This is a genomic window from Streptomyces sp. NPDC057682 (assembly GCF_042799575.1).
Taxonomy (GTDB): Bacteria; Actinomycetota; Actinomycetes; order Streptomycetales; family Streptomycetaceae; genus Streptomyces.
Genome location: NZ_JBHVIN010000006.1, coordinates 171,653 through 228,665 on the forward strand (window position 1 = coordinate 171,653; position 57,013 = coordinate 228,665).

Sequence of the window (57,013 nt, forward strand, 5' to 3'; positions counted from 1 at the left end):
GAGAACTGCCGGATGGAGCGGCTATGACCGCTCCAGCGGGCGTCTCGTTTGGTGCGGCCGGACGTGACTCCTACAGTGACGTCGGACGCTGTACTACCCGAGGAACGACAAGCGCACCGTACGGTCGTGATTCGAGACGTTCGTGTCGACCAGGCACACCGACTGCCACGTCCCCAGCTCCAGTCGTCCCCCGATCACCGGAAGCGTGGCGTGCGGAGGGACGAGGGCCGGGACGACGTGGTCGCGGCCGTGGCCGGGGGCGCCGTGGCGGTGCTGCCAGCGGTTGTCGGCCGGGAGGAGGGCGTGGAGGGCGGAGAGGAGGTCCGCGTCGCTGCCCGCGCCGGTCTCCAGGACGGCGATGCCCGCGGTGGCGTGCGGTACGAAGACGTTGAGGAGGCCGTCGCGGCCGGCCGCCGTGCGGGCCAGGAACTGTTCGCAGTCGGCCGTCAGGTCGGTGACCGTCTCCGTCGCGCCGGTGGTCAGGTGGAGGACGCTGGTGCTGAACGCGGAAGCCATGGGGCCATTGTGCTGCCACGGGAAGATCCGGGCCTCCCGCACGGTTGGTAGAAACGTGAACGATACGGGTGTGCGCGCGGTGGATGTCGTGGTGATCGGTGCTGGCCAGGCGGGGCTGTCGGGCGCCTACCATCTGCGGCGCGTCGGCCTGGAGCCGGATCGCGACTTCGTGGTGCTGGACCATGCGCCGCGCCCCGGCGGCGCCTGGCAGTTCCGGTGGCCGTCGCTGACGTACGGCAAGGTGCACGGCATGCACGCGCTCCCCGGGATGGAGCTGACGGAGGCCGACGAGGCCAGGCCGTCGTCGGAAGTGATCGGGGAGTACTTCGACCGCTACGAGCGCACCTTCGGGCTGCGCGTGCACCGGCCCGTCGAGGTGGTCGCCGTGCGCGAGGGGGAGGACGGGCGGCTGCTCGTCGAGACGTCCGAGGGGCCGTACGCCACTCGGGCGCTGATCAACGCGACCGGCACCTGGGACCGGCCGTTCTGGCCCCGCTATCCGGGGCAGAAAAGCTTCCGCGGCCGGCAGTTGCACACGGCCGGTTACCCGGGTCCCGAGGCGTTCGCCGGGCAGCGGGTGGTGGTCGTGGGTGGCGGGGCCTCCGGGACGCAGCATCTGATGGAGATCGCCGAGGTTGCGGCGGACACCTTCTGGGTGACGCGGCGGCCGCCGGTCTTCCGGGAGGGACCGTTCGGGGCCGAGGAGGGGCGGGCGGCCGTGGCCATGGTCGAGGAACGCGTACGGCGCGGGCTGCCCCCGCAGAGTGTCGTGAGCGTCACCGGGCTGCCGCTGAACGACGCCGTCCGGCGCGCCCGCGCGTCGGGCGTCCTGGACCGGCTCCCGATGTTCGACCGCATCACTCCGACGGGTGTGGCCTGGGACGACGGCCGGAGCATCGAGGCCGACGTCATCCTCTGGGCGACCGGTTTCCGGCCGGCCGTCGACCATCTCGCGCCGCTGCGACTGCGTGAGCCGGGCGGCGGCATCCGCGTCGAGGGCACGCGGGCCGTGCGCGACGAACGGGTGCACCTCGTCGGGTACGGGCCCTCCGCCAGCACCATCGGCGCCAACCGCGCCGGGCGGGCGGCCGTGCGCGACATCGGCCGGCTGCTCGGGCGGACCGGAGCCCCCGTCGGCCCGGCCGCGCGGGAGGCGAGGACGGCGGTGTCGGCCGCCTGACCCCGATCTTGGTAAACCGGTGGCCAGCGCGGTGCGCAGTGCCTCCGTCCCCGTACCGAACACCGCGAACTCCGGGCGGGAACGGCCGGGGTCAGCCCCCGCCCGACTGCCGCCGGTTGCGGTTGAACTCCGCCACATTGCGCTGGTGTTCGGCGTAGTCCGCGGTGAACCGGGTGTCGCCGGGGGCGACTGTCACGAAGTACAGCCAGGGTCCGGGGGTCGGGTCGATCGCCGCCACCATCGCCTGTTCTCCCGGGTTGCCGATGGGGGTGGGCGGGAGCCCCTTGCGCGTATAGCTGTTGTACGGGCTGTCGATCCTCGTGTCTCCGGTGGTGGTGTCCAGGGTGCTGCGGTTCAGGGCGTAGTTGAGCGTGGAGTCCATCTGGAGCGGCATGCCCCGGTCGAGCCGGTTGTGGACCACACGGGACACCTTGCCCATGTCGGAGACGGTGTCGGCCTCGGCCTGGACGAGCGAGGCGATGGTCACCGTCTGGTAGACGGAGACGTCGTTGCGCTGCGCGCCGGCGGTGATGTGGTCCGCGCCGAAGCGCTTCAGCGCGGTGTCGGCCATGTAGCGCAGCAGACTCTCGGGGGTCGTGTCGGAGGTGACCGGATACGTCGCCGGGAAGAGGTACCCCTCGGGGTTGCCCTTCGCCTCGGCCGGCAGGGGAAGGTCCGCCGCCGGCACGGCCTTCTCCGTGGTCCCGGCGGGCTCGTGCAGGGCCTCGTCGACGGCGACGTACACCTGGGAGGCCCGTCGGCCCTCGGGGATCACCAGCGTGCGGGCCTGTTCGGGTGCCTGTTCCTGCCGGGTGAGCAGGGGGACGAGAACGGCGGCACCCAGGGCCAGCACCAGGACGGCGCCGAGGAACAGCACCAGGCGGCCTCGTCTGGTCGGGCGGATCCTGCGTCGGGAGGGGCGGCCGTCCGGGGACTCGTTCACCATGCGGGCACGCTATCCGGCGCCGGTCCGCGCGGTGGGGAGGCCGCCGTCGCGTCACCCGTCGGCGGCGCACCATGTGAACACACGAACAGGGGATCGGATGTTCGCTGGAACGCGTGATCGTATCGCCATTCGTTGCTCAACTGCCGTGCGCCGGTTGATGATTACAGGGCGCAAGCGACGGGCTGCAGACCGCGATCGCGCTGTCCCAGAGATAGACCATGCACAAGGAGAAACACCCGATGAACCTGATCACCAACCTGCTGGCCGGTGTCGTCCACTTCGTGGGTTGGCTCATCTGACCCCTTGCCCCACCCCGGCGCCGTCGCTCCCCGTCCCACGGGAGCGGCGGCGCCGTCGCGTGGGCCGTGCCCGGGTGCTCAGCCGTGCGTCGCGGGCCCGGTGAACGGGGGCTGCGCCGCGAACTCCGGTGCCACGGTGACGACCTGCGCCAAGGTGTCGAGAGTGCGCCGGACCCGGGTCAGCGGATGGTCGGGGAACTCCGCGTCCCACCGCGCGTGGTCGGCCTCGTGGAACGGCAGACCGCCCTGGGCGTCCGGGGCGTAGGGATGCGGCCGGAAGTAGTCCTGGTGCCCGATCCGGGCCATCACCACCGCCTCGCGCATGCCCGTCATGCCCTCCTCCCTCGTCTGGATCTTCACCACCGTGCTGCACCCGGCGCGCGGGACGGTGAAGCTGCCGATGAAGGCCTGGCCGCTCGGCCGGTCCGGCAGCGGGAGTTTGAGTATCTGGCGCAGCGCGGGGAGTCCCCCGAGTGTCTTCACGGACGCCTCGATGAGGCCGCCGCCCGCCCGCGCGATGTGATGGGTGAGCGCGCCCCTCAGGGCGGGGCCGTCGTCGAGTGCGGCCGGCAGATCGGGCGGCAGGTTGAAGAAGTGCAGGGACAGCACGTCGTTGTACTCGTTCGCCCAGGCGTCGTCGGCGACGGGCCGGTATCCGGGGAGCGCGGCCCCGAGGAGAGCTTTCATGCGCGGGGATCATGCCGTATCGCGGCCCGGTGCGGTACGCCGGGGCGCCCGGGTCGACCCGCCGCGGGGGTCTCAGCCCGCCACGGGCGTCAGCCGGGTGTCCCGGCGGACCAGGGCCGCGTACCGCCCGTCCTGCCGGAGAAGTTCCTCGTGGGTGCCGCGCTCCGCAGTGCGTCCGCCGTCCAGGACGACGATCTCGTCCGCGTCGCGCACGGTGGAAAGCCGGTGGGCGATGGTGATGGTGGTGCGGCCGGCGGAGAGCGCGTCGATCGCCTCCTGCACCGCGCCCTCGGTACGGGTGTCCAGGGCGCTGGTGGCCTCGTCGAGGATCAGCACCGGCGGATCACGCAGGATCGTGCGGGCGATGGCGAGGCGCTGCTTCTCGCCGCCGGAGAAGCGGTAGCCGCGTTCGCCGACGAGGGTGTCGTAGCCGTCGGGCAGGGAGGCGATGTGGTCGTGGATCTGGGCGGCGCGGGCGGCCGCCTCGATCTCGGCGTCGGTGGCCCCGGGCTTGGCGAAGCGCAGGTTCTCGGCGACGGAGGCGTGGAAGAGGTAGGTCTCCTGGGAGACCACCCCGACGGCGCGGGCGAGCGTGTCGAAGTCCAGATCGCGGACGTCGACGCCGTCGAGCGTGACGCGGCCGCCGGTGACGTCGTAGAGACGTGGCACGAGATAGCTGAGGGTGGACTTGCCGGAGCCGGTGGGGCCGACGACGGCGAGACTTCCCCCGGCGGGCACGGTCAGGTCGATGGAGCTGAGGGTCTGCGCGCCGGTCCGGTCGTAGGCGAAGTCGACGTTCTCGAAGCGGATCTCGCCGCGGACCGCGTCCAGACGGACCGGCGCGTCGGCCTCGGTGATGTCGGGTTTCAGATCGAGGTACTCGAAGATCCGCTGGAACAGGGCGAGGGAGGTCTGCATCTGCACGCCGGTGGACAGCAGGCTCACGGCGGGACGGAACAGACCCTGCTGGAGGGAGACGAAGGCGACGAGGGTGCCGATGGAGACGTCCGGGCCGCCGGACTGCAGGGCGATGCCCGCCGCCCAGTAGATGACGGCCGGCATGGCGGCCATCACGATGCCGATCGTCGACATCCGCCAGCGTCCGGCCATGCTGGAGCGCACTTCGAGGTCGACCAGTCGCTCGGACTCCTCGGCGAAGCCCCGGGCGAGCGAGTCCGTCCGGCCCATGGTGCGGCCCAGCAGGATGCCGCTGACGGAGAGCGACTCGGTGACGGTGGCGGCCATCGCGGCCATCTGCTTCTGGCGCTGGGTGGTGATCTTCTTGCGCTCCCGGCCCACTCTGCGGCTGATCCAGACGAAGACCGGCAGCAGGAGCAGGGAGACGATCGTCAGACGCCAGTCGAGCGCCAGCATGGCGACGACCGTGGCGACGACGGCGGTGAGGTTGGAGACCAGCGACGTCGCCGTGGAGGTGACGGTGGCCTGCATGCCGCCGATGTCGTTGGCAATGCGGGACTGGACCTCGCCCGTGCGGGTCTTCGTGAAGAAGGCGAGCGGCATCTGCTGGAGCCGTGTGTAGACGGCGGTGCGCAGATCGTGCATGACCCGCTGGCCGACGGTGGTCGAGATCAGCGTCTGGAGCACTCCGAAGACGCTGTTCATCACCGCCGTGAGGATCATCCCGAGGGCGAGCAGCGTGAGCAGCCCGGTACGCCCCTGCGGGATGGCGGTGTCGAGGATCTCGCGCAGCAGGAACGGCGAGGCGACCGAGACCAGCGAGGAGGCGCCGACCAGGAGGCCGACCAGCGCGAGCCGGGCGCGGTAGGGACGGAAGAGGCGGAGGATGCGGCGCAGCTCGGCGGGCGGCTGGTCGCTGTCCTTGGGCGGGGGTGTCCACGTGGGTTCGTCGGGCTTCATGGGCTCCTTCACGGGGCGTGCGACAACAGTGGGTGCGAGGACGGTGGGTGCGGCCGGGGCGCGGGCGCCGACGGCCGGGCGAATAGGAGCATAGCTCATTGTTACCTATACTCACAATGAACAAAGTCCTGATATTGTTCCCGGCATGGACTCCCCCGACCCCGACGGCGTGCTCGCCGAACAGCTGCTGCGGCTGACCCGCAGGCTCCAGCGCATCCAGGGCCGCCAGCTGGAGCCGATCGGCATCACCCCCGCGCAGGCCCGCCTGCTGCGGACCCTCGCGCATTACGACGGCGCCCCCCGGATGGCGGATCTCGCCCAGCGCCTCGATGTCGTCCCGCGCGCCGTGACCACCCTGGTCGACGGGCTGGAGGCGAGCGGCCGGGTGCGCCGCACCCCCGATCCGGACAGCCGCCGGGCCGTCCGGATCCAGCTCACCGACGAGGGCGTCGCCACGCTCCGCTCGTTGCGCAACGCGCGCCGGGCCGCCGCAGAGGAGATCCTGGCTCCATTGACCGCCGATCAGCGCGAGGTGCTCGGCGGTCTGCTGACCGCTCTGGTGAACGGGATGCCGGAGCGTCGCTGCTGACCGGGCGCGCGGCACCGCGCCGCGCCGAGCCGCCGAGGGGATCTGCACATGCCGCTGCTGGAGCCGAAGCCCGAAGCCCTGCGCCCGGACACGGCACGGGCCCCGTCCCACGACCGGGTGCCCGACGACCGGGCGGTGGGCACACCGGAGCCGCTGCGCGGTGACCTGATGGCGCTGCTGGGTCCAGACAAGGTGCTGTGGAAGCTCTCCGACCTCGTGCGCTACGCCTCCGACGCCTCGCCCTACCGGTTCGTGCCGCAGGTCGTCCTGGTGCCCGAGTCCGTCGACGACGTCTCCGCGATCATGGCGTACGCCCGCGACCGGGGCCGCCACGTGGTCTTCCGCGCGGCGGGCACCAGCCTCAACGGGCAGTCCCAGGGCGAGGACATCCTGGTCGACGTCCGGCACCACTGGGCGGGCATCGAGGTCCTGGACGACGGCGCCCGTGCCCGGATCCGTCCGGGGACGACGGTCATGCGGGCCAACGCCACCCTCGCCCGCCACGGCCGGCTGCTGGGCCCCGACCCGGCGAGCGCCATCGCGTGCACCATCGGCGGCGTGGTGGCGAACAACGCCTCCGGCATGACGGCGGGCACCACGCGCAACTCGTACCGGACCGTCGCCTCGCTCACCTTCGTGCTGCCCGGCGGCACGGTGGTGGACACCGCCTCCCCCACGGCCGACGCGGACCTGGCGGCGGCCGAACCGCGGCTCTGCGAGGAACTGCTGGCCCTGAAGGCGGAGATCGAGGCCGATGCCGAGCTGACCGCCCGGATCCGCGCCAAGTACGAGATCAAGAACACCAACGGCTACCGGCTGGACGCCTTCCTCGACGGGGCGACCCCGGTGCAGATCCTGCGCGGGCTCATGGTCGGCTCGGAGGGCACCTTCGGGTTCATCTCCGAGGTCGTCTTCGACACGCTGCCGCTGGACCGCCAGGTCTCGACCGCGCTGCTGTTCTTCCCCAGCCTGCCCGCGGCCGCCGCGGCGGTCCCGCTGTTCAACGAGGCGGGCGCCATCGCCGTGGAGCTGATGGACGGCAACACCCTGCGCGCCTCGGTGAGCGTCAAGGGGGTGCCGGCCGACTGGGCGGAGCTGCCGAAGGAGACGACGGCCCTGCTGGTGGAGTTCCGCTCGCCGGACGCGGCGGGCCGGGATGCCTGCGAGGCGGCGGCCGCCGAGGTCGTGCGCGGGCTGGAGCTGGTCCGGCCGGTCGCCTCGGTGACCAATGAGTTCACCCGGGACGCGGGCACGATCGCGGGGTACTGGAAGGCCCGCAAGGCCTTCGTCACGGCGGTCGGCGGGTCCCGCCCGTCCGGGACGACGCTCATCACGGAAGACTTCGCCGTCCCGCCGTCCCGGCTGGCCGAGGCCTGCGAGGCGCTGCTGGAGCTCCAGGCCGAGCACGGTTTCGACGCGGCGGTCGCGGGCCACGCGGCCCACGGCAATCTCCACTTCCTGCTGGCCTTCGACGCCGCCAAGGAGTCCGACGTCGACCGGTACGCCGCGTTCATGGCCGACTTCTGCCGCCTCACCGTGGAGCGCTTCGACGGCTCGCTCAAGGCGGAGCACGCCACCGGACGCAACATCGCGCCCTTCCTGGAGCTGGAGTGGGGCCCCCGGGCCACCGAGCTGATGTGGCGCACCAAGCAGGTCATCGACCCGGACGGGGTGCTGGCGCCCCGTATCGTCCTGGACCGGGACCCGCGCGCGCATCTGCGCGGTCTGAAGACGATCCCCCGGGTCGAGGCGGTCGCCGACCCCTGCATCGAGTGCGGCTTCTGCGAACCGACCTGCCCCAGCCACGATCTGACGACCTCTCCGCGTCAGCGGATCGTGCTGCGCCGGGAGATGATGCGGCAGCCGGACGGCTCTCCCGCCGAACAGAACCTCCTGGAGGCCTACGGCTACGACGCGGTCGACACGTGCGCGGGCGACTCCACGTGCAAGCTCGCCTGCCCGGTCGGCATCGACACGGGCGCCATGATGAAGGCCTTCCGGCACCGGCGGCACTCGCCGCGCGAGGAGCGGATCGCCGCGCTGACCGCGAAGCGGTTCCGCATGGTCGAGGCGGCGGCCCGGCTGGCGGTCGCCGCGGCCTCCCGGATCGACGACCGGCTGCTCGAAGGGGTGACCGGACTGGCCCGCAGGGCGGTGCGCCCCGATCTCGTACCGGAGTGGCTGCCGGAGATCCCCGGTGCGGCGGCGCGGAAGCTGCCGCGCACCTCCCGGGTCGGGGCCCGCGCGGTGTACTACCCGGCCTGTGTGAACCGGATCTTCGGCAGTCCCGAGGGATATTCCGGACCGTCCCTGCAGCAGGCCGTGGTCCTGGTGTCGGCGCGAGCGGGAAAGCCCGTCTGGATCCCTGACGATGTCGTGGGCACCTGTTGCGCGACCATCTGGCATTCCAAGGGGTACGACGCGGGCAACGCCGTGATGGCGAACCGGATCGTGGAGGCGGCCTGGGGCTGGACGGCGGGTGGCACGTTGCCGCTGGTCGTCGACGCCTCCTCGTGCACGCTCGGCATCGCGGACGAGGTGGTCCCCTATCTGACCGAGGAGAACCGGGAGTTGCACCGGGGTCTGACGGTGATGGACTCCTTGGTCTGGGCGGCCGAGGAACTGCTTCCGGAGCTGACGGTGGTGCGCAGGACCGGTTCGGCGGTGCTGCATCCGACGTGCTCGATGGAGCATCTCGACGATGTCGCCCAGCTGCGGGCGGTCGCGGAGGCCTGCGCCGACGAGGTGATGATGCCGGACGACGCGGCCTGCTGCGGGTTCGCGGGCGACCGGGGCATGCTGCACAAGGAGCTGACGGCGTCGGCGACGAGGAAGGAGGCCGCCGAGGTCAACACCCGCGAGTACGACGCCTATCTGTCGGCCAACCGCATGTGCGAGATCGGCATGGACCGGGCGACGGGCCGCTCGTACCACTCCGCTCTGATGGAGCTGGAACGGGCGACCCGCCCCCGGTAGCCGGCGGGGTCAGCCGCGGCGCAGCACCGCACCGCCCGCGTACCGTGCCGAGGCGCCCAGCTCCTCCTCGATCCTGATGAGCTGGTTGTACTTGGCGGTGCGGTCGGAGCGGGAGAGGGATCCGGTCTTGATCTGGCCGCAGCCCGTCGCGACGGCCAGGTCCGCGATGGTGGTGTCCTCGGTCTCGCCGGAGCGGTGCGACATGACGGCGGTCCAGCCCGCGCGCAGGGCGGTGTCGACGGTGTCGAGCGCTTCGGTGAGCGTGCCGATCTGGTTGACCTTGACGAGGACGGAGTTGCCGACGCCCGTGCGGATGCCCTCGCGCAGCAGGCCCTCGTTGGTGCAGAAGACGTCGTCACCGGTGAGCTGGCAGCGGTCGCCGACCCGGGCGGTCAGCTCCCGCCAGCCGTCCAGGTCGTCCTCGGCCATCGGGTCCTCGATGGAGACGACCGGGTAGGCGTCGATCAGCCGGGCCAGGTAGTCGGCGTTCTCGGAGGGGGTGCGGGTCACGCCCTCCCCCCGGTAGACGTACGCGCCGTCCCGGAAGAACTCCGAGGATGCCGGGTCCATCACCAGTCCGACATCGGTGCCGGGCCGGTATCCGGCACGTTCCACGGCGGCCACCACGAAGTCGAGTGCCTCCTCGGCGGTGCGCAGCGCGGGGGCGAAGCCGCCCTCGTCACCGACGCCCGTGGAGTGTCCGGCGGCCAGCAGGTCGCGGCGGAGCGTGTGGAAGATCTCGGAGCCCATGCGGACGGCCTCCGCGAAGGTCTCCGCGCCCACCGGGGCGATCATGAACTCCTGGAAGTCGAGCGGATTGTCGGCGTGGGCGCCGCCGTTGACGATGTTCATCATCGGCAGCGGGAGCAGCCGGGCGCCGGATCCGCCGAGGTAGCGGTAGAGCGGCAGGCCGTGGGCGGCCGCGGCGGCCTTGGCGGCGGCGAGGGAGACGCCGAGCAGGGCGTTGGCACCGAGGCGCGACTTGTCCGCCGTTCCGTCGAGCGCGACGAGCGCGGCGTCCAGGCCGGCCTGGTCGTCGGCGTCGCGTCCGATGACGGCTGCCGCGATCTCGCCCCTGACGTGGGCGACGGCGGCATCGACGCCCTTGCCGTGCCAGCGCCCGGCGTCGCCGTCGCGCAGTTCCACGGCCTCCCGTGCACCGGTCGAGGCGCCGGAGGGGACGGCGGCGCGCCCCAGGGAGCCGCCGGTGAGTCGGACCTCGGCCTCGACGGTGGGGTTGCCCCGGCTGTCGAGGACGGTGCGGGCGGTGACGGAACGGATGACGGTGGGCTCGGCTGCAGTGGACACCATGGGAGTTCCTTCGCGTGGGCACGTGTCGCGACCTTGCTGCGACAGCGCTGGCGCGTGTCGCGACAACCGAAACTCTACAGCAATGCTGTTCAGTTCTGCTGTTCAGTTGAGCTGTTCAGTTCTGCTGCACAGTTTCGCGGCGGTGTCCGGTGCGGGACGCGAAGCGTCCGGGAGCCGACGACGGGGTGCGGTCGCGCCGCTGATCAGCGGTTAAAGTGGCGCATGCCCATCCCGGAACCCGCCACCGTCGCCGCCGAACTGCGCACCGCGATGGGGAAGCTCACGCGGCGCGTGAAGCACGAGGATCGGATCCCGCACGGACAGGTCTCGGTGCTCGGCACCCTGGACCGCGACGGGGCCATGACCACCAGCGACCTCGCCGCCGACCAGCGCGTACGGCCCCAGTCGATGGCCCGCGCCGTCGGCCTGCTCATGGATCAGGGCCTGGTGATCCGCCGTGCCCACCCCACCGACGGCCGCAAGACCCTGGTCGAGCTGTCCCCCGAGGGGCGGGCGGCGCTGGAGGCCGAGCGCGGCCGCCGGGCCGGCTGGCTCGCGCAGGTCATCGAGACCGAACTCACCGGTGAGGAGCGCGACGTGCTCGCGCGCAGCGCGGAGCTGATGGAGCGGCTGGCCGCGCGTTAGAAGCGGGCGTGCGGACGGCGCGCCCCGCGGCCGTCAGGCTTTGAGGCCGGCGCGGTCGCCCATCACCACGACCGGGTGCTGCTTCGGGTCCAGGGTGCGCAGCAGCTTCTCCATGCCCTGCTTCGGCAGACTCACACAGGCCGAGGTGCCGCTGCCGTGGTCCATGTGGAGCCAGATGCTGCCGCCCTTGGACTGGCCCTCGGGGCGCGTCGGATCGTTGGGGGCCGTGCCCTTGACGCGGTTGTAGTCGATGGCGATGACGTAGTCGAAGTCGTGCCAGTACGGCTTGGACCAGTACCGGGGCGCGCGGATCGAGGCGGATTCGGTGTACGGGAGGAGGGCGCCCGGGTCGGGGAGCGCGCCGCCCGCGTCGGTGAGGGTGAAGACGCCGATCGGGGAGCGCTTGTCGTCCTCGTGGTGGTCGGGGGTCCAGCCCTTGCGGCCGTTGTGGGACTTCCAGGCGGCCACCTTGTCCCAGGTGCTGCCGGTGCGGGTGTAGAGGACGACCGTGGAGTCCGGGGAGTTCCGGCCGGCTCCGTAGACGGCGACGACCTGGCGGGACTCGGCGGGGATCTGCGCCCGGTACCGGTCGCCCACGTCCGGGATGCGCGTCAGGCCGGTGGTCGGTGCCGCGTCCGCGCCGTCCTTGGGAGATCCGGACGAGCGCGCACCGGCCTTCCGTCCGTCGTGCCCGTCGCCGCACGACGTCAGCGCGGTGAGCAGGGCACCGCAGGCGACCGCCGCGACCACGACTCGTACCGCACCGGCTCCCCGCGTCCGTCGTATAAGCATCCGTCCATGCTCGCATCCCCCGGCGGGCGGAGGGTGTCACCGGCCGGTGACCGGGGCGAATGCGTGCCCAATCTTTACTCCGAGTCCGCGTCCGCGGACGGGTCCGTCACACTTCGGGTGCGCAACGGTCCCCGGACGGACCGGCGCGTAAAAGGGTTTGCCTCGCCGTGTGCGGGGGCGCGAGGCTGGGACGGTTTGGTCCCCCACGCGCCTTCCCGTATGCCCGCGGGCCCTTCGGTCCGCTCCTCTTCCGATCTCTTGGGACGTCATGCACATTCGCGATCTTCCGTTCTCGGATCCCGGCGATCCCGATGTCCGGTCGGGCCCCCGTTTTCTGCTCTGGCTCGGCCGCAACCAGATCCGCGGACAGCTCAAGTCCCTGGCGTGGGGCCTGCTCCAGCAGTGCTCGGTCGCCGCACTGCCGCTCGCCGTCGGCTTCGCCGTGCAGGCGGTCGTGGACCGGTCCGGCGGACGGCTGGCGCTGGCCGGAGGTCTGCTCGCGGTCCTCGGCGTCCTCATCGCGGTGGGCGACACCATGCTGCACCGCACCGCCGTCACCAACTGGATCACCGCCGCCGCCCGGGTGCAGCAACTGCTGGCCCGCAAGACGGCGGAGCTGGGCTCGGCGCTGACCCGCCGGGTCGCGGCGGGCGAGGTCGTCGCGGTCTCCACCGGCGACGTGGAGAAGATCGGCTGGTTCGTGGAGGCGCTGTCGCGCTTCGCGGCGGCGGCCGCCACGCTGGCCATCGTCTGTGCCGCGCTGGTGCTCTATCTGCCGTCCCTGGGCGTGCTGGTGGCGCTCGCCGTTCCGGTGCTGGCCCTGGCCGTGCTGCCGCTGCTGCCCCGGGCCACCCGCCGGGCCGACGTCCAGCGCGAGAAGGCGGGCCGGGCCACCGAGCTGGCCTCGGACACCGTCGCCGGGCTGCGCGTGCTGCGCGGCATCGGCGGCGAGGACCTGTTCCTCGGCCGCTACCGCGAGGCCTCCCAGGAGGTCCGCAAGGCCGCCGTGCACAGCGCGCGCATGTGGTCGCTGATCTCGGCGGTCCAGGTGCTCCTGCCGGGCCTGCTGCTGATCTCGCTGGTCGTGTACGGGGCGCGGCTCGCGCAGGACGGGACGATCGGGGTCGGCAAGCTGGTGACGGTGTACAGCGCGGTGACGCTGATGCTGCTGCCGCTGCGGCACTTCGAGGAGATCGCCATGGCGTACTCCTTCTCCCGGCCCTCCGCCGCGCGCGCGGTCCGTGTCCTCTCGCTGAACCGGACCACCGGGCCGACCGGGGCGGACACCGTGCCGACCGGTGATCTGTACGATCCGGCGACCGGACTGCTGGCCCCGGAGGGGCTGTTCACCGCGGTGGTGTGCGGCGACCCGGACGAGGCCGGCCGGCTCGCGGAACGGCTCGGCGGCCATGCCGCGCCGGCCGCGGAGCGGGCCGACGAGAAGGCGGGGGCCGAGGCGCCCGCACCACCGTCGGTGCTGCTCGGCGGCGTCGCCCTGGACGAACTGGACCTGGACGCGGCGCGGACCGCGGTGCTGGTCCAGGACAAGGATCCGGTGCTGCTGTCGGGCACCCTGCGCGAACTGCTCGACGTACCGGCCTCCGGCCGGGTGACCGCCGAGGACGCGCTGGCCGCCGCGCGGTGCGGTGACGTGCTGGACGCGCTCGCGCAGGCGTCGGCGCACGGCGACGGGGACCCCATGGACGCCCGGATCACCGAACGCGGCCGCTCCCTCTCCGGCGGTCAGCGCCAACGGCTGGCGCTGGCCCGCTCGCTGGTGACGGACCCGGAGGCCCTGGTGCTCGACGAGCCGACGTCCGCCGTCGACTCGCACACCGAGGCACGCGTCGCCGAGGGCATCAAGGCGCTGCGCAAGGACCGTACGACGGTGGCGTTCGCCTCCTCACCGCTGCTGCTGGACCTGGCGGACCGGGTGGCACTGGTCCACGACGGTTCCGTGGTGGCCGTCGGCACCCACCGCGACCTGTTGCGGGACGAACCGCGTTACCGCGCGGTCGTCACCCGGGAGACCGACGCCGAGATCGCGGCGGCCGCCCCAAAACCGGACAACGACATCGAGACGATCGACACGATCGAGGAAATCGAGGAACGGGCATGATCGGCGTCGCACCCCCGGCGTACGACCCCGCCGCCCCCGAGTCGGCGACGACCCTCCCGGTCGGCACCCCCACCACCGTACGCACCTACGTCCGCGAGCTGATGCACCGTCACCGGGGGCCGTTCCTCGTGGTCACGGCGCTCAACTGCGTGGCGGTGATCGCGTCGATCGTGGGTCCGTACCTGCTGGGCGACGTGGTCGAGAAGCTGTCCGACGGGGTCACCGATCTCCATCTGGAGCGCACCGCCGCGGTGTTCGCCCTGGCCCTGGTCGTCCAGACCGTGGTGACCCGGATGATGCGGCTGCGCAGCGCGATGCTCGGCGAGGAGATGCTGGCCGACCTGCGCGAGGACTTCCTCGTGCGCTCGGTCCGGCTGCCCCCGGGGGTGCTGGAGCGGGCCGGGACGGGCGATCTGCTCTCCCGGATCACCACGGACATCGACCGTCTCGCCAACGCGATGCGGGAGGCCGTGCCCCAGCTGGCGATCGGTGTGGTGTGGGCGGGACTGCTGCTCGGCGCGCTCGCCGTCACCGCTCCCCCGCTGGCGCTGTCGGTGCTGGTGGCACTGCCGCTCATGCTGACCGGCTGCCGCTGGTACTTCCGCCGGGCGCCTGCCGCGTACCGCTCGGAGGCGGCGGGTTACGCGGCCGTGGCCGCCGTGCTCGCGGAGACGGTGGACGCCGGGCGGACCGTGGAGGCGCACCGTCTGGGCGCGCGCCGGGTGGCGCTGTCGGACCGGCGGGTCAAGGAGTGGACGGCCTGGGAGCGGTACACGCTGTTCCTGCGGTCGGTGCTGTTCCCCGTCATCAACACCACGTTCGTGACGATCCTCGGCTCGGTCCTGATGCTCGGCGGCTGGTTCGTCATCGAGGGCTGGCTCACCGTGGGCCAGTTGACGACGGGTGCGCTGCTCGCGCAGATGATGGTCGACCCGATCAACCTGATCCTGCGCTGGTACGACGAGTTGCAGGTGGCGCAGGTGTCGCTGGCCCGGCTGGTGGGCGTCCGGGACATCGAACCGGACGCGGGCGACGCCTCGGTGGACCCGGAGGGCCGCGAGGTGCGGGCCGAGGAGGTCCGGTTCGGGTACCGCGCCGGGCTGGACGTGCTGCACGACGTGTCGCTGGACGTCGCTCCCGGGACGCGGCTGGCGCTGGTCGGACCGTCGGGCGCGGGCAAGTCGACGCTGGGACGACTGCTGGCCGGGATCTATGCCCCGCGCGCGGGCGAGGTGACGCTCGGCGGCGCGCGGCTGTCGCGGATGCCGGCGGAGCGGGTCCGCACGCATGTGGCGCTGGTCAACCAGGAACACCATGTGTTCGTCGGCTCGCTGCGTGACAATCTGCTCCTCGCGCGCACCGACGCGCAGGACGCGGAGCTGTGGGCCTCGCTGGCCGCGGTCGACGCGGACGGCTGGGCGCGGGCGCTCGACGACGGGCTCGCCACCGAGGTCGGTTCCGGCGGTCTGGCGCTCACTCCCGCCCAGGCGCAACAGGTCGCCCTCGCCCGGCTGGTGCTGGCCGATCCGCACACCCTGGTGCTCGACGAGGCGACGTCGCTCCTGGATCCGCGTGCCGCCCGGCACCTGGAGCGTTCGTTGGCCCGGGTGCTGGACGGCCGTACGGTCGTGGCGATCGCCCACCGGCTGCACACCGCGCACGACGCGGATGTCATCGCGGTCGTCGAGGAGGGCCGGATCAGTGAACTGGGCAGCCACGACGAGCTGGTGGCCGCGGACGGCGCGTACGCGGCGCTGTGGCGGTCCTGGCACGGCTGACAGGGGTGGCCACTCGCCCCGACCGGACGCTCGTTAGGGTCGTGTCCATGACGGACGCGTACACGGAACCGGGTACCCCCGACACACGCGGCCCCCTGCGGTACCTGTGGTGGCTGGTCACGAGCCAGCGCCGCAGGGTGACCGCGGGGGCCCTGCTCGGCAGCGCGTGGATGGTCTGTCTGACGCTGCCGCCCTATCTGCTGTCCCGGGCGATCGACGACGGGCTGCGGCCGGGACGGTGGCCGGAGCTGACCGGCTGGGCCGCGGCACTGCTGGGGGTGGGGGTGCTGAACGCCTGGCTGGCGATCATGCGCCACCGCACGATGACCCGGGTGCGGATGGACGCCGCGTTCCGTTCGGTGGCGGTCGTGGTGCGGCAGGCGACCCGGCTCGGCGCGGCCCTGCCGCGGCGGGCCACCGCCGGTGAGGTCGTCACGATCGGGTTCGGGGACGTCGGGGTGATCGCGGGAACGCTGACCGTCACGGGTCCCGGGGTGGGCGCGGTGCTCGCCTACGTGGTCGTGGCCGTGCTGCTCCTGGCCGTCTCGCCGCTGCTCGCGGCCGTGGTCCTGCTCGGGGTGCCGCTCCTCGCCGTGCTGGTCGGTCCGCTGCTGTGGCGCCTCCAGGGGGCCGAGGCCGTCTACCGGAGCGGGCAGGGAGCCCTGGCGGCCCGGTTCGAGGACATGGCGGGCGGTCTGCGCATCCTGAACGGCATCGGCGGCAAGGAGGTGTACGCGGGCCGGTACCGCACCGCCTCGCGTGCCCTGCGCGACGAGGGCTACCGCGTCGGGACGGTGACCAGCTGGATCCAGGCGCTCGGGGTGGGCCTGCCGACGCTGTTCCTCGGCGTGGTGACCTGGCTGGCGGCGCGGATGGCGGTCCAGGGGGACATCAGCGTCGGCGAGCTGGTCGCGGTGTACGGCTACGCGGCCGTGCTGGTCGTGCCGGTGGAGTTCTTCATCGAGGGCGGGTACGGGATCAGCCGGGGGCTGGTCGCCTCGCGCCGGGTCGTCCGGTTCCTGGCCCTGGAACCGGAGGGCCGGGACGGGGCGACCGTCGCGCGGGAGCCCGGGACACCGGCCGCGCTGCACGATCCGGAGTCCGGCGTCGAGGTGGCACCAGGACGGCTGACCGCGCTGGCCGGAGCCCGCCCCGCGCAGTCCGCGGCGGTGGTGGACCGGCTGGGCCGCTTCACCACGTCGGCCGCCACCTGGGGCGGGATACGCCTGGAGGACATCGACCTGACCGCGATCCGCCGCCGCGTCCTGGTCGCGGACAACGAGGCCGCGCTCTTCGCCGGGCCGTTGCGGGAGGTGGTCGGCGGGGCCGGGGACCGGGACGGGGAGGCCGTCGGACGGGCCGTCGAGGCCGCCGCGGCCAAGGACGTCGTGCGCGGGGCGCCCGGCGGGCTCGACGCGTGGATCGAGGCGGAGGGCCGCAACCTCTCCGGCGGTCAGCGCCAGCGCGTCCGGCTGGTCCGGGCCCTGCTGGCCGACCCCGAGGTCCTGCTGGCGGTCGAACCGACCTCGGCGCTCGACGCCCATACGGAGGCGGCCGTCGCCGACCGGCTGCGGACCGCGCGCAGGGGCCGCACCACGCTCGTCACCAGCACGTCGCCCCTGCTCCTGGAACGGGCGGACACCGTGCACTACCTGGTCGACGGTGTCGTGGCGGCGACCGGGAGCCACCGCGAACTCCTCGCCGCCGTGCCCGGCTACCGCGCGCTGGTGGCCCGGGGAGGCGCCGGCGACACGTCCGGCGACTCCGGGCCGGAATCCGTTCCGCCGTCGAGGGAGGCCGTGAGATGACAGCGTTCCGAAAGACACCGGAGCCCGGTACGCCGGACGCGCACGCGCTGCCGGTCGCCGGCCCGGCGCGGATCCGGCGGGCCGCCCTGCGGCTGATCCGGCTGGACGCGCGCGCCTTCGCCGGCATGCTCGTCCTCAACGCGCTCGCCGCCGCTGCCGGCCTGGTCGGCCCGTGGCTGCTCGGCCGGATCGTCGACGAGGTCGCGTCCGGCGGCACGGTGGCCGCGGTGGACCGCCTCGCGCTCCTCATCCTCGTCCTCGCCGTCGTCCAGCTGCTGCTGGCGCGGTACGCCGGATACGTCGGGCACCGCTTCGGCGAACGGACTCTGGCACGCATCCGGGAGGAGTTCGCCGAACGGGCGCTGGCGCTGCCCGCGTCGGTCGTCGAGCGGGCCGGGACGGGGGATCTGATGGCCCGGGGCACCGCGGACGTGGCGTCGGTCGGCACCACGCTGCGGGACGCCGGGCCGGACCTCCTCATCGCCGCCGTCCAGGCGCTGTTCATCCTCGGCGCGGTGTTCGTCATCGATCCGCTGCTGGGTGTGTGCGGGGTACTGGGGCTGCTCGGGATCCGGTTCGCCGCGCGCTGGTACCTGCGCCGGGCCCTCGGGGCGTACCTCGACGAGGGCGCGGCGAACTCGGCGCTCGCGGAGCAGCTCGCGGCGACCGCCGCCGGGGCCCGCACGGTGGAGGCCCTGGGGCTACAGGAGCGCCGGATCGCGGCCTGCGAGCGGGCGATCGGGCGGGCCGGGGCCACTCGGAACCGGACGCTCTTCCTGCGCAGCGTGCTCTTCCCCGCGGTCGATGTCTCCTATGTCGTCCCGGTGGTGGCCGTGCTGCTGATCGGCGGTGCGCTGCACGACCGCGGTGCGGTCGGTCTGGGGGCCGTCATCGCCTGCGCACTGTACCTGCGGCAGCTCTCCCAGCCACTGGACAGGATCCTCCAGCGCATGGAGCAACTGCAGAGCAGCGGTGCGGCCTTCGCCCGGGTCGAGGGCCTGGCGGAGACCGTTCCGGCCCCGCGCGACGACACCGCCGCGCCCGTCGGCGATCTCATCGAGGTGACGGGGGTGCGGTACGCGTACGACGGCGGGGACGACGTCCTGCACGGGGTCGACCTGACCGTCCGCCCCGGCGAGCGGCTGGTGATCGTCGGCCCTTCGGGAGCGGGGAAGACGACGCTCGGCCGGCTGCTCGCGGGCATCGACGCGCCGCACACGGGCTCCGTGACGGTGGGCGGCGTCCCGGTCTCGGGACTGGGCCCGGACCGGCTGGGGCGGCACGTCGTTCTCGTCACCCAGGAGCACCACGTCTTCCACGGCACGGTCCGGGACAATCTGCGGATCGCGTCCGAGTCGGCCGGTGACGTCGAACTCCGCGCCGCGTTGACGGCCGTCGGCGCCTCCTGGGTGGACGAGCTGCCGGACGGGCTGGACACGGATCTGGGTCCCGGGGGCCACCGCCCCGACGGCGCCGCGGCCCAGCAGCTCGCCCTGGCCCGTGTGGTCCTCGCCGATCCGCACACCCTGATCCTCGACGAGGCCACCGCCCTCCTCGACCCGGCGACCGCCCGGCGCACCGAACGGGCCCTGGCCGCCGTCCTGGCGGGCCGCACCGTGGTGGCCGTGGCCCACCGCCTCCAGACGGCCCACGACGCGGACCGGGTCGCCGTGATGGAGGACGGCCGGATCACCGAACTCGGCAGCCATGACGCGCTCGTGGCGGCCGACGGGGCGTACGCGGCGCTGTGGCGGTCCTGGCAGGGGGAGCGGGCGTGAGGCGGAGGTGGTGCGTGCGCACTCACCTGTACGTCGCGGCGCGAGTGAGCACTCACTCGCACCGCCGCGGCGGTGGGTAAGCACTCACCTCTCCACCCCGCGAGGTGGGGTGAGTACTCACTCACCTCTCCACCCCGCCCCGTCAGATGTACCCCATCGCGGCAGCGCCGCCCACTCCCCCGAGCACCATGAACGCCGGCATGAGGATCTTGAGCTCCACCCAGCTGCCGGCCGTGAAGCGCATGGCCTTCGGCGGGCCGAGCGGGTACCAGCGCTTGCGGCCGACGGGGATCGGCCACAGGATCGGGCAGCCGGAGACGGTCAGCGCGTCACCGATGTCGTGGACGAGAGCGCCCAGGACGATCGGCAGACCGAGCCACAGGTACTCCTGCCCGGGGGCGTCGAAGAGCCAGTCCGCACCGTTGCCGGGCTTGTCGAGGACCCCGGCGAGGATCCAGGCGCTGGTGGCCCCCAGAAGCCACACCAGGACGTCGCTGGACATCCGGGCGGCCCGCCAGAGCAGTCCCTCGACGGCGAGGACCAGGTGGACGAAGAGGATCCCGAGAACGGCCCAGCGCCCGCCGGTGTAGGCGGCCGCGGAGGCGCCCGCGCCGATCAGGACCGCCCAGAGCCAGGTGTGCGTCAGGGTCCGGTGGCCGCCGTTGCGGCGCGAGTCCCCCCGCATCCGGGTGGCCTTGTAGACGGCGTGGGACAGCTTGTCGACGATCTCGCACAGGCCCCGGGAGACCGGCCCGAAGGCGCGTGAGATGGTCGCGGACTTGTGGTCGAGGTCCGGGGCGAGGGCCGCCCCCGCGCTGATCAGCGCCCCGACGACCAGGACGGGCCAGGGCATCGCGTGGTCCGCCGCGGCGGCCGCCGCGCCCACCCCCAGCCAGGCCGCCGCCCCGGACAGGGAGTGTGCCGGTCCCATCATGGCTGTTTCCGCCCCCGTAGGTGTGCCGGGTGCGGCAGCCGCCGCCCCCCGTGTGCGTTTCCGGCCACCGCCGTTGCGGTGCCGTCGAGTTGAGAGGGCAGCGTATCGTCCGTGATCTTCGCACGGTCGTCCGGTTCCCTCATCCGGGCGGAAGGCAGGCAAGATGGGGGCGTGACCCTTATCGATCAGCTGCCCCCGACCGACGACCCCGACGCCCTCTTCGAGGCCTTCTCGGCCTGGACCGAGACGCAGGGGATCACCCTCTACCCCGCTCAGGAGGAGGCGCTGATCGAGGTGGTCTCCGGGGCCAACGTGATCCTTTCCACCCCCACCGGGTCCGGAAAGAGCCTGGTCGCCGCCGGTGCGCACTTCACGGCGCTGGCCCAGGACAAGGTCACCTTCTACACCGCTCCGATCAAGGCGCTGGTCTCGGAGAAGTTCTTCGACCTGTGCAAGCTGTTCGGCACGGAGAACGTCGGGATGCTCACCGGCGACGCCTCGGTCAACGCCGACGCCCCGGTGATCTGCTGCACGGCCGAGGTGCTGGCCTCCATCGCTCTGCGTGACGGGAAGTACGCGGACATCGGCCAGGTCGTCATGGACGAGTTCCACTTCTACGCCGAGCCGGACCGGGGCTGGGCCTGGCAGATCCCGCTCCTGGAACTGCCCCAGGCGCAGTTCGTCCTGATGTCGGCCACCCTCGGCGACGTCCGGATGTTCGAGGAGGACCTGACGCGTCGCACGGGCCGGCCCACCTCCGTGATCCGTTCGGCGACGCGTCCGGTGCCGCTCAGCTACGAGTACCGGCTGACCCCGATCACCGAGACGCTCACCGAACTGCTGGAGACCCGGCAGTCACCGGTCTACATCGTGCACTTCACGCAGGCCGCGGCCGTGGAACGGGCGCAGTCGCTGATGAGCATCAACATGTGCTCCAAGGAGGAGAAGGAGAAGATCGCCGATCTCATCGGCAACTTCCGCTTCACCACCAAGTTCGGCCAGAACCTCTCTCGGTACGTGCGGCACGGCATCGGGGTGCACCACGCGGGGATGCTCCCGAAGTACCGCCGCCTGGTGGAGAAGCTGGCTCAGGCGGGTCTGCTGAAGGTGATCTGCGGGACGGACACGCTGGGCGTCGGGGTCAACGTACCGATCCGCACGGTGCTGTTCACCGCCCTCACCAAGTACGACGGCACCCGGGTGCGCACGCTGCGGGCCCGTGAGTTCCACCAGATCGCGGGGCGGGCCGGGCGGGCCGGGTTCGACACGGCCGGCTTCGTCGTGGCGCAGGCCCCCGAGCACGTCATCGAGAACGAGAAGGCGGTCAAGAAGGCCGGCGACGACCCCAAGAAGAAGCGCAAGGTCGTCCGCAAGAAGGCGCCCGAGGGCTTCGTCGCCTGGTCGGAGACCACGTTCGACAAGCTGATCCAGTCCGACCCCGAGCCGCTGACCTCCCGCTTCCGGGTCACGCACACCATGCTGCTGTCCGTCATCGCCCGTCCGGGCAACGCCTTCGAGGCGATGCGGCACCTGCTGGAGGACAACCACGAGCCGCGACGGGCCCAGCTGCGCCACATCCGCCGAGCGATCGCGATCTACCGCTCGCTGCTGGACGGCGGGGTGGTGGAGCAGCTGGACACCCCGGACGCGGAGGGCCGCATCGTCCGGCTCACCGTCGATCTGCAGCAGGACTTCGCGCTGAACCAGCCGCTGTCCACGTTCGCGCTCGCGGCGTTCGACCTGCTGGACCCGGACTCGCCGTCGTACGCGCTGGACATGGTCTCCGTCGTGGAGTCGACGCTCGACGACCCGCGTCAGATCCTCGCCGCGCAGCAGAACAAGGCGCGCGGCGAGGCGGTCGGGCAGATGAAGGCCGACGGCATCGAGTACGAGGAGCGGATGGAACTGCTCCAGGAGGTCACGTACCCGAAGCCGCTGAGCGAGCTGCTGTGGCACGCGTACGACGTCTACCGGCGCAGCCACCCGTGGGTGGGCGACCACCCGGTGTCGCCGAAGTCGGTGATCCGGGACATGTACGAACGGGCGATGACGTTCACCGAGTTCACGTCGAACTACGAGCTGGCGCGGACCGAGGGCATCGTGCTGCGGTATCTGGCGAGCGCGTACAAGGCGCTGGAGCACACCATCCCGGACGATCTGAAGTCCGAGGACCTGGAGGATCTGATCGCCTGGCTGGGCGAGATGGTGCGTCAGGTCGACTCCAGTCTGCTGGACGAGTGGGAGCAGCTGGCCAACCCCGAGGTGGAGACGGCCGAGCAGGCCCAGGAGCGGGCGGACGAGGTCAAGCCGGTCACGGCGAACGCCCGTGCCTTCCGGGTGCTGGTGCGCAACGCGATGTTCCGCCGGGTGGAGCTGGCCGCGCTGGACCGGGTCCGGGACCTGGGCGAGCTGGACGGCGAGTCGGGCTGGGACGAGGACGCGTGGGCCGAGGCGATGGACGCGTACTGGGACGAGTACGAGGAGCTGGGCACCGGTCCGGACGCGCGCGGGCCGAAGCTGCTGAAGATCGACGAGGACAAGGAACACGGCGTGTGGCGGGTCCGGCAGACCTTCGCCGACCCGAACGGCGACCACGACTGGGGCATCAGCGCCGAGGTCGATCTGGCCGCGTCCGACGAGGAGGGCCGGGCGGTCGTCCGGGTCACCTCCGTGGGCCAGTTGTGAGCGCGACCGTACCGACGGCGCCGCTGCGAGAGTGGAGAAGAACCGCATGACGAACCCCGCCGAGCGCCTGGTCGATCTGCTCGACCTGGAGCGGATCGAGGTCAACATCTTCCGCGGCCGGAGCCCCGACGAGTCCCTGCAGCGGGTCTTCGGCGGGCAGGTGGCGGGCCAGGCGCTGGTGGCGGCGGGCCGGACCACCGACGGGGAGCGGCCGGTGCACTCGCTGCACGCCTACTTCCTGCGTCCCGGCCGCCCCGGTGTGCCCATCGTCTACGAGGTCGAGCGGGTCAGGGACGGCCGCTCGTTCACCACCCGCCGGGTGACGGCGGTCCAGCAGGGCCGGACGATCTTCAACCTCACGGCGTCGTTCCACCGCCCCGAGGAGGCCGGTTTCGAGCACCAGCTGCCGCCGGCCCGGGAGGTGCCCGATCCGGAGACGCTGCCTACGGTCGCCGACGAGGTGCGGGAGCATCTGGGCGGGCTGCCGGAGGCGCTGGAGCGGATGGCGCGGCGCCAGCCCTTCGACATCCGGTACGTCGACCGGCTGCGCTGGACGCGCGAGGAGGTCGAGGGCGCCGATCCGCGCAGTGCCGTGTGGATGCGCGCGGTGGGTCCGCTCGGTGACGATCCGCTGGTGCACACCTGCGCGTTGACGTACGCGAGCGACATGACGCTGCTGGACGCGGTGCGCATTCCGGTGGAGCCGCTGTGGGGGCCGCGCGGGTTCGACATGGCCTCCCTGGATCACGCGATGTGGTTCCACCGGCCGTTCCGGGCCGACGAGTGGTTCCTGTACGACCAGGAGTCGCCGGTGGCGACGGGCGGGCGGGGTCTGGCGCGGGGCCGGATCTACGACCGCGAGGGGCGTCTGCTGGTGTCCGTGGTGCAGGAGGGTCTGTTCAGGAGGCTGGATCCGCGGGCTTCCTGAGAGGGTCCGGCGGGTTCAGACGCCCGGCAGCGGGTCCTGTTCGACCTCGTGGCGGCGGGTGCGGATATCGGGCGGCGAGGGGTGCAGCTTGGCGTCGCAGGACGGCCCGAGGCCGGTGCGGCGGGAGGTGGTGCCGGTGAGCGGGCGTCCGCAGAGGCGGCAGCGCACGGTGCGACGGCCGGACACGGGGGCCGTTCCGGGCAGCCGCCCGCTCTCGGCGGCGTCCTGGGGGACGGGTTCGGGGGACTCCACGCGCCGATCCTTCCAGGCCACGTCCTAGGATGCGACCTCCCGAACCCGCACGACCGAGGAGCCTTCGTGGCGCACACCCTGAAAGTGATGGTCCTGCCCCGGCCGGCCAAGCGGCGGCCCGAGGTCTTGCCCGGGGTGGCCGAGGGTTTCGTCCACGTCGTGGTCGACCCGTCCCAGGGCCTCTCCCACGTGGTCGCGTATCTGGAACGCGAACTGCCCGCCGACGGCATACCGGGGTATCTGAAGGCGCGCAAGGAGGGTGCCCGTTCCTTCGTGCTGTGGGCGGAGCCCGAGCGGCGCACCCGGCTGGCCACGGTCGTGACCAGGGCCGCGCGGGGCGGGGTGGCGGAGTATCAGGTGTGGGGCGGGCAGGGCGAACTGCTCGGCACCGTCGTCCGGGAGAAGGCGCTCTCCGGCAAGGGGCTGCGCACGCGCTGGACGGTCACCGGGGCCGGCTGCCCGGAGGCGGTCGGGTACAAGGGGCGGATCTTCTGGTGGTGGATGTGGTGGCCGCTGTTCCCTCTGTGGGTGCTGATCGCGGTGGGGAGCCTGTTCAACGGCGGCGGTGACGTGCCGCGCGGGCCGCGGCGCATCATCTGGCGGTCAAGCGACGGGACGCCGCTGGAGTACCACTCGGACGACACGGTGGTCGTCCACTCCCCCGCGGTCGACCGGCGGCTCGCGGCGGCGCTCTCGGCGCTGGTCCGGTCCTTCGACAGCTGGCTGGGCACGCCCTGGGACGACAAGAAGGAGTGACGCCGCGCCCTCCCCCGCCGTGGCGCCGTCCACCTCGCCGTTAGCCCATTGGACGGATACCGCGGTCCGCGGTCCCCGGTGGGCGCGTGCCTGACCGGCGTCGCCGTGCGCCGCCGCGGAAGGTGGTCCCGCGCGGCGATCCGGGGGCCGCGACCCCGCCCCCCGGCGCCGGAGGACCATCGGCGAAGGAGGCACGGTCATGACGGCCGATCAGATGCTCGTGGGGCTGGGACTGATCGTGGTGCTCGCGGTCGGCTCCCAGGTGCTGGCGAACCGGCTGCGCGTGCCGGCACTGCTCGTGCTGCTGCCGGTCGGGTTCGCCGCCGGGGCGCTCACCGACACCGTGGACCCGGACCGGCTGCTCGGCGGGGCGTTCTCCCCGCTGGTCTCCCTGGCGGTGGCGGTGATCCTCTACGACGCCGGGCTCGGTCTGGACCTGGAGCGGCTGAAGGGGCACACCCGCCGCGTCGTGATCCGGCTGCTGTGGATCGGGACGGTGCTCACCATGGTCTCGGCCGCGCTGTCGGCCGTACCGCTCCTGGACATGTCGCCGGGGGCCGCGGTGATGCTCGCGACGATCCTGGTGGTGTCCGGACCGACCGTCGTGGGACCGCTGCTCGGCTTCGTCCGTCCCACCGAACGGCTCCAGCGCGTCCTGATCTGGGAGGGCTCCCTGATCGACCCGGTGGGCGGCATCCTGGGGGCGCTGGTCTTCCACGGTGTCCTGGCGGGCGAGCGGCCGGGGTTCGGGCGCCAGATCGGCGAGTTCGCCGCGAGTACGGCGGTGGGCGCGGCCGGCGGGGCGGTCGGCGCCGCCGTGCTGTGGCTGATGCTGCGCCGCGTCCGGCTGAGCGAGGAGCTGGCCACGTCCCTGCAGTTCGCCGCGGTGATCGGCATGGCGACGCTCTGCGACGCGCTGCGCGACGACACGGGGCTGATCTCCGCCGTCGTGATGGGGGTCGCCATGGCCAATCTGCCGGGGCTGGACCTCCCCGCGCGGCGGCCGTTCTTCGACACTCTGGTCTCGCTGATCATCGGATTGCTGTTCATCTCCATCTCGGCCACCGTCACCCCGGCGTCACTGCGGCACGTGGTGCTGCCGACGCTCGCCCTGGTCGCTCTGCTGGTCCTGGTGACGCGGCCGCTGGTGGCGCAGCTTGCCACGCTGGGGACCGATGTGCGGCGCGGCGAGCGGTGGTTCATCGGCTGGATGGCCCCGCGCGGCATCGTCGCGGCGGCCACGGCGTCCACGTTCTCGGCCGAACTGATCGACAAGGGCGTCGGCGGCGCACACCGGATCCTGCCCGCCACCTTCGTCGTCATCGTCGCCACGGTCACGCTGTACGGCCTGACGGCGTTCCCGGTGGCCCGGCGGCTCGGGGTGCTGCGCCCGGCCCGGTCCCGGCCGCTGCTGGTGGGCGGGGCGCCCTGGGTGGTGGACCTGGCGTGCGCGCTGCGCGCGGCGGGGCTGGACGTGCTGATGTGGGCGGGGGCCGCCGCCGAACGGGCCCGCATCGAGCAGGCCGGGCTGACGCTGGCGCCCGGTGAGCTGCTGGCCTCGGCCACCGGGGCGGGTGCGGAACTGGAGGGGATCACCGGGGTCCTGCTGCTGACCGGCGAGGACGACTTCAACGCACTGGCCGCGATGACGCTGCGCGAGAGCGTGGACGGTCCGGTGCACCGGGTCGCGGCGCCGGCCCGGGGACACGGGGTGATCGCCCCGTACACGGGCGGGGAAGCGCTGTTCGGCGGGGGGCTCAGCGGCCCGGAGCTGGCGCGGGGGCACGCGGCGGGCGCCCGGGTGGAGGTCCGTCCGGCCGGCGTCCTCCCGGACGGCTACCGGCTGCTCTTCGTGGTGCGGCCGGACGGGCGCCTGCTTCCGGTGACCGACGCGGGGACCCCGGACGTGGGCGCCGACGACCAGGTGGTGGTGCTGAGCCCACCCACCTCCGTGCGCACCGGCTGAGGGGGCGGCCCGGCTGCCGGAATCGCTCCGAGCCGCGATGATCGGAAGGGGCCGGCCCGCGCCGTCCCCCGTGCGCCCGCTCGGCGGTCCAGGAGGGTTTGATGCCGAACGCGATGACTCCCGTGCCCTACGGCGCCCATCCGACGCCGGACGAGCGGGCGGCCCGCGGCAAGGCCGCCCGCCGGGCGGTGCCCCGGTCGAGCCACGCCGAGTTCGTCCCGGCCGCGGACCGGCCCGATCCACTGGAGATCCTGCGGGCCCAGTCCGAGACGCGGGTGCCCGAACTCGTGCCGATCCGCTACGGCCGCATGACCGAGTCGCCGTTCCGCTTCTACCGGGGCGCGGCGGCGGTCATGGCGGCGGATCTGGCCGGTACCCCGGTCTCCGGGATCACCGCCCAGCTGTGCGGCGACGCGCATCTGCTGAACTTCCGGCTGCTGGCCTCGCCGGAGCGCCGGCTGCTCTTCGACATCAACGACTTCGACGAGACCCTGCCCGGTCCGTGGGAGTGGGACGTCAAACGGCTCGCGGCCAGCCTCGCCATCGCGGGCCGGGCGAACGGCTTCGACGACCGGGAGCGCGCCGCGATCGTCCGGGCGACGGTGCGCTCGTACCGGGAGTCCATGATCCGGTTCGCGGGGATGCGGAATCTCGACGTCTGGTACGCGCACACCGACGCGGAGCGGCTGCGTTCGGTGGCGGCCGAGCAGTTGCGCAAGCGGGGCCGCAGGGAGCTGTCCCGGGCCATGGCCAAGGCCCGTGGGCGGGACAGTCTGCAGGCGTTCGACAAGCTCACCGAGGTGGTCGACGGGCGGCGGCGGATCGCCGCGGACCCGCCGCTGCTCGTCCCGGCGGCCGATCTGATGCCGGAGCTGGAGCGCGCGGCGTTCGAGGAGCGGTTCCGGCGGATGCTCGACGGCTACGCGCAGAGCCTGGCCTCCGACCGCCGCACCCTGCTGTCCGGCTTCCGGCTCGTCGACGTGGCCCGCAAGGTGGTCGGGGTGGGCAGCGTCGGGACGCGGTGCTGGATCATCCTGATGCTGGGCCGGGACAACGGCGATCCGCTGTTCCTCCAGGCCAAGGAGGCCGATGCCTCGGTGCTGGCCCCGTACACGGGCGCGAGCCGCTACCGGAACCAGGGCCGCCGGGTCGTCGCGGGGCAGCGGCTGATGCAGGCGGCGAGCGACATCTTCCTGGGGTGGGAGCGGGTGGACGGTTTCGACGGCCGGCGCCGGGACTTCTACATCCGCCAGCTGCGGGACTGGAAGGGCATCGCCCAGCCCGAACTCATGGTGCCCAAGGGGCTGGCGGTCTTCGGGGAGGTCTGCGGGGCGACCCTCGCGCGGGCGCACGCCCGCTCGGGCGACCGGATCGCGATCGCCTCGTACCTCGGCCGGGGGGAGGTCTTCGACCGGGCGCTCCAGCGGTTCGCGGAGTTGTACGCCGACCGCACCGAGCGGGACCACCGGGCGCTGGTGGACGCGGTGCGGTCGGGGCGGCTGCCCTCGGCGGATCCGGCGGGCGCGCCGGTGTGAGCCGGGCGCGCCCGGGGCGGTTCAGACGGTCCGCTTCTTCCACGGGTCGGCGCAGAGCGCCCAGATGATGAAGACGTCCAGGGCGATGAGCACGAGGGACCACAGGGGGTAGTAGGGCAGCCACAGGAAGTTGGCCAGTGCGCCGAGTCCGGCGAGGACGATGCCCGTGACCCGTGCCCAGACCGCCCCGGTGAACAGGGCGCAGCCGGCGAGCACGATGACGATGCCGAGCACGAGGTGGATCCAGCCCCAGCCGGTCAGGTTGAACTGGAAGACGTAGTTGCGGGTGGCGACGAAAACGTCGTCCTTGGCGATGGCGGAGATCCCCTGGAGGAGCGCCATCGCGCCGCCGAAGATCATCAGGACGGCGGCGAGGACGGTCCAGCCGGTGCGGAACGGGTGGGAGCCGTCGGGTTCGGGGTCGTACGACGCACGTGGTGCGGTGCTGCTGCCGGCCATGTCGGCCTCCTCGGGTCGCGGAGGCGTACGGCGGACCGGGAGGACCCGCCGGGTGTCTCCGTTTCCAGCGTGGCACGGCGGACCGGACCCGGCAGTGCGGGCGGGGGGTGCCTCACGTGCCCGTCCGCACGGGGATAGGGTCCCGGATGTGCGGACGCGGCCGGGTCCGACGGGCGGGGCCGATCCCTCGCGCCGGTGACCGTCCGCGCCCCGATGAACGTCGCAGGTGAAAGGACGCCCGCCCATGACCGAGATCGTCCCGGTCTCCGGACCGGAACTGGTCACGTACGCCGATGAGCTCGCTGCCCTCCTGGTGGAGACGGTCGACGGAGGTTCCTCCGTGGGCTTCCTGGCTCCGCTGGAGCGGGAGGCGGCCGCCCACTGGTGGCGGGAGCGCGCGGGTGCGGTGGAGTCCGGGGAGCAGCGGGTCTGGATCGCCCGGGACGGCGAGCGGGTCGCGGGCACGGTGAGCCTGGCGCCGGCGCGGATGCCCAACGGCCGCCACCGGGCGGAGATCGGCAAGCTGATGGTGCGCCCGTCGGCGCGCGGGCGGGGGCTGGGCCGGGCGCTGCTGGACACGGTGGAGCGGGCGGCGGCCGACGACGGCAGGACGCTGCTGGTGCTGGACACCGAGAGCGGCTCCCCCGCCGAACGGCTGTACCGCGCGGCAGGGTGGACGGAGTGCGGTTCCGTCCCCGGTTACGCGGCCGACACCTCGGGCGTTCCGAAACCGACGACGCTCTATTTCAAGGAGATCGGCCGAAACGGCACGGCGGCCCGGTAGCCGGCTCCGAGGCTTCCCGGCCGGGCGCGACAATGGCGGGGAAGACACCGACGAGGAGAGATCCATGACGCTGCACGACATCCCGCTCCACACCCTCACGGGCGAGCCGACGACGCTGGGCGCCTACCGCGGCCGGGCCGTCCTGCTGGTGAACGTCGCCTCCAAGTGCGGGCTGACCCCGCAGTACGCCGGTCTCGAACGGCTTCAGAAGGCGTACGCGGACCGGGGCTTCACGGTGCTCGGCGTGCCGTGCAACCAGTTCGCGGGCCAGGAGCCGGGAAGTTCGGAGGAGATCCGGACATTCTGCTCGACCACGTACGGGGTGACCTTCCCCCTGCTGGCGAAGACCGAGGTCAACGGCGCGGGGCGTCACCCGCTGTACACGGAGCTCACCCGTCTGGAGGATGCGGACGGACAGGCCGGTGACGTCCAGTGGAACTTCGAGAAGTTCCTGATCTCCCCCGAGGGCGAGGCGGTCGCCCGGCTCCGTCCGCGCACGGAGCCCGAGGACCCGGAGCTGGTCGCGGCCATCGAGGCCCTGCTGCCCGCCTGAGGACGGCGACGGCCCCCGTCCGCGGCGGACGGGGGCCGTGCCGTGCTCTCGGCGCCGATCAGCGGATCGGCATCCCCGACAGGGTGCGGGCGATCACCAGGCGCTGGATCTCGCTGGTGCCCTCGAAGATCGTGTAGATCGCGGCGTCCCGGTGCATCCGCTCCACCGGGTACTCACGGGTGAAGCCGTTGCCGCCGAGGATCTGGACGGCCTGGGCGGTGACCTTCTTGGCGGTCTCGCTGGCGAAGAGCTTCGACATGGAGCCCTCGGCGGACTCGAACGGCTTGCCGGTGGTCGCCATCCAGGAGGCGCGCCAGACCAGCAGCCGGGCCGCGTCGATCTGCGTGCGCATGTCGGCAAGCTGGAACGCGACGCCCTGGTTGTCGATGATCGGGCGGCCGAACTGGGTCCGCGTCTTCGCGTAGTCCAGCGCGACCTCGTACGCGGCACGGGCGGTGCCCACGGCCATGGCGCCGACGGCCGGGCGGGAGGCCTCGAAGGTGGCCATGGCGGCGTTCTTCACGCGCTCGCCGCCGGTGGCGGCGCGCTCGCGGGCGCGGGCGAGGCGCTGGTCCAGCTTCTCCTTGCCGCCGAGCAGGCAGTGGCCCGGCACGCGCACGTCCTCCAGGACGACCTCGGCGGTGTGCGAGGCGCGGATGCCGTGCTTCTTGAACTTCTGGCCCTGGGAGAGGCCGGGGGTGTCCGGCGGCACGATGAACGAGGCGTGCCCCTTGGACCCCAGCTCGGGGTCGACGACCGCGACCACCACATGGACGTTGGCGATGCCGCCGTTGGTCGCCCAGGTCTTGGTGCCGTTGAGGACCCACTCGTCCTTGGCCTGGTCGTAGACCGCGCGGGTGCGCATCGAGGCGACGTCCGAGCCGGCGTCGGGCTCGGAGGAGCAGAAGGCGGCGACCTTCACGTCGTCGGCGTCGCCGTACATCTGCGGGATCCAGGTGCCGATCTGCTCCTCGGTGCCGTTGGCGAGGACGCCGACGGCCGCCAGGCCCGTACCGACGATGGAGAGGGCGATTCCGGCGTCGCCCCAGAACAGTTCCTCCATGGCCATGGGGATGCCGAGACCCGTCGGGTCGAAGAACTGCTGGGCGTAGAAGTCGAGGGAGTAGATGCCGACCTTGGCCGCCTCCTGGATGACCGGCCAGGGCGTTTCCTCACGCTCGTCCCACTCCGAGGCCGCCGGACGGATCACATCCGCGGCGAAGCCGTGCAGCCAGTCGCGGACCTCCTTCTGGTCGTCGTTGAGTTCGAGCGTGAACTCGGCCATGTTCCCCTCCACGTACTGCCGTGAAAAACCATTCGTTACTTGCGGTAACAACAGTCTGTTACCGGCAAGTAGCCTCTGTCAACCGCCCGGCCCGCGATCCGTGCACCGCTGGGCAGGGTGTTACGTTGCGCAGGCACGACGAACAGCACGGTCAGGGGTGGGAGAGACGACATGGAGACCACACGACAGGCCGAGCGACAGCGGACCGCGGCCGAGCGCCGCCGCCGCGAACTGCTCGAAGCCGCCGACCGCGTGGTGCTCAGGGACGGCCCCGGCGCCTCGATGAACGCCATCGCCGCCGAGGCGGGCATCACCAAGCCCATCCTCTACCGGCACTTCGGCGACAAGGGCGGCCTCTACCGCGCCCTGGCCAAGCGGCACACCGACGGACTGCTCATCGCGCTGCGCGCGGCGCTCGACGCCCCGGCCTCCCGCCGCGAGCGGGTCGAGTCCACGCTGGACACCTACCTCGCGGCCATCGAGGCGAGACCGCAGGTCTACCGGTTCCTGATGCACCCCTCCGACGACGCGGCACCCGCCTCGGAGCAGGGCTTCGACGTGGGGCGGCATTCGGCGCCGCTGCTGCGGCGGCTGGGCGAGGAACTGGCCCTGGTCATCGCGGAGCGTGTGGACCTCGGCCCGGACAGCCAGGCGATGGCCCGGATCTGGGGCCACGGCATCGTCGGCATGATGCACGCGGCGGGCGACTGGTGGCTCGGCGAACGCCCCTGCTCGCGCGAGCAGTTGGTCCGCAGTCTGGCCGATCTGCTCTGGGGCAGGCTGGCCGCGGCGGGCGACCGCCCCGGCGGCCCCGGGTTCTGAACCCGCACCGTGCCCGCTCAGCGGGCGCGGCCCCACGGTGCCCGGCGCGCCGCACGCAGGGCCCACGCCCGGCGGAGGCCGGTGAGCCGGTCGGTGTAGACGGTGCCGTCGAGATGGTCGCACTCGTGCTGGAGGCAGCGGGCGAAGAACCCGGTTCCGGCGATCCGCACCGGCTCCCCCCGCACGTCCACCCCCTCCACGACCGCGTGGTCGAAGCGCGGGGTGCCCGCCTCGATGCCCGGAAGCGACAGACAGCCCTCCGCCCCCCGCACGGTCACACCGTCCGCCTCGACCAGCACCGGATTGACTACGTGTCCCAGATGGCGCACGTCCTCGTCGTCGGGGCAGTCGAAGACGAAGACCCGGAGCCCCGCTCCGACCTGGTTGGCGGCGAGGCCCACACCCCGTGCCGCGTACATGGTCGCGAACATGTCCTCGACCAGCCGGGCGAGTTCGGGGCCGAAGTCCGTCACCGGCTCGCAGACGGCGTGGAGCACCGGGTCGCCGAACAGGCTCATGGCCCGGACGGCACCGGAGCTGCCGGGGATGGGGCGCTTGCGCATGACCGTCATCGTACGTTCCGCGGCCGGGGCGGCCCGCGGGGGTCCGAAGGCCCGGTTTCCCCTGCCAGGGGGCGGCCACCGCACGCCGCCCCGGGCCCCGGGCCGGGCGCGCGCCGGAGCGCTCGGTCCGGTGGCGGCCGCACGGGTTCCCGGGCGCAAATGCGGCCGGATGGCGCCTGTCGTCACTTACCCTGCTCTGACCTGGGTCTTTACCGGATGAGGGAGTTCGGAGCGGGGCGCGGGCCGGGCGGCGCGCGGAAGCACGGAATTCGGTGCGGTGCCGCCGTGCCGCGCTCGCACTGGACATCGATAGGCTGGACGCGGACCGATGCAAGGAGGATCTAGGACGATGGCAGGCAACACGGAGCCGTTGTCGCCGCGGGCCAAGCTGGCCGTGACGGCGGGCAAGGCCGCTGCGGCGGTGTCGCGGGCGGCCGGGCGGGGCAGCGGATCGGTGATCGGCGGCCGGGTGGCGCTCAAGCTCGACCCCGACCTGCTCGGGCGGCTGGCGCAGCACCTGGATGTGGTCCTCGTGTCGGCGACGAACGGCAAGACGACGACCACCCGGCTGATCGCCGAGGCGCTCAGGGCCGCGGGCCCGGTGGTGTCCAACGCGCTGGGCGCCAACATGCCGGCGGGCATCACCTCGGCGCTGGCCGGTGGTTCGGACGCGCAGTACGGCGTGATCGAGGTCGACGAGAAGTACCTGGCCGGTGTGGCCCGGGACACGACCCCCAAGGTGATCGCGCTGCTCAATCTCTCCCGCGACCAGCTGGACCGGGCCGCTGAGACCCGGATGCTGGCCGAGAAGTGGCGGGAGGGGCTGTCCGGTTCGAAGGCGGTGATCGTCGCCAACGCGGACGACCCGCTGATCGTCTGGGCGGCGTCCTCCTCGCCCAACGTGGTGTGGGTCGCGGCCGGCCAGGCGTGGAAGGACGACGCCTGGTCGTGCCCCTCGTGCGGCGGTGTGATGCAGCGCCCCGGCGACGACTGGTTCTGCGGCGAGTGCGGATTCCGCAGGCCGCCGCCGAGCTGGGTGCTGCACGGCGACCACGTCCTGGACCCGCACGGTTCGGCGTGGCCCATCCACCTGCAGCTGCCCGGCCGGGCGAACAAGGCGAACGCCACCAGTTCCGCCGCCGTGGCCGCCGTCTTCGGTGTGCCGCCGCAGGTCGCCCTGGAGCGGATGTACCAGGTGCAGGCCGTCGCCGGCCGCTACGACGTGGTGAACTTCCTCGGCCGCGACCTGCGGCTGCTGCTGGCGAAGAACCCGGCCGGCTGGCTGGAGACCTTCTCCCTGATCGATCCGCCGCCCACCCCGGTGATCCTCTCCGTCAACGCGCGCGGCGCCGACGGCACGGACACCTCGTGGCTGTGGGACGTGGACTACACCCAGCTCGCGGGCCATCCGATCTTCGTGCTGGGCGACCGCAAGCTGGACCTGGCGGTCCGGCTGGAGGTCGCGAACCTGAACTTCCGGGTCTGCGAGAACCTCGACGAGGCGGTCCAGCAGGCACCGCCGGGACGCATCGAGGTCATCGCCAACTACACCGCCTTCCAGGATCTGCGCCGTCGTGTCGGCAACTGACCCCGGCCCCGCGCGGAGAGGACGAAGCATGAGCAACAACGGTCTGCGCCTGGTGTGGGTCTACCCGGACCTGCTGAGCACCTACGGCGACCAGGGCAACGCCCTCGTGGTGGAGCGCCGCGCCCGTCAGCGCGGTCTCGACGTGTCGCGCGTCGACGTGCGCAGCGACCAGCCGGTCCCCACGTCCGGCGACATCTATCTGATCGGCGGCGGCGAGGACCGTCCGCAGCGGCTGGCGGCGGAGCGGCTGCGCCGCGACGGCGGTCTCAGCCGGGCCGCGGCCAACGGCGCGATCATCTTCTCGGTCTGCGCCGGGTACCAGATCCTGGGCCACGAGTTCATCAACGACCTCGGTGAGCGCGAGCAGGGACTGGGTCTCCTCGACGTCGTCTCCACCCGGGGCGAGGGCGCGCGGTGCGTCGGCGACGTCCTCGCGGACATCGACCCGCACCTCGGGCTGCCGCCGCTGACCGGGTTCGAGAACCACCAGGGCGTCACCCATCTCGGGCCGACGGCACGGCCGTTCGCGCAGGTCCGGTTCGGCCGGGGCAACGGCACGGGCGACGGCACCGAGGGCGCGTACAACGACACCGTCTTCGGCACGTACATGCACGGTCCGGTGATGGCGCGCAACCCGCTCATCGCGGATCTGCTGCTGAAGCTGGCCCTCGATGTGAACGCGCTCCCGCCCACCGACGACCGGTGGTACGAGGCGCTGCGCGCCGAGCGGATCGCCGCCGCCACACAGCCCGCCTGATGAGGCACTTTTCGCTCAGCTGAGCGGAGTCCAGCAGGCGGACGCCCGGTTCGGTCCCGCCACCCTGCGCCGGTAGGGTGGCGGGGATCCAACCGGACGACGTGGTCCGGTCGTCGGCCCACGTTGCAAAGGTTTCCCGGGCAATGCGAATTGGTGTGCTCACCTCCGGCGGCGACTGCCCCGGCCTCAATGCCGTCATCCGTTCCGTCGTCCACCGCGCTGTGGTCGACCACGGCGACGAGGTCATCGGCTTCCACGACGGGTGGCGGGGCCTCCTCGAATGCGACTACCGCAAGCTCGACCTGGACGCGGTCGGCGGCATCCTGGCCCGCGGTGGCACGATCCTCGGCTCCTCCCGGGTCCAGCCCGCGCATCTGCGCGGCGGTGTCGAGACGGCCCGGGGCCATGTCGCCGACCTGGGGCTCGACGCGATCATCCCGATCGGCGGCGAGGGCACGCTGAAGGCGGCCAACCTGCTGTCGGAGGCGGGCCTGCCGATCGTGGGCGTGCCGAAGACGATCGACAACGACATCGCGTCCACGGACGTGACCTTCGGTTTCGACACGGCGGTGGGCGTGGCCACCGAGGCGCTGGACCGGCTGAAGACCACCGCCGAGTCGCACCAGCGCGTCATGATCGTCGAGGTCATGGGCCGCCACACCGGCTGGATAGCACTGCACTCGGGCATGGCGGCCGGCGCGCACGCCATCGTCGTCCCCGAGCGCCCCTTCGACATCGACGAGCTGACCGAGCTGGTCGGCCGGCGCTTCTCGGCCGGCAAGAAGTTCGCGATCGTCGTGGTCGCGGAGGGCGCCAAGCCCCGCGAGGGCTCCATGGAGTTCCAGTCCGGTGTGACGGACGTCTACGGGCACGAGCGGTTCGCCGGGGTGGCGACCCAGCTCTCCGTCGAGCTGGAGCAGCGTCTCGGCAAGGAGGCGCGTCCGGTGATCCTCGGCCATGTGCAGCGCGGCGGCACCCCCACCGCGTACGACCGGGTCCTCGCGACCCGCTTCGGCTGGCACGCGGTCGAGGCGGCGCACCGCGGCGAGTTCGGCATGATGACGGCGCTGCGCGGCACGGACATCACGATGGTGCCGCTCGCCACGGCCGTGGAGACCCTGAAGACGGTCCCCGCCGCTCGCTACTCCGAGGCCGAGTGCGTGCTCTGAGCGACGCCACGCCCCGAGACCGCCCCCGGCCGCGAACGCGGCCGGGGGCGGTTCTACTCTGGTCGGGACAACCGGCACGAAACGGGGACGTCCGGACGCCCCCATCGGGAGTGAACAGATGGATCACAGCGGGCACGGCATGAACATGGATCTGCCGCCGTTCACGCTGGGACGCGGACTCCAGTTCTCCGCGGACCCGTTCTTCCTGATCGGCTGCGTCCTCGCGGTGGCCCTGTACGGCTACGCGGTGGTGCGGCTGCGCAGGCGCGGGGACGCGTGGCCGGTCAACCGGACCGTGTTCTTCGTCGTCGGGGTGCTGACCGTCGCGCTGGTGACCTGCACCGGGCTGAACGACTACGGCATGGTCATGTTCAGCGTGCACATGGTCCAGCACATGGTGATCAGCATGCTGTCGCCGATCCTGCTGCTGCTGGGCGCGCCCGTGACGCTCGCGCTGCGCGCGCTGCCGGTCGCGGGGCGCCGCGGGGGCACGGGTCCGCGCGAGCTGCTCCTCAAGCTGCTGCACAGCCGGTACATGAAGGTGATCACGCATCCGGTGTTCACCATCCCGCTCTTCATCGCCAGCCTGTACGCGCTGTACTTCACTCCGCTCTTCGACTACCTGATGGGGTCGACGGCCGGGCACATCGCGATGATGGTGCACTTCCTGGCGGTGGGGCTGGTCTTCTTCTGGCCGATCATGGGCATCGACCCGGGGCCGCACCGGCCGGGTTATCTGATGCGGATGCTGGAGCTGTTCGCGGGCATGCCGTTCCACGCCTTCTTCGGGATCGCGCTGATGATGGCGAGCGAGCCCATGGTGGAGGCGTACGAGAATCCCCCGGCCTCGCTGGGCATCGACGTCCTGTCCGACCAGAACGCGGCGGGCGGCATCGCCTGGGCGTTCAGCGAGATCCCTTCGGTGCTGGTCCTGGTGGCCCTGGTGTTCCAGTGGTACCGCTCGGAACAGCGGACGGCGAAGCGCTCGGACCGTGCCGCGGACCGGGACGGCGACCAGGAGCTCCAGGCCTACAACGCGTATCTCGCCTCCTTGCAGACCCGCGGACAGTAGCGGCCGGGGCACCTTCGGGGTGACGATGGCATCCACGGCCGCGCAGGACCGAGGAGGGTGCGCGCATGTCGGGATCCACGAAGACAATGGGAGTGCTCACGGTGGGTGCTCTGGTGGCGGTCACCGCGTACACGGTCGCCCTGGGCAGCAACGGCTGGCTGTGGTTCGGCTGGGTGGTGCTCGGGCTGATCACCATGGGAATGGCCGCGACCCGCGAGACGTAGGCCGACCGGGCGGGGCGGCCCCCGTGACGCGTCCAGGACGGTGACGACCGGGGACACACGCCGGGCGCCTGCCCGGCCGCGGACGCGCCCGCGGCTACTGTTCGGGCCACAGCGCCGCCACCGGGGCGGACCGGTCCGACCTGGGAGTCCACGGTGGCCGACCGACGACGAGCCGCGGCAGTGACGGCGGTGCTGCTGGCCGCCGCGCTCGCGGGATGTTCCGGCAACTCCGACAGCGGCGGTCCGCCCACGCCGGCGCCCTCGTCCGGGGCGACGGTCACGACGGCCTCCGGTCCGCTCGGCACCATCCTGGTCGACGGGCAGGGGCGGACGCTCTACCTCTGGGAGGCGGACACCTCCGCCCGCTCGACGTGCACCGGCGACTGCGCGAAGGCGTGGCCGCCGCTGACCGTCTCCGGGAAGCCCACGGCGGGCGCGGGCGTCGACGCCGCCCTGCTGGGCACCACGAAGCGCGCGGACGGCAGCACACAGATCACCTTCCACCGCCATCCGCTGTACCGCTTCGGGGGCGACACCGGCGCCGGCGAGACCAACGGACAGGGCTCGACGGCGTTCGGCGCCGCCTGGTACGTGCTCGACGCCTCGGGGAACCGGGTCACGACGCCCGCCCCGTCCGCCTCCTCCTCGGTGCCGGGCGGGGGGTACTGACCGGTGCGGTGGTCCCCGTTCCCCCTGCGGGTCCGTCTCGCCGTGGCCGTCGTGGTGGGCTGTGCGACCGTCCTCGCGGGCTGTTCCGGCGGCGGGGGCGGCGCCTCCCCCTCCGCCACGTCGTCGGCCACGCCTTCGGCGGACGGCGGTGCCATGATCACGATCGAGGATTTCGCGTTCCGTCCGGCCGCGTCGAGCGTCGCCCCGGGCTCGCGGGTGACCGTGATCAACAAGGACGCGACCGTCCACACGGTGACGGCGACGGACGGAACCTCCTTCGACACGGGCGAGGTGAAGCCGGGACAAAAGGTCACCTTCACCGCACCGTCGCGGCCGGGCGCGTATCCGTACATCTGCACCATCCATCCGACGATGCGCGGCACCCTCACGGTCCGCTGAGACCGTCCGGGGAGCGCTTTCCCGTACCGGCCCGCCGCACCGGGGCAAGCGCTGTCGCCGCCGCCGGTCCGGGCTCCGGGTCCGAAGACGGGGCCTCGCGCGAGGGTCACTCTCCGTCGACAGGTGTACACCACGTGGCACGCATCGGGGCGCCTCTGCCGCGCGGCGACCGCAGCGCGCCCCCGCTGCGCACCCAGCGGATTTCGCGGCGCGGAGCGCACGCCGATCAGACGGAGGGCGACGCGCGCCCGGCCGTCGCATCACGGGCGGGGCGTCACGGAGGGTAGGCGGCCACGCTCCCGCGTCGATGCGGCCGAGGGGGTCCCGGACGGACTGCGCACGGGGGTCGGCACACCCGCCGGACGACGACCCGCACCTCTCGCCCCGGAGCGCCGCGCGGCCGGTTCCGGGAGCCGGCTCCTCCGACGGATCACGTCCGCGTGACGCCCCCCGGACGCCGGACCGTTCGAGGTGTGGCCGAGTTAACGCGCCTGTAAGGCAGTTGTGATTTAAGTCTTGACAGGTGCCCATCACCACGCCACCTTGGGAGCGCTCCCACAATCAAGACTTGCACACTTCACTCCCCTCCCTTCTCCCCCAACACCGGGCGGCGAAAGGGGCGTTACGGGGCGCTGCCGCGCTCCCCGTGATGCTCCGTGCTGCCCGGCCGAGGAAGGCGTTTGTCATGAGCTTGGTGAACCGCCGCAGACGCAGCCGCGCCGTGGGGCTCCCGGCCCTCCTGGCCGGGGCCCTCGCCCTCGCCCTCGCCACCACCCTGGCGGGCGGGCCCGCGACCGCCGCGCAGCAGAGCACATTGCATGAACTCGCCGCCGCCCAGGGCAAGTACTTCGGCTCCGCCACCGACAATCCGGAGCTGCCGGACGCCGCCTACGCGGCCACCCTGGGATCCGAGTTCGGCCAGATCACCCCCGGCAACTCCATGAAGTGGGACACCACCGAACCGGCCCGGGGCCAGTTCAACTTCGCCAAGGGCGATGTGATCACCGACTTCGCGCAGCAGCACGGCCAGATCGTGCGCGGGCACACCCTCGTCTGGCACAGCCAGCTGCCCGGCTGGGTCGGCGCGCTGCCGTCGGACCAGGTGGAGACCGCGATGACGGACCACATCACCGCCGAGGCCACGCACTACCGGGGCGCGGTCGCGGCCTGGGACGTGGTGAACGAGATGTTCAACGAGGACGGCACGTACCGCACGAGCCCGTTCTACACGGCCATGGGCAAGGACTACATCGCCACCGCCCTGCGGGCCGCGCACGCGGCGGACCCGGACGCCAAGCTGTACCTCAACGACTACAACGTCGAGGGGCTCGGCGCGAAGAGCGACGCCATGTACGCCCTGGCCAAGGAGCTGCTGGCCGACGGCGTGCCGCTCGACGGGATCGGGATGCAGGCGCACCTGGCCGTGCAGTACGGCTTCCCGTACCGGATGCAGGCCAATATGGAGCGGTTCGCCGCCCTGGGTCTCGATGTGGCCGTGACCGAGCTCGACGTCCGGATGCAGTTGCCGGCCGATGCCACGAAGGTCGCCTCGCAGTCCTCGTACTACGCCCAGGTCGTCGACGCCTGTCTGGCCGTCCGGCGCTGTGTCGGCATCACCGTCTGGGACTACACCGACAAGTACTCCTGGGTCCCGGACACGTTCCCCGGTGAGGGCGCGGCCAATCTGTACGACGAGAACCTCCAGCCGAAGCCCGCGCTCGCCTCGGTGCGCGCCGCGCTCGGCGCGGAGGACGGCGGCGGGGACCCCGGTGAGCCCGGTGAGCCCGGCACGCTGAAGGCGCTGTACCGCAGCAGCGACTCCTCGGCGACGGACAACCAGATCAAGCCCGGTCTCCAACTCGTGAACACCGGCGGCACCGCGGTCGCCCTCTCCGATGTAACCGTCCGGTACTGGTTCAGCTCCGAGAGCGGCGCCGCCACGTACCGCACCTGGTGCGACTGGTCGCCCCTCGGCTGCGGCACCGTGACCCACCGGGTCGCCGCCGCGGGCACCCCGGCGGCCGGCGCGGACCACTACCTGGAGGTGGGCTTCGGCAGCGGATCGCTCGCGCCCGGTGCCTCGACCGGTGAGATCCAGCTGCGCCTCAACAAGACGGACTGGTCGAACTTCGACGAGAGCGACGACTACAGCCACTCCACCGGCACCACCTACTCGGACGCCGACAGGATCGCCGTCTACGTCGGCGGCGAGCTGGTCTGGGGCGTCGAGCCCTGACCGCCGGCCGCTCCGGCCCGCACCGCTTCCCTCCGCACGACTTCCCCGCTCGTTCCGCCGCGCGTCGCGCGCAGCCCCCGTCCCCCTTTCCCACACCCTCCCTCCCCCACCGACACCCGCCACTGGAGGATTTGTGTCGATATCACGTAGAACGTTCAGCAGTGCACTGGGCGGCAGTCTCCTCGCCATGGGCATGGTCCAGGGCACCGCCGTCGCCGAACCGGCGTCCAGGGCCGCGGCCGGCACCGGCGCCCGCGCGGCCGCCGCGGACGACCCGTACACCCAGGCGTTCCTCACCCAGTACGCCAAGATCAAGGCACCCGCCAACGGCTACTTCAGCCCGGACGGACTCCCCTACCACTCGGTCGAGACCCTGATGGTGGAGGCGCCCGACCACGGCCACCAGACCACCTCGGAGGCGGTCAGCTTCTGGATGTGGCTGGAGGCGGCGTACGGCAGGGTGACCGGCGACTGGGCGCCGTTCAACGCGGCCTGGGCGGTCGCCGAGAAGACGATCATCCCCCAGCACGTGGACCAGGCGTCCGCCGACTCCTACAACCCCTCCTCGCCGGCCACCTACGCGCCGGAGCACCCGCTGCCCAGCGGCTACCCCTCCGCACTGGACGGCACGGTCGCGGTCGGCTCCGACCCGCTCGCCACCGAACTCGCCGCGTCCTACGGGACGATGGACGTCTACGGCATGCACTGGCTGATGGACCTGGACAACGTCTACGGGTACGGCAACAAGCCGGGCACCGGGGACGAGGCCGGACCGGGAGCGGGCGCCTCGTACATCAACACCTACCAGCGCGGTTCGCAGGAATCGGTGTGGGAGACGGTCCCGCAGCCCACCACCGACCTCTTCAAGTACGGCGGCACCAACGGCTATCTGGACCTGTTCGTCGGGGACAAGAGCTACGCCAAGCAGTGGAAGTACACCAACGCGCCGGACGCCGACGCCCGCGCGGTGCAGGCTGCCTACTGGGCGTACCGCTGGGCCACGGCCCAGGGCAAGGCGGGCGATGTCGCGGCCTCGGTGGCGAAGGCCGCCAAGATGGGCGACTACCTGCGTTACGCGATGTTCGACAAGTACTTCAAGCGGATCGGCGACTGCACCGACCCGGCGTCCTGCCCGGCGGCCTCGGGCCGCGACTCCCAGCACTACCTGCTGTCCTGGTACTACGCCTGGGGCGGTGCCGCGGGCGGGAGCGGCGGCGGCTGGGCCTGGCGCATCGGTGACGGCGCCTCGCACCAGGGCTACCAGAACCCGCTGGCCGCGTGGGCGCTGGCCAACGTGCCCTCACTGACCCCCAAGTCCGCCACGGCCCGGGGCGACTGGTCCAAGAGCCTGACCCGGCAGCTGGAGTTCCTGACCTGGCTCCAGTCGAGCGAGGGCGCCTTCGCGGGCGGCTGCACCAACAGCTGGGAGGGCAGCTACTCCGAGCCCCCGGCCGGCACCCCCACCTTCTACGGGATGGCGTACGACTGGCAGCCGGTCTACCACGACCCGCCGAGCAACAACTGGTTCGGCTTCCAGGCCTGGGGCATGGAGCGGCTCGCGGCCTACTACCACGAGACCGGCAACGCCAGTGCCGAGGCCATCCTGTCCAAGTGGGTCGCCTGGGCCTCGTCCGAGACGACGGTGGGCTCCGACGGCAGCTTCCGCTTCCCGTCGACCCTCAACTGGACCGGTCAGCCCGACACCTGGAACGCGGCCAGCCCCGGGAAGAACGCCGGACTGCACGTCTCGGTCGTGGACTACGCCAACGACGTCGGTGTGGGCGCGGCGTACGTCAAGACGCTGACGTACTACGCCGCGAAGTCGGGTGACGCGGACGCCGCCGCGCTGGCCAAGGCGCTGCTGGACGCGATGGCGCTCAACGCCACCGACAAGGGCATCTCGGTGCCGGAGACCCGCAAGGACTACAACCGGTTCGAGGACGAGGTCTACATCCCGGCCGGCTGGTCCGGGAAGATGCCCAACGGCGACCCGATCGCGCCCGGCGCGACCTTCATCGGCATCCGCAGCTGGTACAAGGACGACCCGGACTGGCCGAAGGTGCAGGCCTATCTGGACGGCGGGGCCGCCCCCACGTTCACGTACCACCGGTTCTGGGCGCAGGCGGCGCTCGCGCTGGCCTTCGCGATCTACGCGGAGCTGCTGGTCGACGGCGGCGGGGAGCCGGGCGGGGACACCGAGCCGCCGACGGCCCCGGCCGGGCTGTCGGTGACCGGGACGACGAGCGACAGCGTGTCGCTGTCCTGGTCGGCGTCGACGGACAACGTCGCGGTCACCGGCTACGACGTCTACCGCAACGGGGTGCTGGCCGGGAACGCCACCGGACGCACGTTCACCGACTCCGGGCTCGCCGCGTCGACCGAGTACAGCTACGCGGTCGCGGCGCGGGACGCGGGCGGCAACACCTCCGCGCTGTCGGACGCGGTCACGGCCACCACGAAGTCCGGGGGTTCGACCGGCACCGGCGCGGTGAAGGTCCAGTACAAGAACACGGACTCCTCCGCGACGGACAACCAGATCCGGCTCGGCCTCCAGCTCCTGAACACGGGCAGCGCCCCGATCGACCTGTCGACGGTCAAGCTGCGCTACTGGTTCAGCTCGGACGGCGGCCCGAGCACCTTCGGGACCTACTGCGACTACGCGGTGCTCGGTTCGTCCACCATCACCCACACGGTGGTCGCGGCGTCGGGCGGAAAGGCGGGCGCGGACCGCTATCTGGAGGTCGGCTTCACCGGAGGGGCCGGCTCGCTGGCCGCCGGAGCCTCCACGGGTGAGATCCAGCTGCGGCTCAACAAGAGCGACTGGTCGAACTTCAACGAGGCCGACGACTACAGCCGGGCCACCAACACGGCCTACGCGGACGCCTCCAAGGTCGGCGCCTATGTCGCGGGATCCCTGGCCTGGGGCGTCGAACCGTGACCGGCCGAAGACTGCCGGCCCTGGCCGGGGCGGCCGCCGCCCTGGTCCTGGCCGCCGCGTCGATGCTCACCGGGGCCCCGGCCGCCTCCGCGGCGCCGGTCACCGACTGCACCCCCTGGGGCACCACCGAACTGCGGGGCGGGGAGTACCTCTACCAGCAGAACGAGTGGAACTCCGACGCCCGGCAGTGCGTGAGCGTCGACCCGCAGACCGGCGCCTGGTCCGTCACCGAATCGTCGTTCTCGCTGCCGACGAACGGCGCGCCCGCCACGTACCCGTCCAGCTACAAGGGCTGTCACTGGGGGCTGTGCACGACGGACAGCGGACTGCCGCTCCGTGTCGACCAGCTGGGCAGCGTGCGGACCGACTGGTCGACGACCCAGGTGGCGTCCGGCGCGTACAACGTCTCGATGGACATCTGGTTCAACTCGGCGCCGGTCACCGACGACCAGCCGGACGGCACCGAGGTGATGATCTGGATGAACCACCGGGGCGGGGTGCAGCCGATCGGTTCGCGCACCGCGACGGTCCAGCTCGACGGCCGCAACTGGGACGTGTGGACCGGTCCGGGCGCCTCCGGCTGGAAGGTCATCTCGTACGTCCTCCAGGGCGGCGCCACCGAACTGAACGACTTCGACGTCAAGGGTCTGATCGACGACGGTGTCGGCCGGGGTCAGATCGATCCGGCGCACTATCTGATCGACGCCGAGGCCGGGTTCGAGATCTGGCAGGGCGGTCAGGGCCTCGGGATGAACCGGTTCGCCTTCGAGGCGAGCACGGAGTCCGGCGGAGGCGGCGGGGACACCACCGCGCCGTCGGTGCCGGCGGGACTGGCCGTGTCCAGCACGACCGGCAGCTCCGTCTCGCTGTCCTGGACGGCGTCGACGGACGACACGGCGGTCACCGCGTACGACGTGTACCGCGACGGCGTCAGGGCCGGATCCTCGGCCACGACCTCGTACACCGACTCGGGGCTGAACGCCTCGACCGCCTACCGCTACACGGTCAGGGCGCGGGACGCGGCCGGGAACGCCTCGGCGGACTCGGCGGCGGTCACCGCGACCACCTCGGCCGGCGGCGGCGGACCGGCCGGGACGCTCAAGGCGCAGTACAAGAACAATGACGCCTCCCCGGGCGACAACCAGATCAGGCCGGGACTCCAGCTGGTGAACACCGGAACGACGCCCGTCGACCTGAGCACGGTCACCCTGCGCTACTGGTTCTCGGGCGAGTCCGGCCCGGACTCGTACGGCACCGCGTGCGACTACGCGGTCGTCGGCTGCGGCACCGTCACGCACCGGGTGGTGCGGGCCGGTTCCGCCGCACCGGGCGCCGACCACTACCTGGAGGTCGGATTCACCGGGGGCACGCTGGCCCCGGGGGCCTCCACCGGCGAGCTGCAGCTCCGGTTCAACAAGGCGGACTGGTCGGCCTTCGACGAGACCGACGACTACAGCCGGGGCACCAACACGGCCTTCGCGGACGCCGCGAGGACCGGGGTGTACGTCAACGGCACCCTGGCCTCCGGCACCGCTCCCTGACCGGCTGCCACACGGCAGCACCGATGAACTCCCGGTGGCGGGCCTTTCACTCACCCCGCTGCGCCCGCCATCGGGGAACCACCGCCGTCCTCACGGCCGCACCACGGACCGCCGTCCCCGCTGACGGCGACCCGGGGGGCGCCCCTCCGGCCGGGCCGCGACCACGGCCCCGGCCTACGGGACGCCCCGAGGGGGCCCCCGCCCCCTGGTATCACCCCCACGACCCGTCTGCGGGGATCTTCCGCAGGCGTACGAGAGGAGCACGGACCCGCAATGAGTACCAGAGGCACGATCACGCACGGCCTGCGACGGAGGCTCGCCGCAGTCTCCGCCCTGGCCCTGGGCGCGGCGATGGCCGTGGCCCTGCCCGCCACCAGCGCTTCGGCGGCCGCACGGGTCGACAACCCCTACGTGGGCGCCAAGGCATACGTGAACCCGGACTGGTCCGCTCTCGCGGCGGCCGAGCCGGGCGGCGCGGCCATCGCGAACACTCCCGCCTTCGTCTGGATGGACCGCATCGCGGCCATCGAGGGCACGGAGGGGAAGAGGAGCCTGCGCGATCACCTGGACACCGCCCTCGCGCAGGGCGCGAACCTGTTCCAGGTCGTCATCTACGACCTGCCGGGACGCGACTGTGCCGCGCTGGCGTCCCACGGCGAGCTCGGCCCCACGGAGCTCGACCGGTACAAGAACGAATACATCGACCCGATCTCCGAGATCCTCGCCGACCCGGCCTACGCCGACCTGCGCATCGTCACCATCATCGAGCCCGACTCGCTGCCGAACCTCGTCACCAACGCGGGCGGCACGGCCGGTTCGACCGAGGACTGCGCCACGATGAAGGCGAACGGCAACTACGAGAAGGGCGTGGGCTACGCCCTCCACACCCTGGGTGCCATTCCCAACGTCTACAACTACATCGACGCCGCCCACCACGGCTGGCTGGGCTGGGACAGCAACATGGCCCCGGCCGGCCTGGAGTTCAAGAAGGCCGCCACCTCCGAGGGCGCCACGGTGAACGACGTCTCCGGGTTCATCGTGAACACGGCCAACTACTCGGCTCTCAAGGAGCCGAACATCAAGATCACCGACTCGGTGAACGGCACCACGGTGCGCCAGTCCAAGTGGGTCGACTGGAACTACTACGTCGACGAGCTGACGTTCGCCCAGGCGCTGCGCACCCAGCTGGTGGGCCAGGGCTTCAACTCGAACATCGGGATGCTGATCGACACCGCCCGCAACGGCTGGGGCGGGGCCGACCGGCCCACCTCCGCCGGCCCGCTGACGAGCGTGGACGACTACGTCAACGGCGGTCGCGTCGACCGTCGCATCCACGCCGGCAACTGGTGCAACCAGACCGGCGCCGGCATCGGTGAGCGGCCCACCTCCGCCCCCGAGCCCGGGATCGACGCCTACGTGTGGGCGAAGCCCCCGGGGGAGTCGGACGGCAACAGCGAGCCCGAGGACAACGACGAGGGCAAGGGCTTCGACCGGATGTGCGACCCCACGTACACCGGTAACGGCCGCAACGGCAACAGCATGTCCGGTGCACTGCCGAACGCCCCGGTCGCGGGCCACTGGTTCTCCGCGCAGTTCCAGGAGCTCGTGAAGAACGCCTACCCGCCGATCGACGGCAGCGGCAACCCGGGCGGCGGTGACGACGACACCCAGGCGCCGACCGCGCCGACCGGGGTGACCGCGACCGCCAAGACCAGCGGCAGCGTCTCGCTCTCCTGGACGGCGTCGACCGACGACACCGGGGTGACCGGGTACGACGTGTACCGCGACGGCGTCAAGGTCGGCTCCTCGGCCACGACCTCGTACACCGACTCGGGCCTGAGCGCCTCGACCGCGTACAGCTACACGGTCAAGGCGAAGGACGCGGCCGGGAACGTCTCGGCGGCCTCCGCCGCGCTGTCCGTCACCACCTCCGCGGGCGGCGGCACCGGCACGGGCGCGCTGAAGGTCCAGTACAAGAACACCGACTCCTCGGCGACCGACAACCAGATCCGCATGGGTCTCCAGCTGGTCAACACCGGGTCGTCCCCGGTGGACCTGTCCACGGTGAAGGTGCGCTACTGGTTCACCCCCGAGGCCGGTGCCTCCACCTTCGGCACCGCGTGCGACTACGCGGTGATCGGCTGCGGCAACGTGACGCTCGGCGTCAAGTCCAACGGCTCGGCGGCCGGTGCCAGCCACTACCTGGAGGTCGGCTTCGGCAGCGGCACCCTGGCGGCCGGTGCCTCGACGGGTGAGATCCAGCTGCGGATGAACAAGAGCGACTGGTCGAACTTCAACGAGGCCGACGACTACAGCCGGGCCACCAACACCGGCTACGCGGACGCGTCGAAGATCGGTCTGTACACCGCGGGCGCCCTCTCCTGGGGCACCGCTCCCTGATCCCGCGGTCCGGCCCCCGTCACCGTCCTGACGCGGTGAGGGGGGCCGGCCCCGGAACCGTCGAACGGGACCGCCCCCTGCCGGAACTCCGGCAGAGGGCGGTCCCGTGTGCGCGGGGTGGGGTCAGGCGGTCCGGCCCGGGTCCTCCCAGGGCCAGACGGCGTCGCGCCCGGCCTCGATCATCGGGATCATGCGGAAGGCCTGGTCGGTGAGGCCGCCGAAGGTGTGCCGCCGGTCCTGTCCGGACGGGGCGTGACCGGCCGCGTACCCGGCGAGGTTCCAGGTGTACATCGGGGTCCGCGCCGGGACGGCGTCGGTGACCTCCCGCGCGTCGTGCCCGGCCTGCTCGTCGGTGACGACGACGACGCGGTCGTGGCCCCGGAACGTCGCGCGGAGCGCCGGAGCCGTGTCGGTGCCCCCGCCGAGGAACCAGCCGCCCTCACGCCATCTGCGGACGTCCCCGAGGAGCGATCCGCCGGGGGCCGGGACGAACGGCCTGACCAGCTCGCGCGGCGGGTCGTTCCAGGTGCGGCGGGCGGACGAGAACGAGACCACGTCGGCCCGCTCGCACCGGCGGCCGAGCGCGATGCCGAAGAGGGCGGCGGCGTCCCAGCGCATCAGGGTGCCGTCGCGGCTGAACCCCTCGTTCATCGAGGACGACGTGTCGACCAGGACCAGGGTGCGGCCGGGCAGGCGCGGCACCCCGGAGAGCGAGGCGCCGAGCGCCTTCTCCAGGGCGTGGCCCCAGCGCAGCGAGGGGGCCGCGTTGAAGGCGGAGTAGAAGCGCAGCGGCAGCTGACGGGAGCGGGCGACCCGGTCCGGGTCGGCGATCCGCTCGGCGACGCGCGCGGCCACCTCGTCGTCGACCCCGGCCTCGTCGAAGTTCCGCAGATTACGCAGCAGCGCCATGTACCCCATGGACGGGATGACCGCTTCCCAGGCGCGGGCGTCCATCGGTCCCTGGAGCCACCCGGCCAGCGCCTCCCACGTCATGCCGGCGGCGCGCAGCCGCTCCGCCGCGCCGGGGGCGGTCAGCAGGGTCCGGCGTTCGGCGACGGGGACGCGCGCCAGGGCGTCGCGGGCCCGCAGCATGCCGAGCCGCTCGGGGATCGCGGTGTCCCGCTTCCCGCGCCGGTCGAGGGCGTGCCGGAACAGCTCGCCCTGCCAGGGACGGTCGGCCGCCGGGGACGGGTGGACGAGGTTGAGGACGTCGCCGAAGCGGAAGGCGTGGGCGGGGGTGTCGTAGGCGAGCAGGGCCCGCTCGTCATAGAGGCGGCGCACCGCGTCCGCAACACCGCGCTTCACGGGCTTGGGAAGGGCGCGGCCGTGGACGGACGTCCAGTGGCCCAGCATCTCGCCGGGCTCGTCGGCGCGCTGGAGCACCGCGTCGACGACCTGGCGGGAGTGGCCGGGGGCCTGTCGCTCCAGGCGGGCGGCGGTGAACTCGGCAGCGCCCACCAGGGCGGCGGTGCGCAGATGTGCCTCGCCGCGCAGCCAGGTGAGCAGCCGGCCCGTCCAGACCGGGTCCTCGACGGCGAGGGTGCGGACGAGCCGCGCGTAACGGTCGTCGCGGCGTTCGGCCCGCTCGTAGAAGGTGTCCTCTCCGGCGATGTGCGTCACCGCGAGCAGGAACAGCTCGGACCGCGGGTCGCGGAGGTGGCCGTCGCCGCCCTGCGCGGTCCGGGTGCGCGCGCCGGTCGAGCGCACGGGTGAGGTGGGCACGCGGCGGCGCGCCCGGTTGAAGCGGGACATGGTGAGAAACCCCTCGCACGGAGGGAAAGCCCAGCGTCCGGGGTGCCCGAGATCGAGGTCGGTGACGGAGACGAAGTGCTCTGGGCCGCTGAGCTACCGCCGACCCGGGGGCCGGTGGCCGGGATTCGAACCCGGGTCTTTCTCTTGACAGGAGAAGTATCCGTCGCCTGCGCACCGGGCACCCCGGCGCTGTGCCTCCCGAGATCAGGTGGGATCCGCCGGTTCTTTGCGAGAAGGAGGCGGGTCCCGTGCACCGGGAGGTGCCGTACACGCGGCGCCGCTCCCGCCGGGTCGTACGGACCCCGGTGGTGCGGCGGCGGCCGCGACGCCAACTCTAGGCAGCGGTGTTCGACTTGTGCACGCCAATTTCGCCGGGGCGTCGACGGGACGGAGGGGACGGAAGCGTCACAGCGGACCGGTGGGGTCCGATTCGCGTACTTCGGCCGTCCAGGGGGAACAACACCTCTACGAGGACAGCGCGCCCTCAGGAGCGCCCGCGCGCTGGGCCGCCTTCCGTACCGCCGCTCCTCGGAGGAGTACTCCGATGACCACCACGCTCACGGCCCTTCCGGCCACGCACCGCGACCGTCTGCTGAGCCTCGCCGCGGACGTCCGGTTCCCCGCGGCGCAGCGCCTCTTCGAGGAGGGCGCGGTCGCCGACCGCTTCTGGATCCTCAGGACGGGGACGGTGACGCTGGACGCCCGGCTGCCGCACCGCCGCAACGCCGAGATCGCGACGCTTCAGCCGGGTGATCTGGTCGGCCTGTCCTGGCTCTTCCCTCCGTACGCGTGGGAGCTGGGCGCGGAGACGCTGAGTCCGGTGCGCGCCCATGCCTTCGACGCGGCGCGGGTGCGCGAGGCGTGCACGGCGGACCCCGCGTTCGGCTACGCGATCAGCCAGTGGGTGGGCGGGATTCTCGCCGGCCGGCTGCAGGCGACCAGGAGCAGGTTGCTGGAACTGTACGAATCGGCGGTACACGCCTGACCGGCCGCCGATCCGTGCACCTACACTGAGCGCCCTGAAAACCAGCGGTGACGAGCACGAACGCGCTCCGCGGGACGGTTCGCCGCACGAGGGAGAAACCGGGTGTTCTACAACCTGTTCAAGTACGTCGTCATCGGTCCGCTGCTGCGGCTGCTCTTCCGCCCCGTCATCGAGGGCGCCGAGCATCTTCCGGAGGAGGGCGCGGCGATCGTCGCCGGCAACCATCTGTCGTTCTCGGACCACTTCCTGATGCCGGCGATCCTCAAGCGGAGGATCACCTTCCTGGCGAAGGCGGAGTACTTCACCGGCCCGGGGGTGAAGGGCAGGCTCACCGCGGCGTTCTTCCGCTCCATCGGCCAGATCCCGGTGGACCGTTCGGGCAAGGAGGCCGGGCAGGCCGCCATCGACGCGGGGCTCGCCGTGCTCGGGCGGGGCGAGCTGCTGGGCATCTACCCCGAGGGCACCCGCTCGCACGACGGGCGGCTCTACAAGGGCAAGGTGGGGGTCGCGGTGATGGCGATCAGGGCCGGGGTGCCGGTGATTCCGTGCGCGATGGTCGGCACCTTCGAGATCCAGCCGCCCGGCAAGGCGCTCCCCAGCATCAAGCAGGTCACCATCCGCTTCGGCGAGCCCCTGGACTTCAGCCGCTACGCCGGTCTGGAGAACCAGAAGGCGGCGATCCGCGCGGTGACCGACGAGATCATGTACGCCATCCTGAACCTGTCCGGCCAGGAGTACGTCGACGACTACGCGGCCAAGGTGAAGGCGGCCGAACAGCAGGCGGGCGGAGGGAAGTTCCCCGGCCGCCGAAGCTGACAGCGGAATCGCGGACGGCGAAACGGGCTGGTCCCGGCCGTTCGCCGGCGCCTAGCGTGCGGTCCATGAGCAAGGGACACGCATGGGTGTTGGGAGCGACGGGCCAGGTCGGGCGTGTGGCGGTGCGCGCGCTCGCCGAGGACGGCTGGGAGGTGACGGCGGCCTCGCGCGGCGGTGGCCGTGACGAGGGCTGGGACGCGGGGGTGCGGACGGTCGCCCTGGACCGGGACGAGGAGGGCGCGCTCGCCGCGGCCCTCGGCGACGGCTGCGACGTGCTGGTGGACATGGTCGCCTACGGCGGACCGCACGCCCGTCAGCTGACCGGGCTGTCGGACCGGATCGGATCGGCCGTCGTCGTCTCCAGCGGCGCGGTGTACGTGGACGACCGGGGCAAGGGCTTCGACACGCAGAGCGAGCCGGACGGCGCGGCCCGCTATCCGGTGCCGATGCCGGAGAGCCAGGACACGGTCGCGCCGGGCGACGACACGTACGCGACGCGGAAGATCCGTCTGGAGCGGGACCTGCTGGCTGCGGGCGCGTCCCTGCCGGTGACGCTGCTGCGGGCGGGCGCGATCCACGGCCCGCACTGCCGCACCCCGCGTGAGCTGTACTTCGTCAAGCGCGCGCTGGACGGCCGCACGCGCCGGGTGCTGGCGTACGGCGGGACCTCGCGGTTCCACCCGGTGCACTCCTCCAACATGGCGGAGCTGATCCGGCTGGCCGCGCTGAGACCGGGGTCCCGTGTGCTCAACGCCGCCGATCCGCAGGCACCCACGGTCGCGGAGATCGGTGACGCGGTGGACCGGGTGCTGGGCAGGACCACGACGACCGTGCTGATGCCGGGGGCGGTCACCCCGGAGGGCGTGGGCGCCACGCCGTGGACCGCGCCGCACCCGATCGTCTACGACATGACGGCCGCCGAACGGGAGCTGGGGTACCGCCCGGTGACCGGGTACGAGGAGTCGCTTCCGGAGACCGTGGCCTGGATGGTCGAGCGGCTGGCGGGGCGGACGTGGCAGGAGGCGTATCCCGCGATGGTCCGCTCCTACGGCGACGCGCTCTTCCGGTACGCGGCGGAGGACGCCTGGCTGGAGGCGCACGACCGGGGCGAGCACGCCGCGGTCTGAGCCCGGGGACAGGGACGGGGACGCGGACGGGCGGCCGGTGCACCACCGGCCGCCCGTCCCGTTCGGTGCTCCGTTACGGCTTCGGCGTGGCGTGCGGGGTGCACGTCACATCGCTGCGGTCGGTCCGCCCGGTGAGCAGATAGGTGTCCACCCGCTCGTTGATGCACGGGTTGACCAGGTTGGTGACGCCGTGCGAACCGGCGCCGTCCTCGGTGACGAGACGCGAGCCCCTGAAGCGCTTGTGCAGCTCGACGGCCCCCTCGTACGGGGTGGCGGCGTCCCGCGTGGACTGGACGATCAGCACGGGCGGCAGGCCCCTGCCGGTGCGGACGTCCAGCGGGTTCTGCTGCTTGGCGGACCAGGTCGCGCAGGGCAGGTTCATCCAGGCGTTGGCCCAGGTCATGAACGGGTAGTCGCGGTGCAGCCGGGTGTTGTCCCGGTCCCAGGTCCGCCAGTTGGTGGGCCACTTGGCGTCCGCGCACTCGACCGCCGTGTACACGGCGTTGCTGTTCTCGGCGCGGATGTTGCCCGCGGTGTCCGAGAGGTCGGGCGCGGCGGCGTCCACGAGTGCCTGGGTGTCACCGGCCCGGTAAGCGCTCCAGGTCCGGGCGATGGGCACCCAGGTGGAGTCGTAGTACGGGGCGCTCTGGAAGAAGCCGATGAGCTCGGCCGGGCCGAGGACCCCGCCGATCGGGTTCTTCTTGGCCGAGGCACGCAGCTTGAGCCACTCCTGCTCGACCTTCTGCGCGGTGTCGCCGATGTGGAAGGTGGCGTCGTTGGCGGCGACCCAGGTCTTCCAGTCGCCCCAGCGCTTCTCGAAGGCGATGTCCTGGTTGAGGTTGGCCTGGTACCAGATGTTGTCCCGCGCCGGATTGACGACGCTGTCCACGACCATGCGCCGGACGTGGGACGGGAAGAGCGTGCCGTACACCGCACCGAGGTAGGTGCCGTAGGAGACGCCCAGGTAGTTGAGCTTCTTCTCGCCCAGCGCGGCGCGGATGACGTCCAGGTCGCGCGCGGTGTTGGGGGTCGTCATGTGCGGCAGCATCGCGCCGCTGCGCTCGGCGCAGCCGTCCGCGTACGCGGCGGCGAGCTTGCGCTGGGCGCGCTTGTCGGCCTCGGAGTCGGGGACCGGGTCGGCCTTGGGCGCCTTCACGAATTCCTGCGGGTCGATGCAGGAGATGGGCGCGGAGTGGCCGACACCGCGGGGGTCGAAGCCCACGAAGTCGTAGGCCTTCGCGGTCTTGGCCCAGAGCGGGCTGTTGGTGGCGACGCGCTTGGGGAACGCCATGCCGGAGCCGCCGGGGCCGCCGGGGTTGTAGATCAGGGCGCCCTGGCGTTCGGCGGCGGTGCCGGTGGAGCGGTGGCGGTCGACGGCGAGCTTGATCTGCTTGCCGTGGGGCTTGGCGTAGTCGAGCGGGACGGTGACCCATCCGCACTGGATCGGTGCGGCGATGGCCCAGTCGGCCGGGCAGTCCGTCCAGTCGATGCCCGCCCTGGCCGCGCGTGCCGCGGCGAGTTGGACGCCGCGGGCCTCGGTGTTGTTGCCCGGGTGCCCTTCGGCCGTGGCCGCCGGCGCGGATATCGCGCCCGCTATGAGCATCCCCGCGATCAGAGCGCCGGCCGAGCCGAGCGCTGCGGTGCGTCTCACGTGGAACCTCCCCCCATCAGAAGCGCCTTCGGGTGCGGCGCTGTTCGGTTGGTGCCTCTCGCGGATCCTGTCGTCTGCGGGGCCGCCGGGAACAGATCGCCGACCTTCTTCTTTACCGAATCGATAACCGGACACCCGTGTCCCTTCAGCGGTGTTCAGCCGCTTCCGGGACCCGCGATGTCCTGTGCGGCACGGCCCAGCACGGCGCGCAGCTCCCGGGCGTCCGGGGCGATCGCGGTGACGAGCACTGCGGGACCGTTCAGCCGGGCGCGTACGGCGGTGGGACCCAGCATCCGGTTGTCCAGGGCCTTCTCCTCGAAGGAGGGCTCCACAACCAGGAGTTGGCCGACGGCTCGGTGGCCGCCGAGCACGGCGGGGCCGTCCCAGCCGCCCGGTGCACCGGGTCCGTACGCGGTCTCCTGGTCGAGGAGCGGGCGTCCGCCGCGGGTGACGGTGAGCCGGCTGCGGAGGGTGCCGCCGGCCTCCCCGTGGCGGCCGAGGACGAGTTCCTCACGCAGTGTCAGCCGGGCGGTGGTGGCCAGGTGGACGACGGTGGTGAGAACGAGATCGCTGCCGTGGGCCGAGACCAACGGTTCGGGGAGCCAGTCGAGTACGGCGTCCTCCTCCACGTGCAGGGTGACGGTGTAGTGCGCCGGGCCCCCGCCGGGCCGGGGGCCGGGCAGGGCGACGGTGGCCGCCGCCGCGTCCACGGCGAGCCGGGCGCCCCGGGCGGCCCGCGCCCCGACGGCGAGGCGGTCACCGCCGAGCGGGGCGCTCATGGCACCGACGACGGTGACCCGCGCGGTCCCGGGGAGGGCGGCCCGGGTGCGCCGGAGGGCGAGTGGGCCCTCGCCCCGCAGGACGGGCAGCGCGGTGCCGCCCCGCCCGTCGGGCACGGCGTGGATCCGGGCGGTGGCCCGGACGCTCACGCGGTCCAGGAGGCGACGCGCCCCCGTACCCAGTCCGCGACGGGTGCGACGCCCTCGGCCGAGGTGAGCGAGGTGAGGACCACGGGCAGGGTGCCGCGCTGCTGCGCGGCGTCGCGCGCCATCCGGTCCAGGTCGGAGCCGACGTACGGCGCGAGATCGGTCTTGTTGATGACCAGCAGGTCGGAGGTGGTGACCCCGGGACCGCCCTTGCGCGGGATGTCGTCGCCGCCCGCGACGTCGATGATGAAGATCTGTGCGTCGACCAGGCCCCTGGAGAAGGTCGCCGTGAGGTTGTCGCCGCCGGACTCCACCAGGATCAGGTCGAGCGGACCGACGCTCTCCTCCAGGTCCTCGACGGCTTCGAGGTTGGCGGAGATGTCGTCGCGGATGGCGGTGTGCGGGCACGCGCCGGTCTCGACGGCCGTGATCCGCTCGGGCGGGAGCACCGCGTTGCGCAGCAGGAAGGCGGCGTCCTCGCGGGTGTAGATGTCGTTGGTGACGACGGCCAGGGAGAGCCGGTCGCGCAGCGTCCGGCAGAGGGCGGCCACGGTGGCCGTCTTGCCCGAGCCGACCGGTCCGCCGAGCCCGATGCGCAGGGCGCGCCGGGTGCCGTCGGGGCGTGCGGCGTCGGCGCCGACGGCCGCCTCCCCGAAGTGGGTGTGGTCGAGGTGCATGGTGCGGCTCCTGTGGGATGAGGGACGGGAGTCCGGGGGTTACGAGGCGAAGAGCCGGACCGGCCATCCGGCGTGGTCCTCGGCGGTGATGTCGAGCAACGGCGCCGAGGCTGCGGGCAGTTCCTCCACGGGACCGAGAGCGGCGGCCGCCGCGCGCGCGGCGACCCGGTCGACCTCGGGGGCGAGCCGGGCGAGGACGGCGGTGGCCTCGAACGGGTCGAGCGAGAGCAGCCGGACCACGGCGGTCGCCGGTCCGCCGATCGTCTCGTACGCGGCGCAGTGGGCGGCGTCCACGGGCGTGAGCCCGGCCGACCGGGCCGTCAGGCCGAGGACGACGGGCTGGTGGGCGCCGCGCGGCCGGGCCTCGGCAAGGGCGTCCAGCGCGGCGCTCGGCCAGGTCGCGCGGGCGGCCCGCATGAGCTGCCGGCCGAGTCTGCGGGCGACCGCGCGCAGCGCGGGTGAGGGGGTGCGGGCGTCGGCGGCCTCGTCCAGGACGAGGGGGTCGTGTCCCCCGGCGGCCGCCGCGGCGAGCGCGGCCGACGTGAGGCCGGTGGTGTGCAGCCGGCCCCGGCAGAAGGCGGCGAGTCCTTCGGCGTCGCGGACGCGTCCGGCGGCGACGGCCGCCTCGGCGCCGCCGGAGTGGGCGTGGCCCCCGGCGGGGAAGCGACCGTCCGCCAGGACGAGCAGGGCTGCGCGGCTCATGGTCGGTCCGCTCTCAGAAGAGGAAGTAGCGCTGGGCCATGGGGAGTTCGGCGGCGGGTTCCGGTTCGACCGGATCGCCGTCGATGGTGACGGCGAAGCTGTCCGGGTCGACCTCCACCCGGGGCAGCGCGTCGTTCTCCCGCATGTCGGCCTTGGTGACGCCCCGGGTGCCGGCGATCGGCACGAAGCGCTTGCCGAGGCCGAGGCGTTCGGGGAGTCCGTCCTCGATCGCCGCGGCCGACACGAACGTGAGGGAGTTGGCCGCCGGTGCCCGGCCGATGGCGCCGAACATGGGACGCGGAAGGACGGGTTGCGGGGTGGGGACGGAGGCGTTGGCGTCGCCCATCTGCGCGTACGCGATCTGCCCGCCCTTGATGACCGTCTGCGGCCGGACCCCGAAGAAGGCGGGCTCCCAGAGCACCAGATCGGCGAGCTTGCCCGGCTCCACGGAGCCGATCTCCCGGTCCAGCCCCTGTGCCACCGCCGGGTTGATGGTGTATTTGGCGACATAGCGACGGGCCCGGTGGTTGTCGGCCCGGCCGTCGCCCGGCAGCGCGCCC

General features: G+C 72.4%; 47 protein-coding genes and 1 tRNA gene (1 of these 48 only partly in view). 30 read left to right on the forward strand and 18 right to left on the reverse strand.

What is annotated here, in order from left to right:
• Positions 1-93 precede the first annotated feature (93 nt).
• Entirely contained in the window at positions 94-516 is a 423-nt protein-coding gene (locus ACFVDM_RS12855) for a secondary thiamine-phosphate synthase enzyme YjbQ (protein ID WP_383637220.1), read from the reverse strand.
• 70 nt (positions 517-586) lie between these two features.
• On the opposite strand from ACFVDM_RS12855, the gene ACFVDM_RS12860 reads away from it, so the two are divergent.
• Positions 587-1,696 carry an NAD(P)-binding domain-containing protein gene (locus ACFVDM_RS12860; protein WP_383637223.1) on the forward strand — a complete coding sequence of 370 codons (1,110 nt, stop codon included), beginning with the start codon at positions 587-589 and terminating at the stop codon, positions 1,694-1,696.
• A 91-nt stretch (positions 1,697-1,787) separates the two neighbouring features.
• On the opposite strand, the gene mltG is transcribed toward ACFVDM_RS12860, so the two are convergent.
• The 3 genes from mltG to ACFVDM_RS12875 form a co-directional block, all read right to left on the reverse strand.
• Complete coding sequence (gene mltG / locus ACFVDM_RS12865; RefSeq protein ID WP_383637226.1) at positions 1,788-2,642, reverse strand: endolytic transglycosylase MltG; 855 nt, start codon at positions 2,640-2,642, stop codon at positions 1,788-1,790.
• Between the two features lie 377 nt (positions 2,643-3,019).
• Complete coding sequence (locus ACFVDM_RS12870) at positions 3,020-3,628, reverse strand: hypothetical protein (protein WP_383637229.1); 609 nt, start codon at positions 3,626-3,628, stop codon at positions 3,020-3,022.
• 72 nt (positions 3,629-3,700) lie between these two features.
• Complete coding sequence (locus ACFVDM_RS12875) at positions 3,701-5,506, reverse strand: ABC transporter ATP-binding protein (RefSeq protein WP_383637232.1); 1,806 nt, start codon at positions 5,504-5,506, stop codon at positions 3,701-3,703.
• Positions 5,507-5,651: 145 nt separating this feature from the next.
• Between ACFVDM_RS12875 and ACFVDM_RS12880 the strand changes: the two genes are divergently transcribed.
• Together ACFVDM_RS12880 and ACFVDM_RS12885 are read left to right on the forward strand one after the other, a co-directional pair.
• The gene (locus ACFVDM_RS12880) at positions 5,652-6,095 is read left to right on the forward strand and encodes a MarR family winged helix-turn-helix transcriptional regulator (RefSeq protein ID WP_383637235.1); all 444 of its coding nucleotides are present in this window, start codon (positions 5,652-5,654) and stop codon (positions 6,093-6,095) included.
• Positions 6,096-6,143: 48 nt separating this feature from the next.
• Positions 6,144-9,071, forward strand: coding sequence for an FAD-binding and (Fe-S)-binding domain-containing protein (locus ACFVDM_RS12885; protein WP_383637237.1), 2,928 nt, complete (start codon positions 6,144-6,146; stop codon positions 9,069-9,071).
• Between the two features lie 9 nt (positions 9,072-9,080).
• Here the strand turns inward: ACFVDM_RS12885 and eno are convergent, their stop codons facing one another.
• A complete protein-coding gene (gene eno / locus ACFVDM_RS12890) occupies positions 9,081-10,382 on the reverse strand; it encodes a phosphopyruvate hydratase (RefSeq protein WP_383637240.1) in 1,302 nt (433 codons plus the stop codon).
• A gap of 222 nt (positions 10,383-10,604) precedes the next feature.
• Here eno and ACFVDM_RS12895 point away from each other — a divergent pair, with 222 nt between their 5' ends.
• Complete coding sequence (locus tag ACFVDM_RS12895) at positions 10,605-11,027, forward strand: MarR family winged helix-turn-helix transcriptional regulator (protein ID WP_383637244.1); 423 nt, start codon at positions 10,605-10,607, stop codon at positions 11,025-11,027.
• Positions 11,028-11,060: 33 nt separating this feature from the next.
• On the opposite strand, the gene ACFVDM_RS12900 is transcribed toward ACFVDM_RS12895, so the two are convergent.
• A complete protein-coding gene (locus ACFVDM_RS12900) occupies positions 11,061-11,819 on the reverse strand; it encodes a hypothetical protein (protein WP_383637247.1) in 759 nt (252 codons plus the stop codon).
• Positions 11,820-12,087: 268 nt separating this feature from the next.
• Here ACFVDM_RS12900 and ACFVDM_RS12905 point away from each other — a divergent pair, with 268 nt between their 5' ends.
• Genes ACFVDM_RS12905 through ACFVDM_RS12920 form a run of 4 tightly spaced genes read left to right on the forward strand, consistent with a single transcriptional unit; the run spans position 12,088 to position 19,302 of the window.
• Positions 12,088-13,938 (forward strand): ABC transporter transmembrane domain-containing protein, encoded by a 1,851-nt coding sequence (locus ACFVDM_RS12905; RefSeq protein WP_383637250.1) that lies wholly within the window; start codon positions 12,088-12,090, stop codon positions 13,936-13,938.
• Positions 13,935-15,716 carry an ABC transporter ATP-binding protein gene (locus ACFVDM_RS12910; RefSeq protein ID WP_383637253.1) on the forward strand — a complete coding sequence of 594 codons (1,782 nt, stop codon included), beginning with the start codon at positions 13,935-13,937 and terminating at the stop codon, positions 15,714-15,716. Before ACFVDM_RS12905 ends, ACFVDM_RS12910 begins: the two co-directional genes overlap by 4 nt.
• Before the next feature lie 47 nt (positions 15,717-15,763).
• Entirely contained in the window at positions 15,764-17,524 is a 1,761-nt protein-coding gene (locus tag ACFVDM_RS12915) for an ABC transporter transmembrane domain-containing protein (protein ID WP_383637256.1), read from the forward strand.
• Entirely contained in the window at positions 17,521-19,302 is a 1,782-nt protein-coding gene (locus tag ACFVDM_RS12920) for an ABC transporter ATP-binding protein (protein WP_383637259.1), read from the forward strand. Before ACFVDM_RS12915 ends, ACFVDM_RS12920 begins: the two co-directional genes overlap by 4 nt.
• 142 nt (positions 19,303-19,444) lie before the next feature.
• Here ACFVDM_RS12920 and ACFVDM_RS12925 read toward each other — a convergent pair whose 3' ends face one another.
• Positions 19,445-20,236 carry a metal-dependent hydrolase gene (locus tag ACFVDM_RS12925; protein ID WP_383637262.1) on the reverse strand — a complete coding sequence of 264 codons (792 nt, stop codon included), beginning with the start codon at positions 20,234-20,236 and terminating at the stop codon, positions 19,445-19,447.
• A 171-nt stretch (positions 20,237-20,407) separates the two neighbouring features.
• Between ACFVDM_RS12925 and ACFVDM_RS12930 the strand changes: the two genes are divergently transcribed.
• On the forward strand, positions 20,408-22,921 hold the full coding sequence (locus ACFVDM_RS12930) for a DEAD/DEAH box helicase (protein ID WP_383637265.1): 2,514 nt from the start codon (positions 20,408-20,410) through the stop codon (positions 22,919-22,921).
• Between the two features lie 46 nt (positions 22,922-22,967).
• Positions 22,968-23,849 (forward strand): acyl-CoA thioesterase, encoded by an 882-nt coding sequence (locus ACFVDM_RS12935; protein ID WP_383637268.1) that lies wholly within the window; start codon positions 22,968-22,970, stop codon positions 23,847-23,849.
• Between the two features lie 15 nt (positions 23,850-23,864).
• Here the strand turns inward: ACFVDM_RS12935 and ACFVDM_RS12940 are convergent, their stop codons facing one another.
• A complete protein-coding gene (locus tag ACFVDM_RS12940; protein ID WP_383637271.1) occupies positions 23,865-24,101 on the reverse strand; it encodes a DUF6011 domain-containing protein in 237 nt (78 codons plus the stop codon).
• Positions 24,102-24,167: 66 nt separating this feature from the next.
• Between ACFVDM_RS12940 and ACFVDM_RS12945 the strand changes: the two genes are divergently transcribed.
• The 3 genes from ACFVDM_RS12945 (at position 24,168) to ACFVDM_RS12955 (ending at position 28,358) form a co-directional block, all read left to right on the forward strand.
• A complete protein-coding gene (locus tag ACFVDM_RS12945) occupies positions 24,168-24,857 on the forward strand; it encodes a hypothetical protein (protein ID WP_383637274.1) in 690 nt (229 codons plus the stop codon).
• Between the two features lie 199 nt (positions 24,858-25,056).
• Positions 25,057-26,823, forward strand: a complete 1,767-nt coding sequence (locus ACFVDM_RS12950) for a cation:proton antiporter (RefSeq protein WP_383637276.1) — start codon at positions 25,057-25,059, stop codon at positions 26,821-26,823.
• Positions 26,824-26,924: 101 nt separating this feature from the next.
• Positions 26,925-28,358 (forward strand): DUF2252 domain-containing protein, encoded by a 1,434-nt coding sequence (locus ACFVDM_RS12955; RefSeq protein ID WP_383637279.1) that lies wholly within the window; start codon positions 26,925-26,927, stop codon positions 28,356-28,358.
• Positions 28,359-28,379: 21 nt separating this feature from the next.
• On the opposite strand, the gene ACFVDM_RS12960 is transcribed toward ACFVDM_RS12955, so the two are convergent.
• Positions 28,380-28,817 (reverse strand): hypothetical protein, encoded by a 438-nt coding sequence (locus ACFVDM_RS12960; protein ID WP_383637282.1) that lies wholly within the window; start codon positions 28,815-28,817, stop codon positions 28,380-28,382.
• A gap of 244 nt (positions 28,818-29,061) precedes the next feature.
• Between ACFVDM_RS12960 and ACFVDM_RS12965 the strand changes: the two genes are divergently transcribed.
• Together ACFVDM_RS12965 and ACFVDM_RS12970 are read left to right on the forward strand one after the other, a co-directional pair.
• Positions 29,062-29,601 carry a GNAT family N-acetyltransferase gene (locus tag ACFVDM_RS12965; RefSeq protein WP_383637285.1) on the forward strand — a complete coding sequence of 180 codons (540 nt, stop codon included), beginning with the start codon at positions 29,062-29,064 and terminating at the stop codon, positions 29,599-29,601.
• A 64-nt stretch (positions 29,602-29,665) separates the two neighbouring features.
• Positions 29,666-30,154 (forward strand): glutathione peroxidase, encoded by a 489-nt coding sequence (locus ACFVDM_RS12970; RefSeq protein WP_383637288.1) that lies wholly within the window; start codon positions 29,666-29,668, stop codon positions 30,152-30,154.
• 58 nt (positions 30,155-30,212) lie between these two features.
• Here ACFVDM_RS12970 and ACFVDM_RS12975 read toward each other — a convergent pair whose 3' ends face one another.
• Complete coding sequence (locus tag ACFVDM_RS12975) at positions 30,213-31,439, reverse strand: acyl-CoA dehydrogenase family protein (protein ID WP_383637291.1); 1,227 nt, start codon at positions 31,437-31,439, stop codon at positions 30,213-30,215.
• A gap of 171 nt (positions 31,440-31,610) precedes the next feature.
• Here ACFVDM_RS12975 and ACFVDM_RS12980 point away from each other — a divergent pair, with 171 nt between their 5' ends.
• On the forward strand, positions 31,611-32,261 hold the full coding sequence (locus ACFVDM_RS12980) for a TetR family transcriptional regulator (RefSeq protein WP_383637294.1): 651 nt from the start codon (positions 31,611-31,613) through the stop codon (positions 32,259-32,261).
• Positions 32,262-32,278: 17 nt separating this feature from the next.
• On the opposite strand, the gene def is transcribed toward ACFVDM_RS12980, so the two are convergent.
• Positions 32,279-32,833 carry a peptide deformylase gene (def, locus tag ACFVDM_RS12985; RefSeq protein WP_383637297.1) on the reverse strand — a complete coding sequence of 185 codons (555 nt, stop codon included), beginning with the start codon at positions 32,831-32,833 and terminating at the stop codon, positions 32,279-32,281.
• Between the two features lie 340 nt (positions 32,834-33,173).
• On the opposite strand from def, the gene ACFVDM_RS12990 reads away from it, so the two are divergent.
• The 11 genes from ACFVDM_RS12990 to ACFVDM_RS13040 all read left to right on the forward strand — a co-directional run bounded on the left by ACFVDM_RS12990 (position 33,174) and on the right by ACFVDM_RS13040 (position 47,817).
• Positions 33,174-34,412 (forward strand): MurT ligase domain-containing protein, encoded by a 1,239-nt coding sequence (locus ACFVDM_RS12990; RefSeq protein ID WP_383637300.1) that lies wholly within the window; start codon positions 33,174-33,176, stop codon positions 34,410-34,412.
• Positions 34,413-34,440: 28 nt separating this feature from the next.
• Positions 34,441-35,169, forward strand: a complete 729-nt coding sequence (locus tag ACFVDM_RS12995) for a type 1 glutamine amidotransferase (protein WP_383637303.1) — start codon at positions 34,441-34,443, stop codon at positions 35,167-35,169.
• 143 nt (positions 35,170-35,312) lie between these two features.
• A complete protein-coding gene (locus ACFVDM_RS13000; protein WP_383637306.1) occupies positions 35,313-36,338 on the forward strand; it encodes a 6-phosphofructokinase in 1,026 nt (341 codons plus the stop codon).
• Positions 36,339-36,456: 118 nt separating this feature from the next.
• Positions 36,457-37,410 (forward strand): cytochrome c oxidase assembly protein, encoded by a 954-nt coding sequence (locus ACFVDM_RS13005; protein WP_383637309.1) that lies wholly within the window; start codon positions 36,457-36,459, stop codon positions 37,408-37,410.
• 65 nt (positions 37,411-37,475) lie between these two features.
• The gene (locus ACFVDM_RS13010) at positions 37,476-37,634 is read left to right on the forward strand and encodes a hypothetical protein (RefSeq protein ID WP_383637312.1); all 159 of its coding nucleotides are present in this window, start codon (positions 37,476-37,478) and stop codon (positions 37,632-37,634) included.
• Between the two features lie 153 nt (positions 37,635-37,787).
• Entirely contained in the window at positions 37,788-38,303 is a 516-nt protein-coding gene (locus tag ACFVDM_RS13015) for a hypothetical protein (protein WP_383637315.1), read from the forward strand.
• 3 nt (positions 38,304-38,306) lie between these two features.
• Entirely contained in the window at positions 38,307-38,702 is a 396-nt protein-coding gene (locus ACFVDM_RS13020; protein ID WP_383637318.1) for a cupredoxin domain-containing protein, read from the forward strand.
• Positions 38,703-39,387: 685 nt separating this feature from the next.
• On the forward strand, positions 39,388-40,938 hold the full coding sequence (locus ACFVDM_RS13025; protein ID WP_383637321.1) for an endo-1,4-beta-xylanase: 1,551 nt from the start codon (positions 39,388-39,390) through the stop codon (positions 40,936-40,938).
• Positions 40,939-41,125: 187 nt separating this feature from the next.
• Entirely contained in the window at positions 41,126-43,876 is a 2,751-nt protein-coding gene (locus ACFVDM_RS13030) for a glycoside hydrolase family 48 protein (protein WP_383638016.1), read from the forward strand.
• Complete coding sequence (locus tag ACFVDM_RS13035) at positions 43,873-45,417, forward strand: cellulose binding domain-containing protein (protein WP_383637324.1); 1,545 nt, start codon at positions 43,873-43,875, stop codon at positions 45,415-45,417. Before ACFVDM_RS13030 ends, ACFVDM_RS13035 begins: the two co-directional genes overlap by 4 nt.
• 273 nt (positions 45,418-45,690) lie before the next feature.
• Positions 45,691-47,817, forward strand: a complete 2,127-nt coding sequence (locus ACFVDM_RS13040) for a glycoside hydrolase family 6 protein (RefSeq protein ID WP_383637327.1) — start codon at positions 45,691-45,693, stop codon at positions 47,815-47,817.
• A 123-nt stretch (positions 47,818-47,940) separates the two neighbouring features.
• Here the strand turns inward: ACFVDM_RS13040 and ACFVDM_RS13045 are convergent, their stop codons facing one another.
• Together ACFVDM_RS13045 and ACFVDM_RS13050 are read right to left on the reverse strand one after the other, a co-directional pair.
• Positions 47,941-49,569 (reverse strand): TROVE domain-containing protein, encoded by a 1,629-nt coding sequence (locus tag ACFVDM_RS13045; protein WP_383637329.1) that lies wholly within the window; start codon positions 49,567-49,569, stop codon positions 47,941-47,943.
• 109 nt (positions 49,570-49,678) lie between these two features.
• Positions 49,679-49,757, reverse strand: a tRNA-Ser gene (locus tag ACFVDM_RS13050).
• 356 nt (positions 49,758-50,113) lie between these two features.
• Here ACFVDM_RS13050 and ACFVDM_RS13055 point away from each other — a divergent pair.
• From ACFVDM_RS13055 to ACFVDM_RS13065, 3 genes are all read left to right on the forward strand, one after another.
• A complete protein-coding gene (locus tag ACFVDM_RS13055; protein WP_383637332.1) occupies positions 50,114-50,554 on the forward strand; it encodes a Crp/Fnr family transcriptional regulator in 441 nt (146 codons plus the stop codon).
• Positions 50,555-50,656: 102 nt separating this feature from the next.
• Complete coding sequence (locus ACFVDM_RS13060; RefSeq protein WP_383637335.1) at positions 50,657-51,370, forward strand: lysophospholipid acyltransferase family protein; 714 nt, start codon at positions 50,657-50,659, stop codon at positions 51,368-51,370.
• A 65-nt stretch (positions 51,371-51,435) separates the two neighbouring features.
• Positions 51,436-52,497 carry an NAD-dependent epimerase/dehydratase family protein gene (locus tag ACFVDM_RS13065; RefSeq protein ID WP_383637337.1) on the forward strand — a complete coding sequence of 354 codons (1,062 nt, stop codon included), beginning with the start codon at positions 51,436-51,438 and terminating at the stop codon, positions 52,495-52,497.
• A 73-nt stretch (positions 52,498-52,570) separates the two neighbouring features.
• Here ACFVDM_RS13065 and ACFVDM_RS13070 read toward each other — a convergent pair whose 3' ends face one another.
• From ACFVDM_RS13070 to ACFVDM_RS13090, 5 genes are all read right to left on the reverse strand, one after another.
• Positions 52,571-54,100, reverse strand: a complete 1,530-nt coding sequence (locus tag ACFVDM_RS13070; protein WP_383638019.1) for an alpha/beta hydrolase — start codon at positions 54,098-54,100, stop codon at positions 52,571-52,573.
• Between the two features lie 203 nt (positions 54,101-54,303).
• Complete coding sequence (locus tag ACFVDM_RS13075; protein ID WP_383637341.1) at positions 54,304-55,077, reverse strand: urease accessory protein UreD; 774 nt, start codon at positions 55,075-55,077, stop codon at positions 54,304-54,306.
• Positions 55,074-55,751 (reverse strand): urease accessory protein UreG, encoded by a 678-nt coding sequence (gene ureG, locus ACFVDM_RS13080; protein ID WP_383637344.1) that lies wholly within the window; start codon positions 55,749-55,751, stop codon positions 55,074-55,076. Before ureG ends, ACFVDM_RS13075 begins: the two co-directional genes overlap by 4 nt.
• 39 nt (positions 55,752-55,790) lie before the next feature.
• On the reverse strand, positions 55,791-56,453 hold the full coding sequence (locus tag ACFVDM_RS13085; RefSeq protein ID WP_383637347.1) for an urease accessory protein UreF: 663 nt from the start codon (positions 56,451-56,453) through the stop codon (positions 55,791-55,793).
• Positions 56,454-56,466: 13 nt separating this feature from the next.
• On the reverse strand, positions 56,467-57,013 hold the 3' end of the coding sequence (locus tag ACFVDM_RS13090) for an urease subunit alpha (protein ID WP_383637349.1). The gene runs 1,175 nt beyond the window's last position; only the last 547 of its 1,722 coding nucleotides appear in the window; its start codon lies off the right edge, out of view; its stop codon occupies positions 56,467-56,469.

What these genes read in the sequence shown, in the direction of transcription:
- ACFVDM_RS12855 (WP_383637220.1), bottom strand. Translation starts at nt 516, where the DNA reads ATGGCTTCCGCGTTCAGCACCAGCGTCCTCCACCTGACCACCGGCGCG.
- mltG (WP_383637226.1), bottom strand. Translation starts at nt 2,642, where the DNA reads ATGGTGAACGAGTCCCCGGACGGCCGCCCCTCCCGACGCAGGATCCGC.
- ACFVDM_RS12870 (WP_383637229.1), bottom strand. Translation starts at nt 3,628, where the DNA reads ATGAAAGCTCTCCTCGGGGCCGCGCTCCCCGGATACCGGCCCGTCGCC.
- ACFVDM_RS12875 (WP_383637232.1), bottom strand. Translation starts at nt 5,506, where the DNA reads ATGAAGCCCGACGAACCCACGTGGACACCCCCGCCCAAGGACAGCGAC.
- ACFVDM_RS12880 (WP_383637235.1), top strand. Translation starts at nt 5,652, where the DNA reads ATGGACTCCCCCGACCCCGACGGCGTGCTCGCCGAACAGCTGCTGCGG.
- ACFVDM_RS12885 (WP_383637237.1), top strand. Translation starts at nt 6,144, where the DNA reads ATGCCGCTGCTGGAGCCGAAGCCCGAAGCCCTGCGCCCGGACACGGCA.
- eno (WP_383637240.1), bottom strand. Translation starts at nt 10,382, where the DNA reads ATGGTGTCCACTGCAGCCGAGCCCACCGTCATCCGTTCCGTCACCGCC.
- ACFVDM_RS12895 (WP_383637244.1), top strand. Translation starts at nt 10,605, where the DNA reads ATGCCCATCCCGGAACCCGCCACCGTCGCCGCCGAACTGCGCACCGCG.
- ACFVDM_RS12900 (WP_383637247.1), bottom strand. Translation starts at nt 11,819, where the DNA reads ATGCTTATACGACGGACGCGGGGAGCCGGTGCGGTACGAGTCGTGGTC.
- ACFVDM_RS12905 (WP_383637250.1), top strand. Translation starts at nt 12,088, where the DNA reads ATGCACATTCGCGATCTTCCGTTCTCGGATCCCGGCGATCCCGATGTC.
- ACFVDM_RS12910 (WP_383637253.1), top strand. Translation starts at nt 13,935, where the DNA reads ATGATCGGCGTCGCACCCCCGGCGTACGACCCCGCCGCCCCCGAGTCG.
- ACFVDM_RS12915 (WP_383637256.1), top strand. Translation starts at nt 15,764, where the DNA reads ATGACGGACGCGTACACGGAACCGGGTACCCCCGACACACGCGGCCCC.
- ACFVDM_RS12920 (WP_383637259.1), top strand. Translation starts at nt 17,521, where the DNA reads ATGACAGCGTTCCGAAAGACACCGGAGCCCGGTACGCCGGACGCGCAC.
- ACFVDM_RS12925 (WP_383637262.1), bottom strand. Translation starts at nt 20,236, where the DNA reads ATGATGGGACCGGCACACTCCCTGTCCGGGGCGGCGGCCTGGCTGGGG.
- ACFVDM_RS12935 (WP_383637268.1), top strand. Translation starts at nt 22,968, where the DNA reads ATGACGAACCCCGCCGAGCGCCTGGTCGATCTGCTCGACCTGGAGCGG.
- ACFVDM_RS12950 (WP_383637276.1), top strand. Translation starts at nt 25,057, where the DNA reads ATGACGGCCGATCAGATGCTCGTGGGGCTGGGACTGATCGTGGTGCTC.
- ACFVDM_RS12955 (WP_383637279.1), top strand. Translation starts at nt 26,925, where the DNA reads ATGCCGAACGCGATGACTCCCGTGCCCTACGGCGCCCATCCGACGCCG.
- ACFVDM_RS12960 (WP_383637282.1), bottom strand. Translation starts at nt 28,817, where the DNA reads ATGGCCGGCAGCAGCACCGCACCACGTGCGTCGTACGACCCCGAACCC.
- ACFVDM_RS12965 (WP_383637285.1), top strand. Translation starts at nt 29,062, where the DNA reads ATGACCGAGATCGTCCCGGTCTCCGGACCGGAACTGGTCACGTACGCC.
- ACFVDM_RS12970 (WP_383637288.1), top strand. Translation starts at nt 29,666, where the DNA reads ATGACGCTGCACGACATCCCGCTCCACACCCTCACGGGCGAGCCGACG.
- ACFVDM_RS12975 (WP_383637291.1), bottom strand. Translation starts at nt 31,439, where the DNA reads ATGGCCGAGTTCACGCTCGAACTCAACGACGACCAGAAGGAGGTCCGC.
- ACFVDM_RS12980 (WP_383637294.1), top strand. Translation starts at nt 31,611, where the DNA reads ATGGAGACCACACGACAGGCCGAGCGACAGCGGACCGCGGCCGAGCGC.
- def (WP_383637297.1), bottom strand. Translation starts at nt 32,833, where the DNA reads ATGACGGTCATGCGCAAGCGCCCCATCCCCGGCAGCTCCGGTGCCGTC.
- ACFVDM_RS12990 (WP_383637300.1), top strand. Translation starts at nt 33,174, where the DNA reads ATGGCAGGCAACACGGAGCCGTTGTCGCCGCGGGCCAAGCTGGCCGTG.
- ACFVDM_RS12995 (WP_383637303.1), top strand. Translation starts at nt 34,441, where the DNA reads ATGAGCAACAACGGTCTGCGCCTGGTGTGGGTCTACCCGGACCTGCTG.
- ACFVDM_RS13000 (WP_383637306.1), top strand. Translation starts at nt 35,313, where the DNA reads ATGCGAATTGGTGTGCTCACCTCCGGCGGCGACTGCCCCGGCCTCAAT.
- ACFVDM_RS13005 (WP_383637309.1), top strand. Translation starts at nt 36,457, where the DNA reads ATGGATCACAGCGGGCACGGCATGAACATGGATCTGCCGCCGTTCACG.
- ACFVDM_RS13010 (WP_383637312.1), top strand. Translation starts at nt 37,476, where the DNA reads ATGTCGGGATCCACGAAGACAATGGGAGTGCTCACGGTGGGTGCTCTG.
- ACFVDM_RS13025 (WP_383637321.1), top strand. Translation starts at nt 39,388, where the DNA reads ATGAGCTTGGTGAACCGCCGCAGACGCAGCCGCGCCGTGGGGCTCCCG.
- ACFVDM_RS13030 (WP_383638016.1), top strand. Translation starts at nt 41,126, where the DNA reads ATGGGCATGGTCCAGGGCACCGCCGTCGCCGAACCGGCGTCCAGGGCC.
- ACFVDM_RS13040 (WP_383637327.1), top strand. Translation starts at nt 45,691, where the DNA reads ATGAGTACCAGAGGCACGATCACGCACGGCCTGCGACGGAGGCTCGCC.
- ACFVDM_RS13045 (WP_383637329.1), bottom strand. Translation starts at nt 49,569, where the DNA reads ATGTCCCGCTTCAACCGGGCGCGCCGCCGCGTGCCCACCTCACCCGTG.
- ACFVDM_RS13055 (WP_383637332.1), top strand. Translation starts at nt 50,114, where the DNA reads ATGACCACCACGCTCACGGCCCTTCCGGCCACGCACCGCGACCGTCTG.
- ACFVDM_RS13065 (WP_383637337.1), top strand. Translation starts at nt 51,436, where the DNA reads ATGAGCAAGGGACACGCATGGGTGTTGGGAGCGACGGGCCAGGTCGGG.
- ACFVDM_RS13070 (WP_383638019.1), bottom strand. Translation starts at nt 54,100, where the DNA reads ATGCTCATAGCGGGCGCGATATCCGCGCCGGCGGCCACGGCCGAAGGG.
- ureG (WP_383637344.1), bottom strand. Translation starts at nt 55,751, where the DNA reads ATGCACCTCGACCACACCCACTTCGGGGAGGCGGCCGTCGGCGCCGAC.
- ACFVDM_RS13085 (WP_383637347.1), bottom strand. Translation starts at nt 56,453, where the DNA reads ATGAGCCGCGCAGCCCTGCTCGTCCTGGCGGACGGTCGCTTCCCCGCC.